This is a genomic window from Enterococcus sp. JM9B (genome assembly GCF_009933265.1).
Classification (GTDB): Bacteria; Bacillota; Bacilli; order Lactobacillales; family Enterococcaceae; genus Enterococcus_C; species Enterococcus_C songbeiensis.
Genome location: NZ_MAEK01000012.1, coordinates 1 through 54,150, shown reverse-complemented (window position 1 = coordinate 54,150; position 54,150 = coordinate 1). Strand labels below are relative to the sequence as shown.

Below are 54,150 nucleotides of genomic sequence, written 5' to 3'. Positions count from 1 at the left end.
GTTGAAGAAGATAGTGGATCGACAATGCAGCATACCGACAATTGAGAAACTTTTTTAATCAATAGAAAGGAGAATCGACATGGCGCAACAATTTCAAGTGGTCGTACCAATCGAACTGCCACCAAATTTAAAAATCGTGGATACAACGATGCTTGGTGAAAACGAATCGCTGCTTGGTAAAACGTGGAACTACGCCGATTTACGTGCTTGGTTAGGAAACAAATCAAAAGAGTGGATTGAAGACAACATTCTCTACAATCCCAAATACAGCCATGAAATCAAGAAAATGATGGATGAGGGTTATATCGTCCACAAGGGGGCAAAAGGTAGCCCGTGGAAATTTAAAGCTCGCGAAATGGCGTTGTTCCTTGATAAGCATTGGACTGATTTCGGATGGTGATATGGAAAAACATCTTAGCCATCGCAATTTTTAGCACACTGTTTATGACGGCGATGATAATCATCGAAAGGAGAAAGAAATGAAAAAAATCTGGTGGATGCGGCGCATTGCGCTATCGGGCATCTTGGTCACTTTAGGCATGTTGTTGACCGGGGATATCCCGCTTTGGGTGCAGGTAGTTGCTCCAACATTGGCGATTGCATGGATCATTGTTTATGACGAATGGATTTTGGAAATACAAAAAAGCCAGCGAGGAGGCTGACTAGGTGGAAATCGAGACAATTGCTCATTTAAATTGGATTATTTCAAAATTATCTAATGTGAACGAAAGACAATATTACATCGATCATGAATTTTTTGACCAGACCATAGTTTTTACAAGAGAGAAAGCTATTCAAATGAAGAGTGACATTTTAAAAAAATCGGGAAATGAAAAATCGCTCTAAAACAATCCCGATTATGATATTCACTATCAAGACCAAGGGTTTATAAAAAATAGTTTCTTTAAACGAATACCACTTACCAATAATTGAAGTTCCATTTAATTCCCATTTTTTCGTCAAGACCATTAATTTTTTATCGATAGCTTGCGTCAAGTAGTTAGAAAACAAGTCGACTTTTGAGGCAGTAGACATACTTAGCTTAATATAATTTCGATTTGCGAATGCTTCGGCTTCTTCTTGACCGTTTAGAAAATCCTTTTGATTGATTTGATTATACTCCATTAATTTAATCATTCTTGGATTTCCTATATAACGCTTACCGTACAGATGAATGAATAATCGGGACAAATCAATTTTGTTTTGGTCGTCAATTCTGGTTGGGAAACCACCTAAAACTTCATAACGATGTTCAATCGCTTTGAAACCGTAATTAGTATCACGCATATTCCAATGAATCCATTTTTTTCCACTATTGGGTTGTACAAATTGAAAGAATTTATCTAGCATTGCTTTTTCTATTTCATCGTAATTGTTTTCTATTTCAGAAAACGGTATGCCCTTAATTTCCGCGGTTTTGTGAATAGCAAAAAGGTCTGTTTGACCGTCATCAAATTTACGAACTGCGATAGAAGTGATTCTGGGGCTTTTACCATCTTCCTTGTTATAGAAGCTTTCACAAGAATAATGAATCAAGAGATAATCTTTTCTGTTTAAATCGATTGTTTTTAGTGTTGCGAGGCCTTCTTGCCTGTCTGAATATCGTGTCATACGCGCTCCTTACATTGTAGTTGGATTTAGTATACGGCTAAAAGCACGAATGAACAATACCAAATTGAAAGAGGTGAGAACATGAACGAAACATTTGCTGTTATGTATATCATAAACGGTCAATATTACCCAATCGCATTGACCGCAGAACAACAAATGATGATTCAAACGTTTCTAAAAGGATTGTTCGCTTCAACTGGAAACGGAAAATTGAATCTTATCGATCAACCGTTTGGAAATGCGATAAATTTAGTCGCAAAAAAAGACTAGCCCACCGACGAAAGTTAGCTAGTCAAGAAAAAACATTTACTAAATTATACCACGGAAGCGAGAGGATATAAATGGCAGAACAAATTACAAACGAACCGGTTTATTACACTAAAAATTTTGGTGACTATTCTAATTCCGAAAACAACTTTGTTACCAATCAAGAATTGACGGTCACAATCACGCTAAATGAGTATCGAGAATTGATTAAGGCTGTATCAACATCCGCTGATAAAATCGACAAAATCAGACTTGAGGGGTGGGAGAAAGACGAAAAAATCAAAGCTCTAAAAGCTGAAAATGCATCGCTGAAAACAAAAATCTTTGTGCTTCAAAATCCCGCTGATGAATTGGAGGAGCTTGAAGATGATGAAAACTGACAGTTTGGGCGTTCCATTAGAACCTGAATATGAGGGACCGATTTTAACGGATCTATACAGCGATGACATCTATCTAAACAGCACCGTTTATATCAATGCTGATGGTTTGCTACTTGAAGAAAATCTGGAACGATACACGAAAGAGTATGTGGAAGAACTAACCGCTGGCGAAGCGAACGAGGCATTGCGAGAAGTAATGCTGCCAAGCGAGTATTCCGAAGTCATCAAAGAAGCGTTGCTTGCTTGGATATCAGACAACGGGTATGCGAAATTCTTTGATTTAAGACCAAAGAGAGGAGCCGATATCGTTGAATCTTGACCAGCTAACCATGGACCTCGAAAAACTAGAATCCGATTTTGGTGCATTGCAAAACGAGTATGACCGCCAAATCGCTGATTTACAAGATAAAAAAACAATCGCATTGCAGGCAATCAAACAAGAAATTGATGCGGGGCGAACGTTGCAATTACAACTTTTAGGTGATGCAAAATTCATTGAAACGGATAGCTTCATCGTTTCAAAAAAATATCCAAATCCTAAAAGCAAAGCGACTTACAAATTAGTCCAACCGACTGAAAAAAACGAAAAAGAAAAATTCTTACGCTATATGCAGGAAGAACATATTGGACTTTTGAAGGAAGAAACAACCTTTAAATTGATTGCCAACGACACGAAGCAGTTGCTTGTTGACGGTGTCTTTCACATAACTGGTGAAGGCTTGGTTGTGGATGATAACGGAATGGCGATACCTTATTTAAAGGCGGAAATGAAAGATGTCGAAGTGAAAGTGAAGGTGAAAAATAAATGACAGATAAGAAGTTAGTTTTGAAAGCAGAAAAAGAATCAAAGGCCACTATGCCAGTATTTATTGATACCGAACAACATCAAAAATTACTTGCATTAAAGGCAGAAACGGGTATTCCTTTGCGGCGATTGGTAGAAAAGTTTATCGAATATGGATTGGATAATGTTGTGATAGAAGGTGGCGATTGATGAAAATAAAAAAAGCAGTTGATCTACGTAAAGATAAAGATTGGCGCATTATGATTTATGCCAAACCAGGAACAGGGAAAACATCGTTGGTCCAATTCGTTAAAGGCAAAACGCTAGTTCTTGATATGGATGATTCAACAAAAGTATTAGCCGGTCTAACTGATATAGATATTATCGAATTCGACCGAGTTCATCCACATGAGTTTATCACGGAGTTTATTAAAGAGGCACCAGCGTTAATTAAAAGCTATGACAATTTAGTCATCGATAATATTTCTAGTTTTGAAAAAGATTGGTTCGTCGAACGTGGGCGGACTTCGAAAAATGGAATCAGCAATGAAATTCAGGACTACAGTCAATGGACGAATTATTTTGCTCGTATTATGACAACGATTTATTTGCTAAAGGATATCAATATTTTAGTTACTGCATGGGAGAATCAGCGAGAAATTACCACCGAGCGTGGACAAACGTTTAACCAATACGCACCGCAAATTCGAGATAGCGTTCGAGACAACCTTATGGGATTAACGGATATCGTCGGACGAATGATTATCAATCCCGATACTGGCAACCGCGGAATCATCTTGGAAGGAAACGATGCTGTGTATGCGAAAAACCGCTTGGATCAGCGAAAAGCAGCGCCAGCTGAAGAACTTTTTTTGATTGGTGGTGAGAGCGATGTATCAGCTCAGACCGTATCAAAACAAACTAGTGACGGAAAGCAGAAAGCATCTAGCTAATGGGAAAATCGGAGTGCTTATTCAATCTCCACCGGGGAGTGGAAAATCGGTCGTTATTGCCGAAATTGTTCGACTAGCAACGGAAAAAGGCGGCACGGTATTGTTTTTAGCCCACAGGAGAGAGTTGCTAGATAACATTCGAGAAACATTGGAGGCAAACGATGCGGACCTTTCAAAAGTAATCGTACTGTCCGCTGTGATGGCAAAGAACCGGTTAAATACGTTGCCGCCGCTCTCTCTCATCATCACAGATGAGGGGCACCACGGAAAAGCTAAGACCTACATGGAAATCTACAATCACTTTAAAGAAATTCCTAGATTGGGTTTCACCGCTACACCTTATCGACTCAACGGGGAAGGCTTTACTGACATTTACGAAGAAATGGTTGAAGGTCCATCTATTCAATGGTTGATTGATCACCAAAATTTAGCGCCGTATCGATGGTTTTCAATTCCGCTCATTGATCGTTCGAAAGTCGATTTTAAAAATGCGACACGTGAAGCTGAAAGCTCTGCCGAGTTATTCGAATCTGATGCCACGATTCAAGGCGACATTGTTAAAAATTATAAAAAATACGCAGATGGGAAACAAGCTATTGTGTATGCACCAACGATTGCAGTTAGTAAATTAATTGTACAGTGGTTTAACGAAGCAGGCATTTATGCCGTTCACGCTGATGGAAAAACACCAACTAAAGAACGTGATCAAATCATGGCTGATTTTAAAGCAAAGAAAATCACGATTTTATCCAATGTTGATTTGATTTCAGAGGGGTTCAATGTACCTGATGTAGGAGTGATCATTCTATGCCGACCAACGCAATCAATCGTTCTTCATCTACAGCAGTCTATGCGTGGTATGAGGTATCGTCCTGATAAAACATCTATCATTTTGGACCATGTGGGTAACGGAGCTAATTTAGGATTACCGGCCGATGAGTTTGAATGGTCATTAAGCGGGCGCAAGAAAAAGCAAGTTAGCAGCAGTGGACCGCCAAAAATCACCTGTACTACCTGTGGGCAACAGTTTCTTTTAAAAAGTCTTTTAAAAATTGACGATAAACCGCACTGTCCATTTTGTCTGCAAGAAATTGAAATGAAGGAAAAAGAGTCGTCCGTCACTTTTGACAAGGCAGTAGAGATGATTGAATTAAATGCTGAAAAGGCAAAATTTCTTCGATTGTCGAAGAAAAAATTCTCGGCAAAGCAGTCGCTTGAATATAACTATTCAATTGCAAAGGCGAAGGTAAGAATGGCAGAAAAAGGTAATCCGCTATATAAAATGTTTGGTTCTTTAACCGCCTATCACGGAAAGGAATATCCATTAAGCACCTTAGAAGAATTTTCTCTAATTTGTAACATTTCGATGGATAAAGTTTTGAGAGCCTATAACTGGGCCTATGAAAAATATCAAGAAAAACCGGAAGCACCTACGTGGGTGGCAAATATATTCTACTAAAAAAGAAAGAAGGAAATAACAATGACAGGATTTAAAGTAGACTACAACGAAGCGCAAGAATTTGGAACAGTATCAGACGGAGATTATGAAGTAGTGATTTTCAATGTAAAAGAAGATGCAACGAAAAGCGGTGCTGAATTCATTAATTTTGATTTCATCATTCGTAACGATATCCAACAATCATTTAAAAATAGTCATCTATTTCACCGTGTTTGGAAATCTAAGGAAACAAATAAATATAACAAAGGAATGGTCATGGCTTTAGCGAAGGCGTTTCAATTGCCTGACGGGAAAGAATACCAATCTTTCGATGATTTTTTGAATGATTTTGCGATGCGCGTCGGGAAGGTTCGTGTAAAAAACGAAGAATCTGAATACAATGGCAAGAAATATGAAAATACCAATATCAAAAAATTCGGTGCAAGTGAATTTCAAAATCTTCAACATCAATTTAAAACTAAGACAGATTCCCCATCAACTTCTCAAGCATACGATATTCAAGATGACGATCTGCCCTTCTGATGAATACTTATAACCGTATTCCCTCAGAACTCCGTGAATTAAATCAATGGGGGATTTACAAGCGTGAGTGGGATGAGGACAGGCAGAAATGGAAGAAAAAACCGCATGATCCGCATACGGGCAACATGGGCAGCAGCACAAATGAGAGTACCTGGTCTGATTTTCAGACCGCTCTCACTGCTATTGAAAAATTCAATGCAGACGGATTAGCATTCTATTTCAAACCGCCATACATTGGGATTGATTTAGATGATATTCCTGATGATTTAGAACGGTATCTACAAGGTGATATCGAAAACAACTTAGTTTATGTGTTTATGAATTCAACTAAAACCTATTCGGAAATATCAATGTCAGGTAAGGGGATCCATATTATCGGAAAGGCTAAAATCCCTGGAGACCGTAGAAGAAAAAAGAATGTAGAAATGTACACAGATGGTCGATTTTTCGCTATCACTGGAAACTTTTTTGGTAATAACAACGAAGTCAACGAGATCCCCAAAACACAAATGGAATTCCTTTACAGCCGATATCTTGAGAATGAAAAAGTAACCCAAGGGAATTTTTCAAGCCAGTGGCAAGACGGAAATGATCTATCAGTGCAAGAAATTATTCAAACTGCACTTACTTCATCCACGGGTCAGCGTTTTAAATTTTTTATGGATGGTGGTTGGGAGAAACTATACAGCAGCCAATCCGAAGCGGACATGGCATTCGCCAATGATCTAGCATTTTGGACTGCCGGTGATTTTCAAAAGATGGACGAGATCTTCCGTATGTCAGCTTTGATGCGGGATAAATACGATCAAAGACGTGGAAAGACAACTTATGGTATCGGACTTTTGAACAAAGCGATATCTGAGAGCACCAATCACTACTCAGGAAAGAAAAAAGCTGATGACTATTTTCTATCAATCCCTGGCGTAACTGTGGATGATATTGAAAAAAAAGCATTCAAAAAACACTACAGCTATGATGATACCGGCAACGCCGAACGGTATCTGGATATTTTCGGTAATCTAACGAAATATAGCTATGTCAATAAATGCTGGTACTTTTATAACGGAAAGAACTGGGAACAAGACAATATCGGCGCGGTCCGAAAATGGGTCGATCAGACAATCGATATTTTTAAGAATGAACCAGTCGAATTTCCCAAAGGTGCGACTGAAAAAGACCAAGAAGCCTATTTAGAAGCAAAAGCCAAGCATTTAAAAAGATCCAGAAACAACGCTGGGAAAGAAGCAATGATGCGGGAATTAAAGCATAACGTCGCGGTTCTGCCTGAAGAATTCGACGGTGATGATATGCTGTTCAATTCTCAAAACGGCTATCTTGATTTATCGAACGGAATTCTATATGAGCATGATATTTCAAAAATGTTCACCAGAATTTCGAATGCTGAATTCACGGATAAGATTGACTATCCACGGTGGGAATTGTTTCTTAATCAAATTTTTGGCGGGGATCAAGAGCTGATTCGTTACATCCAAAAGGCAGTCGGCTATTCTCTCACAGCATCAATTCGAGAGCAAGTGATGTTCATTCTTTTTGGCAATGGGCGGAATGGTAAGTCGGTATTTTTGGATATTATCGCTGAAATTATGGGCACGTATGCGATGGGAATGCAGGCGTCAAGTTTGATGGTCAAACAGGGTGGCAGCAGCGGACACAATGAAGATATTGCCCGATTGGATGGTGCGCGGTTAGTCACGTCATCAGAGCCGAACGAAGGAGTCCGTTTGGACGAAGGTTTAATCAAACAGCTTACAGGTGGCGACAGTGTATCTGCCAGCTTTAAAGGTGGCCACGTATTTGACTATAAGCCTAAATATAAGATTTGGCTTGCTACAAACCACAAGCCGATCATACGGGGAAATGACGATGGTATATGGCGAAGATTGCCGCTGATTCCGTTCACTGTTCAGATCCCGCTCGAAAAAGTCGATAAGAACCTAAAGGACAAACTGATGCGTGAACTGCCAGGAATATTTAATTGGGCTGTCGAAGGCTGCCTAATGTGGCAGAGAGAGGGATTGAAACCTCCCGAAAGCATCCAGCAAGCAACCATGGAATACCGGCAAGAAATGGATGTCATCGGTAGTTTTATCGAACAATGTTGCGAAACAGGACCCGGATATGCTATTGGGGCAACGGAATTGTTCAAAGCGTATGATAAATGGTCAAGGGATATGAATGAGCATCCATTTAGCCAAACACAATTCGGGAAAAAGATTATTGATAAATTCAAAAAGAAAAAAACGAACGGGAAAATTGCTTATGTGGGAATTGATTTAAAAAAAGAATTTCGTGAATTTTCAGTAGTAGTTCCCGGTTTGTGAAACAAAAATGTTTCATGGATACAGGATTAGGGAGGGTTTAGGGAGGGTTAGGGATAGTTTTTTTCAAACCCTCCCTGAGCTTAAGCCTTACAGCGACAACGGGTTGACGGTTGTTAGGGATAGTAGGGATAGTTTTTCTATATAGTAAATAAAATAATAAAAATAAGGGAATATATATAAAAACACAGAAGCAACCACGAAAAACCCTCCAACCCTCCCTAAAGTCGGTTAACGCTTAGAGAGACAAGGGATAGAGCAATTCTAAACCCTCCCTATTTTTAATAAACTATCCCTAATATTTTTTAGGAGGTACGCATGACAGCAGAAATAGATATTCAAAACGCTATCCGCAGAGAGCTACCAAAATATGGACATTTCGTTTTCCGTGGCAATGTGGGAAAAGTAAAAACAGTAGATGGCCGATGGTTTGATACCGGATTGCCGAAGGGGTGGCCAGATTTGTTCGGATGGACAAAAGACGGCAAATTCTTCGCTATCGAAGTAAAAAACGAGAAAGGAAAATTGCGTCCGGATCAGATACGATTTGGAGAATTTTTAAAAACACAGCCGGTGCTATACGGCGTGGCTCGATCTGTGGAAGACGCATTGGAAATAGTTGATGATCAGAATCTACTATGACAATAAGCAAGCAATCATCATAAACGAGCGCACAAAGACCTACCGCTACGTTTCGCGACAAGAAGCACAATTATACGCAAAACTTGTTAAAGCATCGCTATCGCAACGTCAAGCGCTCAATCAACGAGAAGAATTACTGATAGGATGGGGGTACAAAAATGTCGGATAAGCGAAAATTGCAATTGGAATTAGCGGAAATCACGCATGCGACTGGTTGGGATAATGATCCGAAAAATGTGGAGATAGCTCGGAAAATCGCTAAAAAATTGATTACTGATGAAAAGCCGCGGAAAAAGCACACAATCCAGCTATTTAGTGAGAGTGAGCAAAAAGAGATGGTTTGGATGTATCTCAACGAAAAATCGATTCGATCGATTTACGAGAAATTCCATACCACGAGACCAGTAGTGACGAATATTTTGAAGAAAACTGGTGCGTATGTAGAGAAGCAAAAACAGCGAGAAGAATTGATCGACGTAATGATTACTGATTACCAAAACGGCGTGCCAATAGCAGTGCTTGAAAGACGGTATCGCAACATGAGCGTGTGGAATTTGCTGCATACGAGAGGTGTTATTGGGTCTCAGAAGATTGAACACCCAAAATACATGAATTAATCGAATAGTTTAAACCCGTCGAATTCGACCAGTTTAGAAAAGCAAAATTTGTTCACTAACGACAGAGATTATTAACTTAGGAGGTTTTAACAATGAGAAATAAATACTCAGGTTACTGTTATCGTTGTGGCGGTTTCGTTAATCGTGGCGAAGGCCATTTCGAAAGAAAGAACGGAAATTGGAGACTTCAACATGCTGATTGTGCTGTGAAATATAGAGGGACCAAAGTTCAAGGAAATGGAAAAAGACCTGAACAGGAGGCTAAAAAATGTCATACCCAAATTTAAAAGGGAATGTATACTGCGCCAACTGTTTGAAGAGAATCGAAACAAGCTGCATTACTGTTCGAGAGAATCATCTGATCAGAGACTACTTTCAGTTTGATGATGGATGTGACAACATCTTTTGTAACTCAGACTGTTTAGCTGAGTCTTTGATGGCAGAAGAAATCTATTTAAGCCAGGAGGACGGCGAATGATTAAGTTTAAAGAATTGACTACTCAACCTTACGATGTACACATATCTGCTTTTTTTGAAAAGGAAAGCAAGGATAATCCAGATGATGTTTTTGAATATGTAGATTTGAAAGCCATAGATAGAAAGTTAGTAATTTTGGTTTATCGTCAAACAAGTAAGTCTGCTTATCAATTAAAATCGCTGTTAAAAGAAGTGGCAAAGTAAAGTGGTTATTTCCAAAATGGAAAATACCACGAGGAGGAGAACTGATGAATAAGCAAGAATTGATTGATGAATTAACCAAAACGCAAGAAAAATTTTACGAAGTTTGGATGAACTTAGATTTGGATAAATCCAGCAGAGATACTGCTATTAATGTTTACACAGGAATTATGATTGCGAAAACTTATATAGACCGGCTAGACGAACCGCAAGCCGAGAAGGTGGAAGCTCATTTGGCAGAACATTGGAGTGAAGACGTAGGAGATTGCTTGTGGTGGAATTTCCCAGTTGAAGAACCACCATATTGTGGCACACCACTTGATGAACATTTCCCGAAATATAAAACACATTTTACAACGATTGATATGCCAAACGAAATCGAAAAGCCGAAACGGTGGGTGGTTAAGCATAAAGATGACTGCATATATTTTGAGAAGTTTGATGAAGATAAATATGATTTTTCGGCTATTTGGACATACTTAGCTGAACCTCCAGCGTTTAAATTTACTGACCGCACCCAAGCCGAGGCAGTCGCTACGTTGGTTGATGGGAGTGTGGAGGAAGTATGAAACAATTAGTTTATGTATTGTCAAAAAACGGCACGGTCAAAAACTATGTAAGTGAAGTCTTGATCCAAGCCGATGAGAATGACGAAGAAACAATGAATGTCAGCATGAATTTCACTACTGATGTTGAGAAAGCTATTGATTTAGTTGATGCTACAAATGAAGTCTACTCACAGCTTGCCGGACAACTTGGAGAGCGTTTGGTTGGGATTGAGGAGGTAGCGGAATGACTTTAAAAATTGATAATGCAATCGAAGAAATTGAACGTGCTTTGGCTGGTAATAAGCCGAAATACGCTAATGATATTTATTTAAATAATGCTGTACGGTATCTACAAGAAATTAAATCTCCCTCTCTCACCAAAGATCAGCAGATAGTTTTTGAGTGGTTAAAGAAGGAATGGTCAGGACGTAAACGGCATTCTTGGCTATCTTTAGAGTGTATTGCAACTCTAGTTTATCATTGGCAACATGGTGACCCAGATTATTATCCTGTTCATGCATCCCCACATGTAGAAGCATATGGGGCGCTAACGGCTGTTGAACATCTTGAAGTTCTACAAGTTTTCATCCAATGGGCTTTGGAACAGGAGTACGGTGAATAACAGAAAGCGAGGAAGTTTTGTGGTGAAGAAGAATTACCGGTTAATTTACAAGCAACGCTATATGGGTAAAGTATTGCAGGATGTCATTATGAAATATGATAAGACTGTAGCTGAAATGGAGCAAGCAGTAAATGATCTTTACAGTGACCCTTGCGTATTTGAGGTTTGGTATGAGGAGGTAGCGGAATGACTAAAGCAGAAGAAACACTTATTGATATTAAATTTATTTTAGATATGTATAGTGCAGGAGTTGATACGGCAGAAAATACATTAGAAAAGGTTAGGGAAATTTTGAAGCCAGTAGTCTCTCTCACCGACGATCAGCAGGTCGTCTTGGAGTGGCTAAAAGAGAAATATTCAATCACGGATATTGAGCCAATTGAATTATTTTGGAGGTTACATGTAAATACAAAAAACAGATTTAAAACATTAGTCGTGTTTAGAGCCTATAAATACCTAACCAGAAAAGCGCAGTTAGAAGTATTACAAGTTTTTAGCCAATGGGCTTTGGAACAGGAGGAAGAAAATGTTATCAGCTGAAAATAGAGCGAAGATTATACCGACGGGACTATACGCAAGGGAAATTGACAAGAGAACTAGCACAGGGGCAAGCACTGATCCTTACTGGTGTACTAATTGGACATTTGTTCCTCGGATCTACGAAAACGAAATAATACTGATTGATAGCTACTATCAATATTCGAACAGCATTTCATACGTTCTTAACGATGAAAACATCAACGACTTCACGCTTATTCTTAATTTTGACGATGTTCGGGAAGTGAAACAAACCACTTATCAAGAATACGCAGACGATGATCGCTATCAGGTTGCATGTGATTCGGGCGGCAGAAGATACCCAAAATATTTCGTCAAAAAGACGGCATCTCCTAACAAAGAGAAACAACTTTATCAAGTAGATAGTGAAATCGAATCACTTGAATATCAGCTGAAGAGGCTTAAAGAGAAGCGAAAATCAATAATCGAATCGGAGGAAGAGTGATGGTGCAAGTAGAAGTTCTAAAGTTCATAGGATTTGTAACAGAAATATCACCGAAGGCATTCATCAATCGAAGAAATGAACTAATCTTAGTCCCAACCAAGAATATTTATTTTGGCTTAAACGGCGTAGAGTCAAAAAGAGATATAACAGTAAAGATATTTCATTGGCTATCAAGACCAGCGCATAAAGGGGTGGGCAGTTATTGGGAAAACCGTATCAGAGCGATCATCAATAACTACTTACAAACTGACTTTAACCGAGATGATTTTGATTTAATCTACACAGAATTGGGTAATGCAACAAATCCAGAATTAACAGAAAAATTCATTGACTCGGATTATGATCTCAAAGTACTGGAGGAAGAGTGATGAAAGTAAAGACAGGATGGGTAGCAAGAGATGAAGATGGAGGATTGAAACTCCACTGGGAAAAGCCTGGAAGATGCGAAAGATATGAAGGAACATATGCATATTGGTTTAGCTGTGATTGGGTATCCATCCCTAAACATATGTATCAAGGCCTAAATTGGGAAGACGAACCGTTTAAAGTCAAAGTTGATTTACTGCCAGATTAAATTAGAACAGGAGGGTGAACAATGACAATCGGAGAAATCTACAAGCTTACAGATGCACATCCGCCGGCATTTGGCGAAGTCACGAGCGTTACAGAAAATAAAATCTGGAATGAAATATTGGAAGAGGACGAGCAAGTAAGGCTCGCTTGGGCCGATTGGTACCAGTGGAACGAGAAAAACGTGTACTGTCTTCAGGGAAGCGGATGTGAGATAGAAAGGTTGGTACCTGCTACTGACGATGAGATTGCTGTATATCGGCAGAAGGTTGAGGAGTACGAAGGTTACGATTTAGGCTGCTAAACGACGATTATGAGGATACCATGACTGACATCATAGCAGGCTTGCTGATTACGCTAGTGGTCGCAATGCCGACAATTAAGATTAGAGATCACACCGGTATCGTGCGCCTGTAGATTAAGGGGCTGGTGGACATAATTACCGGAAAAATTGACGAATGGGTTGAGTAAATTTTGGGAGGGCAAGTGATTGTACGAATGGCTGAGTAAGTATCAAGAGTGGGAACAAAAAATTGCTTTGCTTGATTGGGAACTTGAAACATACAAAGAAGAACTTGATAGATGGAAGAACCCCAATGACTTGGGAAGATATTCTTTGGTAAAAGAATCGAAGGCTAGTAAATTAGAGGATATTATAGATAACTTGGAGTATGAGCTGGCAGTGCAAATGAATTACCGCTTTGATCTGAGAAAGGTTATTTACTCTTTCAAAGGAATTGAGCAACACATATTGCGTATGAAATATGTTGAAGGGCTGACCCTACAAGAAATTGCAGATGAACTTGGTTACACGTACCAGTATATCCGAAAACATCATTCAGCCATTTTGAAAAAAGTTCAATTCAAAAAAGACTATGTTATCAAGGCTAAAAGCAACAATTAAGCAACAGCAACCATTGAAATAATGAATTATAATGGTATTAGTAAGATATCGCCCACAAGCAGAAACGCACAACGGCATTCAACCTCCTTTTGATACGTAAAATTATTCTGTGGGTGATATCATAGCTTTTCCGCGGAAACGGAACAAGCGAGCGACCTAGTATCGTGTATATAGCAACCTAAGCTAGGTAATAGTTGTGATAGAAAGACAGATAGAGAGGATGATTTGAATGTTATTACAGATTGACAAATTTTTAAAGAGTGATGTTGGAGAGGGAAAGGAAGCTGTTTTAAGAACAGATATCATTGAAGGAGTCAAACGAACTAATCGTATTGATGGTTTTTTGATGGTTCATTTTTATGACGATTCCGTTTATTCGTTTTCAGTTAATGAAAAAGATAGTTCTTTCACTATCGATTCTTCAGAAGAATTCAAGGATTACATTATCTCTCAAGTGTGGTTATTGAATGATGAAGGTAAGACACTTAGAAAATTAATTTAGCAAAATAAAAAGGCAGCACAATTTTTTGAAAGAGGTGGATCATCTCATTTCAGAATTCTCTAGTGCTGTCTTTTTGTGTCACTGTGGCGGAAGTAGAAGACGCACGGCGAGATAGAACTGGCATAATCAGATTAGCTACCTGTGTTGAAACTCTCGCTCCTAATGTTTTAAGAACCAGTTCGTGAGTGGGGCAGTGCCGCTCCGGTGACATTAGAAACAATCTTAGGATTGGCTGTATTAAGTAGCGTGCTGCTGAAACAGTTTAAGGATTTAGATCACTCGTTGAGTGGTCTTTTTAATTTGTCTGAGGAGGGATAGCGCATGTATCACTATTACATTTCATTATCTCGTGATCTAATCTGTCATCACGCTGCTATCCATCAGTCAGAATTGCATCATAATTATACATTGCTTGAGTGGATTAGAGAGGCGGAGCCACATGAGATCGATCGGTATAAGCTGGTTTATCTTGGGCATGGACATAAGAGTGATGAGCATATACGAGAAAGGCTGAGAAGGTGTACATATGATCAGCGTTAAAACAAAAGCAGATCGTGCAAGGTTCTATGGATCAAGCGAATGGCGACGACTGCGACAACAATGTTTGGAACGAGATCATTATGAATGTCAATGGTGTAAAGCAGAAGGTAGATTAACTACTCAGTATGATTCCATATTGGAAGTCGATCATATCAAAGAGTTGGAATACTATCCTGAGCTGGCGTTTGATCCAGACAATCTAAGGGTTTTGTAAGAACTGCCACAATCGCCGACACGAAAGATTTAATTATCGTTCTAGCAAGAAAGAAAAGAAATGGGACGATGAGTGGTGGTAGAGAAATGGCTCGTTAAAGTTCAAAAAAAGAGAAGACTATTTCATCTTCTCTAAATATTCTTTTATAGCTTGTTCAACTATTCTCGCTTGAGGAATCATTGTTTCGTCAGACGTTTCTTTTAATTGCTTGATAACTGATTCATCAAGCGTGAAAGTTACTCTTTTTTTCATCTAATCAACTCCAATCTCTGATAATACTTTACCATAAAAGTATTGCATTATCAATACAATATGTTACAATATAAGTATGGTTGGGAGTGATAAAAATGAATCGAAATGACTTAGCAAAAGAAATAATTAATTATCGAGATGAAGGTTTAACAATTAAAGAGATGTCGGTAAAAATGAATCTGACATTTGAACAAGTTAGATACATTACTAAAAAAGAAAATATACCAATGTTAGTTAATCCTATTAAGCAATGCGAAGTTTGCGGTAAAGAATTTAAAGCCAAACGAAGAACTGCTAAAACATGTTGTCGTGAATGTAGTGATAAACTATATGAACAAAATAGAACGGTGAAACATAAACATACTTGCGAATATTGTGGTAAAGAGTTTGAACATGCAAGCAGAAAAACAATTAAGTTTTGTTCTAAAGAATGTTCACTCGAACATAATAAAAAAGAACTATTCATTCGTGAACAAGAACGTAAACGGAATTACTTGGAGTTGAACACAGTATATATTAAGTGTAATAATTGTGGAATGACGTTTGGTACGACTAAATCAAATGCTAAATTTTGTAGTAAGAATTGTAGAAGACTACACGATAATGAATTACAAAAGCAGTACGCAAGAAAGAAACGTTCGATGTTCACAGTTGATAAGAAGTGTAAAGAATGTGGAAAACATTTTTCAACAACTTATGGTAATAAAATATTTTGTAGTAACAAATGCAACCAGAAGTATAACTATCGAATACGTGAGGTTAGCAGAAGGGAAAAGATAATTAAAAATGGTTCTGTCGATTGGAGTATATCAGTCGAACGTTTGTATAAGAGAGATAAAGGGAAGTGTTATTTATGCAAGGAACATTGTGATATGAATGATTATTACATTAACGATAATGATGTATTGATATGCGGTAATAATTATCCTAGCATTGACCACGTCATTCCGATATCTAAAGGTGGAACGCATTCATGGGATAATGTTAGATTGGCGCACAGACATTGCAACACTATCAAACGTGATACACTATTAAAAGATTTAAAGACTGTTGAAAAATAGTCTTTTTTATTTTTGCATCATACACCCCCGGGGTCGTAGGTTTCACTAAAAATATTTCATTATCAACCGGTGGATGGGGTCAACTCCGCAGATGTATTCATTATTTTTCACACAACCCCACCCCGGGCTAGAAAGGAAGTGATTTTATGGCAGATTTAAAAATGAGAAATAAGCTAGTAGCTACTGAAGAAAAAAGGTTGAGTAAGCTGTTTGATGATATGGACGACGATAAGAAAAAAGTAGTTTCCGGGTTAATCACTCAAGCCGCTCGATTAAAAATTCTCCTTGATGAAATGTGGGTTGATATTTCTGAAAAAGGCGACTATGAACTTTTTTCTCAGTCAGAAAATCAAATTCCGTACGAGCGGGAGCGACCGGTTGCTAAACAATACAATTCCCGCGACCAATCTTATCAGCGTGTGATAAAACAGCTTACTGATTACTTGCCGGAAGAAAAACAAAAGCCAGCGCAAGATGCTGCTCTGGATGGTAGTGATCTACTATGACATTGCTGAAACCTTATTTTTTTGATGAATACGTTGATTTATATGAAAGGGGTATCATTCCTTTCAACAAAGAAAGAATACAATTAATTAATTATTTGAAAAAAGAAATTTTGATTCGAGATGATATTTATTTTGATGATGAAATGATACAAAAGTTTATTCGTTATGCTGAGAAAAATTTTTTCCCTTTAGCTAAATACCAAAAATTTATTACACCTTTCATTTTCTGCTATCAAAAAGAAGATGACGAGGTGTTTTTTGATGAAATCCTCAACTCTATAGCTCGCGGTGGAGGAAAGAATGGTTTTATGTCAGCTAGAGATTCTTTTTTTATCAGTCCTTTATATGGCGTTAGAAACTACGATGTGACGATTACCGCAAACTCTGAAAAACAAGGGAAGGTATCTTTCAAAGAAGTTTATGAAATGGTTCAAAGAAATCGGTTGGAGAAACAATTTTATTTAACGAAAATGGCAATTACTAGTCGCGTGACGAATTCTATTTTTAGCTATCGGACGAATAACCCAAAAACGATGGATTCCGCGCGTGATGGCTGTTTAGAATTTGATGAAATACATCAGTTCGAAACTTCTGATTTAGTCGATATTCAAAGGAGCGGTTTGGGGAAAATACAAAATCCAAGGACTTTTTATAATGGAACGAATGGGCATGTCCGAGAAGGATTTTACGACAGAATTTTAGAACGGGCGCAAAAAATCTTTACTGGCGAGAGTCAAAATGACCGGTTATTTCCGTTTATTTGTAAATTGGATTCGATAGATGAAATGGACAATCCAAAGATGTGGTCAAAAGCCAATCCGATGTTTGAAGAGGACTCCCCCTACTCTAAACGTCTGTTTTCAACGGTGATGAAAGAGTACGAGAAACTGCAAGATGAACCTTCTGGAAGAAGAGAATTTGTTGTTAAGCGGATGAATTTTACGGAAGGCGATGCTGAATCAGATATCACCACACACGAAAAACTGATGGCTACAAATCAATCCCTTCCGAATCTTGAAGGATATTCTTGTGTAGCTGGATTTGACTATGCGAGCATTCGAGATTTCGCCAGCGTGGGATTATTGTTTAAAGTTGATGATAAATTTATTTGGCACCAACATAGTTTTGCAAGAAAACAATTTCTTGACACTTTTAAACTAAAAGCTCCAATTAAGGAATGGGAAGAGAAAGGCCTTATCACGATTGTCGATGAACCGTCTATTGATCCCCAGCATTTAGTTGATTGGCTGAATGAAAAAAGAAATGATTACCAAATTGAAATCGTCTGTGCTGACGGATTTCGAATGGATTTATTAAAGCCGTTACTTGAAAAGGAATCTTATAATTATGAATTTATCCGCAACATTCGCGGGGTGCAGTCGAAAGTTGCACCCATCGTGGAAGACGGATTTGCGAACGAGAGATTTATTTTCGGTGATGATCCATTAATGAGATGGTACACAAATAATTCGTACATCAAGGAAGACAAGTTAGGGAATAAAACATTCTTGAAGAAAGAATCCGTTAGAAGAAAAACCGATGGATTCCACGCTTTTCTAGCAGCTTTATACAAACGCGAAGAAATATCGGAAACGAATATTGATGAAGAATTGGATTTGTTGGATGCACTAGATTTTTAAGGAGAATTTATATGTACAAACCTCATTATCTCAATGTAGAGCGGAAGAAGACCACAGTTTATGCCGGAGGCAAGCCCTACTGGTCAAAAACAGAACTATTGCAACTTGGTTATAAAAAGAAACCTCCTGAAAAATCAGAAGATAAATCTGGACGGAGATTTAAATGAAAATTATTTTATCGATTCTTTTGATTATTCCATCAATCCTTTACACCTATTTTGCTTGGAGAGCTTATAAAAGCTTTGATAAATATCATTGAAGATTAATGAACGAAGGGAGGTGTATGAATGACAGTATTTTCTAGCATTTTAGATGTTTTGAAAAAAAATTCTGAAATTGAATGGATGTTTGATCTTGATTTTATTAACGATACGTCTCAACGTGTTTATCTTAAAAAGATGGCGATTGATTCTGTTTTAAATCTAGTAGGACGTACCATGTCAATGTCGAAATTTCAGTTTCGCCAAGGTAAGAAAAGTTACGCGACTGATTGGGATTATATTTTAAATGTACGGCCGAATAAAGATATGTCCGCGGCAACGTTTTGGCAGAGCTTCTTTTACAAATTAATGTTTGATAACGAAGTCTTGGTGATTGTCAGTGATGATAACCAGTTATTGATTGCGGATGATTTTTTTCGAAACGAATACGCGGTATACGAGGATACGTTCGAAAACGTAGTTGTAAAAGACTATGAATTCAAACGTGTTTTTCCTATGTCAAAAGTAATTTATTTAGAGTATAACAACGAAGAACTTGCTAAATTTACAGATGGGCTCTTTAGCGATTACGGCGAATTATTTGGACGAATTCTTGAAGTGTCTATGAGAAACAATCAAATTCGTGGCACTGTGAGTATAGATGATACTGCAACCTTTAACGATAAACGAGATGCAAATGGCAAAACTCGTGTGGAAAAAATGCAAGAATTTATGAACAAACTATTTAAAGCTTTTAAAACAAGTTCGGTTGCCATCGTTCCGAAATCCAAAAATTTTAGCTACGACGAGTACACGAACAAAGTTGGCTCATCAAATCAATCGCTGAAAGAATTAGACGACATGAAAAAATCACTAATCAGTGATGTTGCTCGTGCAATCGGCGTCCCGCCGGCCCTAGCGTTATCGGAAAACGCAGAATTGAGTGATAATCTAAAAGCGTTCAAAAAACTTTGCGTGGACGAGTTGATAAAGAAATTACAAGACGAATTAAATGCAAAATTACTTGATCGTTATGAATATAGAAAAGGAAAACGGGTTCGAATCTTCGGCGTTCTTCAACCAGATATTTTCGACCTTGCAACATCAATCGAAAAACTGACTGGATCTGGTCCGTTTACGTTCAACGATATTCTGGAAGAATTGGGGCGCGAACGTTCCGATGATCCGTTAATGGACGAGCAATGGATTACTAAGAACTTTGAATTAATGAAAGGGGGTGGAACAGATGACAAAGAAAATCAAAATTAACGGTCCTATCATTTCTAGCGACGAAAAATGGTTTTACGATTGGTTTGAAATGGAGGCAACTTGTCCAAAAGATGTCTTAGATGCGCTGCCAACCAACGAGGAAGATGTGGAGGTAACCATTAATTCCTATGGTGGTTTGGTTGATATGGGAAACGAAATTTATACTGCGTTGCGCTCCTATAACGGGCATGTTACTGCGAATGTCGTAATGGCTGGTAGTGCTGCGTCGATTATTGCAATGAGCGCCGAAAAAGTTGTAATTAGTCCGGTGGGACAAATTATGATTCATAACGTTTCTATGGGTGCTGACGGGGATTATCACGATATGGATAAAGCAAGCGAAATTTTGCGAAAAGCAAATCAATCGTTAGCGAACGCCTACGTTGCGAAAACCGGTAAGCCTAAAGATGAAATTTTGACTTTAATGGAAAATGAAACTTGGCTGACAGCGGAAGAAGCGGTCGAAAACGGCTTTGCTGATGAAATCATGTTTGAAACTACAGAACGGCCACTTTTGGTTGCCAATGGTGGTTCGGGCATGATTAATCAAAAAATCATTGATGAAATGCGGCGTTTGAAAAATCGAGCGCCAGTTGCACAAATCAATCTTCCGGAAGAGCAATTAAAAAAAGCTGTAAACGAAGCTTTGAAAAATTTGAAGCAAACTACAATGATCAATGGCAAATCTTTGGCACAGTTAGAAAATGAAGAAAATATGGAAAACAAGAAGTCACCGTTCGCGAGATTTCTTTTTTAATACCAAAAATTGGAGGAAAGATACATGACTATTAAATTATCAAATGAATTCGAAACTGTAAAAACGGCTTGGATTCAATCTGTCCAAAATAACGAGCCCGTTGAAAAACAAGGTGAACTGTATGGACAAATGTTAGACCAAATGTTGGAAGAAGCAAAACGCGCCGGTGAAATTGGAGCAGAAAGCTATGCTGCAAGTACTACTGCAGACGGAAAACTGAATGCTGTTCAAAGAAAATTCTTTAACGAAATCAATACTGCTGTGGGATACAAAGATGAAGAATTGTTGCCCGAAGAAACAATTGATAACATTTTTGAAGACGTTGTTTCTGAACATCCATTACTAGCGGAAATTGGATTGAAAAACGCGGGATTACGCTTGAAATTCTTGAAATCTGAAACAAGCGGTGTTGCCGTTTGGGGCAAGATTTTTGGTGAAATCAAAGGTCAATTGGATGCTACATTTAGCGAAGAAGAAAGTATTTCTCACAAACTGACAGCGTTTATTGTTTTGCCGAAAGATTTATCTCAATTTGGTCCAGCTTGGATTGAACGTTTTGTGCGTTTACAAATCGACGAAGCCTTTTCTGTTGCGCTGGAATTAGCTTTCTTGGCTGGTACCGGTAAAGACCAACCCGTCGGTTTGAATCGTTCTGTTGCTGAAGATGTAGCCGTCGTGGATGGCGTTTACCCAGAAAAAGAAGCTACTGGCACGTTGACATTCGCCGATTCTAAAACGACCGTCAAAGAATTGACTGCTTTATACAAGCATCATTCCACAAAAGAAAACGGCAAGGCTTTGGCTGTTGCTGGAAAAGTAACATTGGTTGTTAATCCTGCCGATGCATGGGATGTACGCTCTCAATATACCTCGTTAAACGCAAACGGCGTTTATGTTACTGCGTTGCCTTACAATCTAAAAATCGTTGAATCCGTTGCGCAAACGGCTGCCAAAGCCTTATCTTTTGTAACTGGTCGTTACGATGCTTTTTTAGGTGGCGGTATTGCTGTTAAAAAATATGATCAAACACTAGCAATCGAAGATTTAGATTTGTATGTTGCAAAAACATTCGCGTACGGAAAAGCGAAAGATGATAAAGCAGCTGCTGTTTGGAATCTTGCAATCTCTGAAACTGCACCAGCGGGGGAAGCGTAGCCCCCGCACCGGCAACGGCAGACGGGGCTAAACCGACCGCAACAAATACTGTTGCTGAAATTAAAGCTTATTTGGAAAGTCAAGGAATTGATTATACTGGCGTAACGCTAAAAGCTGATTTATTAGCATTGGTGGTGTGATGATGGATAAAACAACCGCGAACAATTTAGCTGATGCAAACTTAGTTGCATTTAAAGAGCGTATGCAAATTTATAGCAGCTCTCGTGATGGCGATATTAAACGAATGCTTGCAACGTCTTTCCAAGAAATCGAAAATCTAATAGGGTCTTATGATCCCGACAATGATTTGTATTTCATCGATTTGGTATTTCAACGGACGCGTTACGATTTTAACGATAAGTTAGAATTTTTCAAAGCAAATTTTCAATCCGATATTTTAGACTTATCACTTATTTATGGCGAGGTGATCACTGATGATTCACTCGAATTATAAACCACCCGAAATCGGGACCGGTGATTTAAAAACACCTGTCTCGTTTTTTGAATATGCACCATCCGATGGTCCAGAACCCGATGAGGTAGTAAAAAAAAATCTCTATTCTTGCACGGCTTTGATTTACAATCCGTCGATGAAAGACATGACAATCCTCGAAGCGAAAGGTACTAAAGAAGGCGTAACGATTAAGATTCGTGATCCATATTTGGATTATGTACCGACAAACAAACACAAAGTCGAAATCGACGATTATCGTTATGTTAACAAAAAATGGGAAATCATTGATGTCGCGCTTGATTTTGAAAACAACGCATTTGTCAAAATCATATTGGGGGCAACCTCATGAGTGTAACAGTTACTGGAACAGACCAAATTATTGCGAATCTTGAGAAAAAATTAGGTAAATCTCGAACTACACGTGTTGTCAACAAGGCGTTGCGCAAAACTGGTGAGAATGTCAAACGCGATGTGGAAGATGCAGCATCATCTTATATTGATACCGGCGAAACACACGAGACAGTCATTGTTTCAAATGTTAAAAAAGGCCCACCGAAACAAATCCAAGTCGGTTGGGGAGAAGGGTCCCGTTGGCGGTTGGTCCATCTAAACGAGTTTGGATATACTCGCTATGGGAAGTATATCCGTCCACGTGGAATGGGCAAACTGCAAGGCGTTGTTGATAAAACAGAAGCGACTGCTTTGCAAGAAATGCGATCAGAAATGGAGGAATTGGCACGATGAAGGACATGATGATGCAAGTTTATGATGCTTTAGTTGCCAATCCTGTGATTGCTGAAAAGGTAACAGCTAAAGGCATCAAATTTTACGAGGTGCCTGAGAGCTTCGATACAGCCAAACCGTTTATCATCATCGACACGCCATTAGGACCGCCAACGAGCGCCTATTATGCCGCAAATAAAGAGCTGTCACAGACATTTAGTTATCAAATCAATGTAGAAACGCAATCGAGGATTTTAACAAAAGAAATCGCCAAAGCGATAAAGTCAGCAATGTGGGAATTTGGCTATAGCCAATTAACTGGTGGTTTAGATGAATATTTTAGTGAAACAAAGCGTTTCGTGGATGCGCGACGCTATCGAAAAAATACACAAATTCATGACACTGACTATTAGTTGGTGTCAATTTTATTAGGAGGAATTAAACATGGCTGAAAGTTATGGATTTAGTACAGTATCAACACGCGTTTTGAAATCCGACTTAACACCGGATACAACTAAAGAAATTCGAGTGATGAAAGGTATTCCTAAAGAAGGGGGACCAACGAGCTTTGAATTGACAGGATTATCAAAAGAAATTCAAAAAGTGTTTGCTGGGAATCGTGAATATTGGATTTCAGCAAAAGGAACCGGTAGTGTGGCAGCTAACTTCGGGTTGCTAGATGTTCCAGTTGTGATCGAACAGGAATTATTAGGCCTGACTGTGTTCGGAGAAAGTGGAATTGATGGATTTGGCGATGATACTGAACCGCCATACGTTGCCGCTGTAGCAGAAGCAGAAGATCTATATGGAGAACCATTGGCATTCGCTTTATTGGCTGGGAAATTTAATCGTGATGGCTATTCGCTCGCAACTAAAACAGATGAAGATTTTACGCCAGAAGCCGGCGAGTATGTTTACAATGCCATTACCCGCGACATTACTATCGGTGAAGAGACTAAGAAAATGAAAGTCTTGCGTGCATTTGGTACAGCTAATGTTGCTGCGCTAAAAGAAGCAGTTTTAGGAACACCAACTGTGACACCATAAACTTAAGGCTAGTCGATTGACTAGCTTTTTTATTTTTGATTTTAGGAGGAATTAATTTGAAAAGAGAAGCGAAATTAACGTTACGCCAAAAAAATGGCACTTACAAAGATTACATCATCGACTTTGTTTCAGAATCACAACGTCTTGAATACATTCGATTAGAAGCGGAATTGGAAGAACGTGTGGACGAAAAAGGAACGCCAATAAAACCGACCGACTTAGATTACTCCGCAGTACAAACGAAATTTGTTGCAAATTTGTTTGGTGTAAAAGAAAAAGAAATTTTGGATGGACTTGATTCTCTTGATCGAAACCAAGTCTATGAAATTATCCGTTACCGCGTCCTAGGCTTTAACAAGGAAGAGGACGAACGCTTAAAAAAAGCGCTGATGGAGGCAAACTTAGATGGCGTGACCTCTACAACCTCCAACTAGATTTTATTAAGCAAGCCATCATGACCATTCCAGGAATGACAATCCGGGATTTGATGAATACAGACTGTTTAGATGTCGATGAAATTCTGCTTACTGCACCTAAGAAACAAAAGCAAAAGAAAGTACGTCCAATGAGCGACTTAGTGAAAGGGGGAAACTAATTTGGGAGCTGCTGGAACACCGTTAGGAAATATGGTCATCAAGTTAGGTTTAGATGATGCCGATTTTGGTCGTGGCGTAGCTAATGCCAAAAAACAAACCAAATATTTCGCAAATGAAATGAAAGCGAATATGAAAATCGCTGATTTAGCTGGGAATCAGCTTGGAAAACTCGGCGCTCGTTATGATGGCCTGACTAAAATCATTGGCGCTCAGGAAAAACAAGTTTCTTCCCTCAAGAAAGCTTACGACGAATCTTTTGTTGACGGAAAAGCGACCGATTCAACGAAGCGTTTAGCAGCACAGTTGCAAGATGCGAATGGTAAGTTAGCCAATTACAAAAAACAACTGATTGATACTGCCGGGGCTTACGCTGAATTTAAGGTTAAAAACGAAGGGTTTACTGGCGCTATCTATTCCGGGAGTCAGAAATTAATTAAAGCTGGCGATAATATTTCTGCGTTCGGTAAAGGAGTAAGCAACGTTGGAAGTCAGTTGACTTCTAAAGTTTCGTTACCAATCGCAGCTGGATTTGTAGTCGCTACTAAAAAAGCCGCCGATTTTACCACACAAATCGGAGAAATTGGTCCATTGCTGACAAACGGCGGAAAGGTTACTGCTGAGTATAAAAAGCAACTCGATCAAATGGGTGATAGCTCAAAGAAATGGTCGAAAGATTACGGTGTTTCCACCACGGAAATCAATAACGGTTTAGCTGAAATCGTCCGTAAAGGTTACGATGCCAATCAAACAATGGGCGTCATGCCGTCTATCTTAGATGCCACAAAAGCGTCAGGGGAACAATTTAACGATGTAATGAATGTTACAACAGAGGTTATTTCCCAGTTTAATCTAAAAGGCAAAACATATAGCGAGACATTGCAAAATACTGCGCGTGTTACAGATAGTCTGACCTATGTGGCCAACGCTACCTCAGCCGGATTTACAGATCTGGGTCTTGCGATGGGTTATGTTGGTCCGGTTGCGAACAGTTTAGGAATGTCCGTGGAAGAAACAGCTTCTGCTGTTGGATTGCTTAGTGATGCTGGAATAGGTGGCGAAAAAGCTGGTACTGCTTTACGTGGTGCATTGACGCGATTGCTTAAACCATCAAAACAAAATAAAGATGGTTTCAAACAGCTAGGCGTTTCTGTTGAAGATTTTAAAAATGGCTCATTAACGATGCCTGATATTTTAGATAAAATCAAAAATAACACTGAAGGTTGGACGGATGCGCAGCGTACAGCTGCAATTGCTTTGGCTTTTGGTACAGAATCACAATCAGCGATGAACGTACTGGTTGGACAAGGCGGAGATGCTTTAAGAAACCTGACGAACGAGACCAAGGGTGCAAGTGGTGCAACTAAAGACATTGCAAAATCTATGAATGATTTGCCGGCTAACAAAGTCGCTCGATTTAAAGAATCACTAAATGTGTTAGCTATTACATTAGGCGAAAAGCTATTGCCTATTGTTACACCTTGGATTGACAAGGCAACCGACATGGTAAACAAGTTTAGCGAATTAGATGATGCCACACAACAGAATATTATTAAATGGGGGCTACTGGCTGCCGCCGCCGGGCCGACATTAAGATTACTTGGTTCAGGCATTTCCGTTTTCGGAGGCGTTACAAAAGGCATTGGTATGACCGGCAGGGCAACGATTGATTTAATTGCTGCTTTTTCAAAACGTCAAGCTATTAAACAAACTACTGCTGCTTTAGCGGAAGGCGGCGCAGAAGCTGTAATTAGTGGTGGAAAATTCTCCACTTTGAAAAGTATCTTTACGAAAACCGGTTCTGCTGCTACCGTTGCCGCTGGCACAGGTGGTACATCTGGCGTTTCAGCATTAGTTACTGGTCTAGGAGCTGTGGCAGGCCCCGCTTTGATCGCAGTCGGTGCCGTAGCTGGCGTCGCAACTGCACTTTATATTGGTAAAAAAGCTTACGATGAACATCAACTTGCTGGCGAAAAATGGGGAACTAAGGTCACTGAAGAACAGGATAAAGTGATCACTAAGTCTTACGAGATGAGCGAAAAGGCGAGTGGATATGTAGCTGATTATGCCAACGGCGTGACAGATGCTGCTGACAAAGCAATCAAAGCGAATAAAGATATCGTTGATTCTATCCAGAAAGTTTTGGATAAAGAGTTGGAGCGGAAGAAAAAAGCTGCAGAAAAAATCGAGGACAAAGGTCAGAAAGAACAGGCCGAGAAGTATTTGGATTGGCAAGAAGAGGTTAACAAAGCCGAAGTCCAACAAGCACAGAAAAAAGTTGACCGAATTAACGCAATCTTGAAATCTGCTAGCGAAAATAATCGGACGTTATCCACACAAGAACGTCAATTTATTGCTAACAATTACAAGATGTTGAATGACGATCAATTAAAAGCTGCCGGTTTTAGCAAAGAAAAACGGCTAGCTATAGAAACCGCGTATCAAGTCAATTTAAAAAAATTATCTGCAAAAGAACTTGGTGAACGTAGAAACAGTATTGAAACAGCGTTAAATAAAGAACGAGCCTCATATGAAGAGCAGGCGGCTAGTCTAAAAGAAATTTACAAAGATAATCCAGTGGCTTTAAAAGAGAGCATGGATAAGCTGAATACTGAGTATCAGAGCAGTACAGAAACAATGGTTACAGCCCTTGCCAAAACGCTTGAAGCGTCGGGATATAGCATTGAAGAATATGCCGATGTTTGGAAGCAATATGGCTATACCACTGAAGAAGTTCAGCGGATGGTCAACTACTCGGCTGAAAAAACGTCTCAGAATTTGGATATGCTGGCTAAAGGTACCTCCGAAGCTGATGCGCAATGGAACGCTTTAGCACTTGATCCCAAAACCGGTGAAGTGCGAACTAATATGGCGGATACCTTAGTTGATATTGCTAAAACAGATGAGGGTTGGCAGCAACTTCAATTTTTAGCGAAAAATGCAAAAATATCCACGAATGCAAAAGAAGAGATTGCGATTGCAATGGGTGAAGCTGGCAAGTGGGATGAACTTTACTTAACGGACAAACAGTTACTGGTCAATAGCAACCCAGCCATGCTTGCTTTATATGATTCCATCGAAGAATTAGGCCTGTGGAACGAATACAATGCCGACAGGAAAACGCTCGGTGTCAACAGTGCAGATGCGATTTATCAAACCATGCAAGCGCATGGAGCATTGGGAACGTGGAATAAATTAAGCCCCGAACTCAAGGAATTAATTGCTAAAGGTCCTGCGAAAATGAGTACGGATGAGGCTAGCAAGGCGCTGCGCGAGTTTAATAAACTTGACCCGAAAAAGAAAAAGTTGCTATCTGATAATACAAATGCAGTACGTAACTTTAACTATGCTAAAGATAGATTGAATAGTTATAACAATATTAAACCGGGCGTCAAACGATTACATGCAGTAGATGAAACGTACAACGGCGTCCAATCTGCTAAAAATTCTATTAATAGTATTCCTAATAATACGTATAAAAATATTTGGGTGCAAACCCATTTAAATAACGAATATGAAAAGACAATGAATAACAGAGGTATCTATGCTGCTGGTTTAGCAAAGGGGACGAATTATCATAAAGGCGGTTTAGCACTCGTCAATGACCAGCGGGGACCACTATACAAAGAATTAGTCCAATTACCGAGCGGGGAATCATTTATCCCGCAAAGCAGAAATGTCATGTTGGATTTGCCGAAAGGTTCCAAGGTCTTGCGAGCGGCATTAACTAAAAAATTGATGCCTAATTACGCGGATGGCGTGGGTATTCCTGAAAATTCTAAATGGGTCCAAAACTTGCGGAGCATAGACACTGATTCTAATGCAAACAACAACAAAGTCATAGTACAAAACAACAATTCCGGTTTAGAAAACAAGTTGGATGTAATGATTTCGCTGTTGGATAAACTCGTTAAAAAACCGAATGTTTTGAAAGCAATTCTGGATGCCGATGAGGTATCCGCTGTTACTGATAAACATTTAGGAAAAAACTTTACTAAGTTGAGCTATACAAGGGGGAATGTTTGATGTTTTATAAGGTTTTTTTTGATCAAGGGAGTGGTTGGTTTGACCCTCAGCGAAAAATGAAAATCGTCTTCAAAGATATAAAACGAGCATCCCCAAACCACAATGTAGAGTATCAAGAGTTTAGTGGTAGTAATGGATCAAGACCGATTAACGAATCATTTAAATCATTTGAAATTCAATTTGACATAGACATTTTCTTTGAAAGCGAATGGGAGAAAGAATTGCTTGAAACAGAGTTGATGGAACTGATATTTAAAAAGGGCTCGTATTATATCACGCACGAGCTGTCACCGGGTAAAATGTATGAAGTGTATCCCACCTCATTTGAAGCTGTTGAAGGAGATAACACATATCAAACATACGCAGTCGCGTTTAATGTATTTAAAGGCTGTTCGGAATCCTTATCCACTACCCTAAAAGCTTTCAGCCTAGACGAACCCTGGCAATTCTCACAAGGTTTAGTTTCAGAAGACTATGAATACACTCATCAGACCAGTCGCTTTACGATTTTCAATGCCGGCGATTTCACGATTGATCCAAGAGAAAATTACCTGAAAATCAAAATTGAAGGAATGTCAGACGGCAATCTCACAGTGTTCAATGCAACAACTGGTGAGCGATTTATCTACCGTGATTCACTCAATTCCGTTAGCGGCGAGACATTAACGCTTGATGGTGTCTATCCACTAAAAAACGGCATCCACTGTGGGGTCGATACAAATCATGGCTTGATCTCGTTAGTACCCGGCGAAAATAAAATTGAAATCTCCAACGTTTCACGTATCAAAACAGCGTGGGATTTCCGTTTTCTGTATAAGTAGGTGATGGAATGAACGATATCGTAATAGCAAATTTCGAGAAAACCAAAGAAGAGATCCTTGTCGGTGTTGACAGGGACTCTTTTTTTGAAAATTGGCAAGAAAACGAAACGTGGGAAGTAGGGTTTTTGGTGATGAAAACCAAAGCTAATGCCCATTCATTTGATCTCGTAGACTACGAAAGCTCTGTTTTTTGGAACGGGCAGGAATTTATCGTCAAACAGATGAAAGACTATGCAGTTGGCGCACAGCGATTTAAAGAAGTGGTCGCCACACACGTCTATTACACGATCCAAGATGGCTATCAATACGAGCAGATGACAGGGACTTTCTCTATCAATCAATGTCTATCGCATATCTTTTCAGCTGGTAACCGAGGGTTTAGCTATGAAGTAATCAATACGAACGGCGTCTTCAGCCGAATCGAGCAGGAGAATTTTGGCGATGGAAACTATCTGAAGCTGATCGATGAAGTGTTGTCGGACTACGATGCAGTAGTGATTCCGGATAATAAGCACTTAAGGTTTTATCCGCGGAGTTATTACGGAAATGAAACACAAGAACAAATCAGGTACAAGTTTAATACCGATGAAGTCCACTTTGAGATCGATACGTATAGCCTGAAAACGCAGATTCGCGGATTTGGCAAGAAAAAAGAAGACGATAGCTACTATTTTAGCCCAATCACATATACCTCGCCTGAATCAAGCAAGTGGGGCATCCGTATCCAAGATCCCGTGAACGATGATCGATTCACGGTCGCAAGCAGTATGAGTGCACGACTAAGGCGGGATATCCACGATTATCCGGACATTTCGGGAACGGTGAATATCAAATGGGCGATTGATCTAAATCGTGGGGATAAAGTGACGTTTGTCTACGAGCCACTGAATGTTTGTCAGATGATTCAAGCCGTCGGTTTGAAAAAATATCCACTGATACCTAACAAACCGCCGGAGGTCACGTTATCGAATAATAAAAAAACAATGACAAATATTCTTGCAGGTCTGAAGAAGAAAGGAGTGTTATAGTTGGGCTTAATGAAATTAGTAAAAAACGCGATCAGCTCGGAGTGGAAGAAGACGTTTAATGACAATGTCGATTATTTAAATGGATTGGAAACACGAGTTGATCAAAGAAATCAAGCAACAAATAAACGGATTGATAATCTCGTGTTGAATGCCGGTGGTGATAGCCCGAATGAAGTCGTGGATGCGCGGGTCAACACTGAGGGGGTTATCTTTGAAACGCTTCGAGAACGATTGGCGGCTGGGGAAGAATTGACTAAAGAGGAACTAACACTAGTAAATCAGTTGATCAAAAATCAAAGCGAAGCTATCACTCAGTTAAATTCAACGATTCAAGAACTCTATGGAGGCTCTGGCGGCTCGATCTCGTTGTTTGTTTCAGCGGAATTAGGAAACGACACGACTGCTGATGGAACAGAAGAAAAACCGTTCAAAACGATTCAAGCGGCAATCAATAGTCTGCCGCTGCTATCCACGAGCAAATTCTTTATCTATGTAGAACCAGGCGTGTATCTGGAAGATGTCGTGATTTCCAATATCACAAGCGGCCAGCTTGAGATCATAGCGTCAAATCTTTCGGTCATTGATGCTTCAGTCGGAGATACCGGCGTTTTTGTGAGGTCAGTTTTATTCATTGATTGTGGAATGTACTGTGCGGTCAGAGGATTCACACAAACAGACGCAGCAAATGCTCCGGGATGGTTTATTTATTTCCACGGTGCTATGTACGGCGCTGCAGAGGGATGCCGGGCGGTTCAAAACACGAAAAATATCGATGGCTATACAGCATTTGGATGGGAACGGTGTGTCTCCGGAAACATCTACCGTTCGCGTATCTCTGATCAATTTTATGCAATCAAGGCCGCTTCTGGGACGGGCGTGAGAATTTCAAACACCGTTTCAGGAACAGAAAACAATATAGTATATCGATCAGAAGGATCAACTATTTATCGTGCCACCGGTGCTTCGATCAGCGGTACCACGATGGAATCTAAAGCTTATGGCGGGCAGGTGTTCACGGGATGAATGAAGATAACAAGATTTTTAAAACAAACGAGATTTCGATTGAGATCAGTCCAGTCAAGAATACTGTTGATTCACAGCGGGCGCAATACTATTCATATGATGAAAACAGCGGACTTCAACGGATTCGCATTCTGAAAGATGGGCAACCTTTGGGATTGTCTGAAGGGTCGCAAGTCCGGCTCTCTGCTGTGAAACTCAGCGGCTCGAAACAGATGATGATCTACACACCTGAGATCGAGGATCGAGTGAATGGCATCGTTACATTCGTGATCCCGAAAGAATTTCTCGGCTACAGCGGTCAGATCAGATGTACGCTGTATATTGATTTTTCAAGCGATCAGACGTTGCATGCAGGGTATTTCTACATCAACATGGGAATCTCGGATATTGACGCAAATCTGCCCGAATTCAGCGATAGCTACTGGCAACGGTGGGCGGATTTTGAGTCGGAAGCTACTACAAAAATGCAAGAGCTGGAAGCTGCATTGGACGGCGAAGCACAGCGTTTGAACGAATACGCAGACGAGAAAATGCTCGAAATGGACAGCTACACAACAGAGGTACAATCAGCAGGCAATACCGCTGCGGAATCGATTGATAATGAAATCCAACGACTAAGCGAGTATGGGAATCAAAAGATCAGTCAGATGGATGGGTATACCGCCGAAGTACAGTCAGCGGGTAGTTTGGCCATCGAATCAATCGACGCGGAATCTGCACGAGTAGGCGCACACGCGGATCAAAAAATAACGGAGTACGATCAGAAATTCCAACAGACTGAACAGAATATCGCTACACTGGATCAGAATCTCACCGAACTGAGAAACGACATGAAGCTGTCCGAGGCATGGGCGTGGAACAAAGAGGGGACGGATCGGTTTACTAGAAAGTATCCGGGAGAGAATTTAGTAACGCTTGCTTCATTGGGCCGTCATCCAAGCGCAAGTTTAAGTAATGTCACTTTTAAAACAGGAAAAATCAATATTAACTCAGATGGAAGAAATTCTATTGGTTTCTATACTGCCGGGAGGCAATATCAACTATCAACAAGATATTCGATGAAATTCAAAATGGTAGTAAACAGCGGTTCTGTCACGAGTATTGGCGGTCATTCCACATACACCTATTTAATACACGATATTTCGATAAATGGGGTATCACAATCTATAAATTGGATTAGCGGGATTGGTTACAATTTTGAAAACAACAAAGAGTATACCGTATCTCTAGTGTTTACCACTCGCGATACGGAAGCAATGTATACCGAGGCAAGCGCCGGAATCTATATCCAACCAAACCGCATGGGTTATGGGGCAGCTTTTGATGTTGATATTTCAGAATTAAAGATAGAAGGAGATCCAGCAACGATTTATACTACCGCGCCATCTGACGATCCCCTAAACGCCTACCCGCAATACCGAGGGCTAGCCTTACTTCCAAGTGATTTGCCGTCTGACTACGTGTGGGAAGAATCAGCGGAACGGATCAAACAACTAGCACAGCAAGAAACAGACAAACTAAATGGCGAAGTAGCTGACATCCAAAACTGGATAGCACAACAAGGAGGAACAGCATAATGAAAAAAACAATCTGGTCTATCGATCCAAAGAATATCGGATCAACAAAAGAGGTTGACGAAAGCTACGTGATCAACTCACTTTTTGAAACGGAAGTACCTATGCCGACGGGGATGTTGATCCCGGCGTGGGACAACAAAACTAACAGCTGGTACGATGCCGGCGCAAACGTAGACGGACAGTTGAAACCTGTTATGGCGATGGTGTCACAATTAATTAAGCAAAACGCATCACTGGTTCAACGGATTACGGCGTTGGAGAAATTTCATGAACAAGGTACGCCAATGGAAGATCCAACTGAAGGGGGTGCTGAATAATGTTTCCATCAAAAGCAGATATTCAGTTTTTCTTTGATCTAGGGATTTACAACAATTCGGACGTCGATTTTTTTCACGATTTGGATTATCTAACGGATGATGAACGGGAAGAAATTATAGGTAAGCAGGAAGTCTAGGAAACTAGGCTTCTTTTTTTAGGGAAAGTTGGTGAGCTATGGCGGAGTTGTCAGAATTACAAAAGCAAGTCGAGGATCATGAGGAACGGCTGAGTACCGTTGAAAAAAATCAGCTGAAATATAGTAAAGACTTGGAAGAAATCAAAGGCTCTATCAAGGAGCAATCAATCAAAAACGAGGAATCTAATCGATTCCTTCGAGAACAGAATCAGCAAATGTTTGCACAAAATGAAAAGATTTTAGATGCCGTTTTTAATATCAAAACAAAGGAAGAAGAACATCGTTATGAGTTTAAAACGATGGCATTTGGTAAGTGGTTAGCTTTACTAACGATTGCCGTTTCAGGCGGTGGCATTATAACTTGGCTGATCCAAAAAATATTTTATGTATTAACAGGAGGACAACGATAATTGCCTGCTGTTAAAACTTTGAAGGAGGAACACAAATGAATGATCAAATGTTGAAATTACTAGCAGTTGCAACAGTCTTAGCACCAGTTGTATCTGGGATCGTGCAGATCATGAAAAAATATACCATTGCAGAAGGTAAGTTGTTGCCGGTTTTAGGTGTATTCTGTGGAATTTTAATTGGTGGATTGTGGGGTATTAGCTTTGCACCTGCAGAAGTGATTGCTTATCTCTGGTCGGGTTTGATCGCAGGATTGGCATCAGTCGGAGTTTTTGAGTTGGCAAAGGGAAAAGATACTATCGACAAAGACGACCAAGAAAATAATCGAGGAGTGTGAGTTTAATGTTTAAAAAAGGGCAAAAAGTAAAAATTCACGGAAAATTTATCGTCAAAACGATTGGCGATGAATTTGTTGAATTGGATCCGTATTTGCAAGGTGGGTTACCATCCGCAGAAAAATTCGAAAAGCAAGGTTTTACGGAAGTTACCGAAAGCGGACAAGTCAAAGATTTTGACGGGTTTGCAGTCGGTGACTTCTTTGCTTTAGACGGAACATTTTCTGTTGTTCGGTCAAACGAAATCTTTTGCAAATTGATAGTTGGAACCCAAATGGTGTCCGTGCCAATCAACAAAGTCTTGGAGGTGGAGTAAATGGTAGTAAGCTATTCAGGGATTGCTGGTCGAAGAGGGAAGAATCCTACAAAAATCGTCATTCATAATGATGGTGGCAGCAAAAATGCCAAGGCTTCTTTTTACAAATCATGGTTAGAAAATCACAATCCCGAGTTGGGTTTTGCTCATTATTATGTCGCCGAAGACGGAACCTATCAGGCGGAAGCCGATGGTAACTCAGCATGGCATTGTGCAAACTCTGTCGGAAACAGAGACTACTTGGGAATTGAGGTTTGTCAGTCTCTAGGAAGTGAATCCGTCTTTAAAGCAAATGAACAGAAGGCTTTTAAACTTGCCGCAACGCTATGTAAAAAATACAAGCTAAATCCGTCTGTCGCAATTTTCCCTCTACATCGGGAATTGAGTTCAACGGATTGTCCGCATCGATCATTTGCACTTCACGGTAAAGCAATTGTAGCTGTTAAAAATTACTATGTAGAACAGGTGAAGAAATATTTTGGTAGTACCAGCTCAGGTTCTAGCTCATCAGCTGGATCTAGTTTGGCCAAAAACACGAAACCTCTCAAAGACGGAAAAGTTGGCGATTTAGTCAAAGTCTATGATGCGTTGTATCGAGATTCCACGGGAGCTGGTAGATCAACAGCTAAGCGTGGTAAGCAAGGACGGATCAAACGAATCGTTGCCAATAGCAAAAAATATCTGGTGGAAGATTGGGGCTGGGCTCATCCGAATGATCTGCAGCTGATAAAACGGGCTACTGGATCAACATCAGTTAAGCTGCCAGCAGGTTTTTCGAAAGAGGAGGCAACGTTTGTCAACGGTGATACTCAGATCACCACTCGGACAAATAAACCAAGTCTGAAAGGCACGGTCGGCAAAGCGCTAAAACCACATGAAAAAGTTGCGTACCTTGGATGGAAAGTATCAGAAGGGTATACGTGGATCTATACGAAGGACAAACGCTATATCCCTGTTCGACTAGTCGGAAAAGCGGCATGGGGAACATTTAAGTAATCAAAGACCCTCTTACTCAATCGAGTAGGAGGGTTATTTTTTTGGCAAATATTTCTCTTCAAGGTATTTTCGGTATTCGCGCGCTTCTTCTGCGGTTTGGAATCCTTTCTTGTGATAGTCAATTCCTTTATAAACGTCCAAATTTTTCCCCGATAATCATTCTGATTCTCTTTCTGATATGATTTTTTCCCAATACTCGCTGATTTTAATCGCATTCGCTAGTGACATGTTCACGATTTCGCCTTTTCCGTTTCTGTAATTCGTGATATTCATGCGACTGATTCCGGTTTCTTTCTCAATTTGCCAAGCGCTGATGTCAGATTCGATCAGCGCTTGAATATTGTCGATATTAACGATTGATGACATAAATCATATCACCGTCCACAAATTCCAAATCGTTATACTCAAAGTTTTCGTCATCATATTGTTTTAAATATTCAACTTGTGATTCTTCAATTTTCAACGCTTTAGCAACTTCTTTTTCTGATTCATAGCTTGTTGCATAAACTTCTTTCCCATTTTCTAATAAAGTCATCAATTCTTCTTTTTTCATTTTTATTTCCTCCTTTGAATTTGTCTCTTGCTTGATTACATATTTATTATATCGTAAATACATATTTACGTCAATACATATTTACGAATTAATTCAACTTTTTTTAATTTATTTCAAAAAAATAAGCCTGCCAGAGGCAGACTAATAAATTTTATGTGGCATATGATTCTCAGCCATTTCCTTCATTATCCACGTTTGACCCAAAACTCTGTAATCTCTCACAACAAACTGATTTCTACTATTATATAGTCCCGAAATGACTATCTTAGTATTCTCCGCCACGTCCGCTAGAAACGAGAGGGAGTGTGCAGCAATCAGACAGTTGCAGTCGTCCAGTTTAAAATAGATGAGCGGTGTCTTGCTCGTCGTGTTTAGTATCTTGATTTTTGTTACGATTCCAGATTTTTTTAACATATAGATCACCTCAGCTTAAATCAGACCATTTCTTTTCCTCAAAAAATTCTACGCTACGTATCTCATCATAATCGACTTTCTGACCGCTAATAAACACACCTAGTTCATCATATCCTTGTATCTTTCCGGTAACGTCAGGTGAGTATAAACCTTCTTCGTTCATCTCTTCTTTTTGGATGGCAACGGCTCTATTTTTTAATTTCGCTTCATATAATATGCGATCAATCTCGTCTTTTGTCATAAGCTCTTTAGCCGGCCAAATAAATTCGCGTTCCTTTTTCTCATTGGCCATCATTGCCGTGTGCTCAGAAATCATAAAGCCGTTATCCCATTTTAATCTTTTCCGGTCTTGGTATACGTGTAAGGGCATATCAACCAGCTCCTGTCATTCATTGCTTTAATTATACGAACGTATGTTTCCTTTTGTAAAGCGAACAAAAGGTTAAGTTTGATTGTTCTGTTATCTTAAAAACAAGGGGAGTAAACACATCGGAAAAAGTTACAAAAACATTGCTTGCCCAAAATTTGACCAAAACTTTTTCATCTTTTTATGTTTTCTTATGCTTTTTGAAAAAATAAAACCCTGATAAAAGTTGATTTATCAAGGTTTTTCGAAATTAAAATATTTTCTAAAATGTACTTATAAGGAGAGTACAGGATTTGAACCTGCGCGCCGGTATTAGCCGGTTCGACGGATTTCGAGTCCGTTGCATTACCACTCTGCCAACTCTCCGGGTCCTTCTTTATTTTCTACATTTTCAGCCTTTTGTCAAGAAAAACTTCAACGGCAATCACTGTTCAGCGATCCAAATGAGGAACTGAAGGTGATTGCCGTCGAAGTTTCGAGGTGGAAAGATTGCCAACATTTATCGTTGCAATTGTTTTGACGAAATCTTTCGTCAAACGTGGAAGGCAGGAATCGAACCTGCATACCCAAAAATTTCGGATGAGAAGTACCAACCTTCCTCCACAGCATGTTCCCATACCTTTGGGAATCAGCTAAACGTCTTGCTTAAAGATTGTGTTCCTGATCATCTGAATCCACCAGTGGCTGAGGTTCTTCTTTTTTCAAAAAACGAATCAGAAGAAATGTACATAAACCTAAAGCAAAACCAATTTGTAAAAGATTGAGCAACATACGAATCATTCCTTTCTTGTTGAGATGATTGTATGAAGTCAACCTAAACTGCAGCTTAAGTTCAGTAAAAATTTCTTTGCTCCTAAAAAAAATACGAGATATCTAAAAGAAAAAAACCGACCCACAGAAGGTATACTCCCGTGGCTCGGTCATCAAACACAATCAAAAGTTGTTTGGCGCGTGAATTAAATGGCTAAATGGGTTTCTAAATACTCAGCAAGCCCATCTTCATCATTGGTTTTTTCTGTAATATCATTTGCAGCAGCTTTGGCATCGGTAGTTCCATTTGCCATCGCCACACCTAAACCGGCGTATTCCAACATTTCCAAGTCATTGTGTTCATCCCCAAATGCAATGATGTCTTTTCGGTCGATATGTAGGGAGTTGGCGATAATCGATACGCCATGAGCTTTTTGAATTCCTTTTGCCACGACTTCTAAAATTGCGTTGGGCCCGCCCCATGTACGCACGTCCACGAAATCTGCGAATTGCTCATTTAATTTTTGAGACACTTCAGCTGCAAACTCATTTTTTGTTTGAATCAGCATGGAGGTTGGGTTTGTTTTCAAATTTTGCAGCAAATTATTTTCCGTAGCCTTCGCAGAGGCGAAAAATTTAGGGCTGAAAAAATTCAAGTCGTCAATATAAAACGTATCACGATTTTCAGCGGCTACAAAGTCTAAATTCAGGCGTTGTTTTTGCGCTAAAATCTCAAATACAATCTCTCGGTTGATCAAGGTTTCTGATTCCTGTGCCCATTGGTGGTAAGGCAAATGGACCAATGCACCATTGAAGTTGACCATGGGTGTTTTTAAAGCCAGCTGTTTATAAAAACCTTCGCTCATTCTGAAAGGTCGTCCAGTGGCAATACTGACAACGTGACCAGCTTTTGTGGCTTTTGCCAAAACCTCTTGGGTTCGAGGGGTAATTTGTGAGTCCCCGTTTAATGTCGTACCGTCTAAATCGATAGCGATCAATTTTGTATTCATATAAACACTCCTTATTCATTTTGGAAAACGAACTTTTCTGGAAGAAAAATTCACGGGACCTGCCTATTATTTTTCTAAAAAATTGAGAAGAGGGAAGAATCCATTTCTTTTCCATATGTCGCTTAAGTGTATCACATTTGCCGAAGAGGGCAAAATCTTGTAAAAGAAAAGCGCTAAGACTTACGATTTTCTTAGTTAAAGAGCAAAACACGAACGTTTTATAAAAAAATTAAGAAATAAATCAATAAAACATTGTAAAAAGTCTGGGAGATTCCTATAATTTGTAATTGTTAAGAGAATCGGCAAGTTATTTCCGAACTTTTTTGTTGATTCGCTAAAAATAGAGTGGGGGAAAAATTTTCATGGACAAGTTTTTCAAATTAAAGGAAAACAACACAACTGTTTCAACTGAAATCGTAGCAGGGCTGACGACCTTCTTTGCGATGAGTTACATTCTTTTCGTTAATCCGTCAATTTTATCGGCATCAGGAATGCCCTTTCAGGCTGTCTTTTTGGCAACCATCATTGCCTCCGTTATTGGAACACTGGTTATGGGACTTTTTGCCAACGTACCTTACGCGCAAGCTCCCGGTATGGGGCTGAATGCCTTCTTTACTTTTACTGTAGTCTTTGGGTTAGGTTATAGTTGGCAACAAGCATTAGCAATGGTTTTCATTTGTGGACTTATTAATATTTTTATTACTGTAACAAAAATCAGAAAGCTGATCATTCATGCGATTCCTGAAAGCATGCAACATGCGATTGGTGGCGGAATTGGGATCTTCGTTGCTTATGTTGGTTTAAAAAATGCCAATCTCTTGAGCTTTTCTGCTGATTCAGCAGTTATTACCAGCAGTGCTGTTGAAGGAGAAAAAGCCGTTAATGTAACGATGAACGGGGGCGTTGTTCCAGCATTGGCAAATTTCAACAATGCACCAGTGATTTTAGCGGTAATCGGATTGGTTTTGACAACGATTTTAGTTGTAAAAAACGTGCGAGGCGGCATTTTGATCGGAATCGTGGGAACCACAATAATCGGGATCTTTATGGGTGTTGTCGATCTGAGTGCAATTGATTGGCAAACCAATTCATTAGGAAACTCGATTAAAGAATTAGGCACAACGTTTGGGGCGGCCTTTGGTTCAGAAGGGATGCAATCTTTGTTTAGCGATTCATCAAAAATTCCTCAAGTATTGATGACCATTATTGCTTTTAGTTTATCCGATACCTTCGATACGATTGGTACATTTATCGGAACTGGTCGACGGACTGGGATCTTTTCTCAATCAGATGAAGCAGCGTTGGAAGACAGTCAAGGAATGAATACTAAAATGGATCGGGCATTGTTTGCTGATGCGATTGCAACATCCATTGGGGCGATTTTTGGAACATCCAATACAACGACCTATGTGGAATCAGCCGCCGGAATTGGTGCGGGTGGACGGACTGGACTGACTTCGGTTGTCGTGGCAGCCTTGTTTGCAATCAGCAGTTTCTTCTCGCCGTTAGTTTCAGTTGTACCAGCACAAGCAACGGCACCTGCTTTAATTTTAGTTGGTGTGATGATGATGGCTTCCTTCAAAGATATTGATTGGAGCAATTTAGAGGATGCAGTGCCTGCTTTCTTTGCTTCGATTTTCATGGGACTTTGTTACAGTATCTCTTACGGGATTGCAGCAGGCTTCATTTTCTATACGATTGTAAAAGTAATCAAAGGGAAATTTTCTGAAGTCTCGCCAATTTTATGGGTAGTAGACATCCTGTTTATTCTTAATTTTATTATTCTTGCGATTTTATAAAAAATAGCCCATTTCTACAAGCGTGGATTTTTCCTTTATGGAAATTCTGCGCTTGTTTTTTGGCTTTTGACGAGATTTAGCGTTTGGCAGTTTCACTCTTTTCAAAAATAGGATAAGATAGATTAGTAGGAAAGAAGGTAGTGTAATGAAAGTAGATTGGAAACGGAATTTGATGATCTCGTGGATCGGCTGTTTTTTCACGGGGGCAAGTTTCAGTTTGGTCATGCCATTTATTCCATTATATATTGAACAACTTGGCACGCCAAAAAATCAAGTAGAATTATTTTCCGGATTGGCAATCTCCGTGACTGCATTTGCATCTGCGATCGTTGCACCAATTTGGGGGAATTTAGCGGATCGTAAAGGGCGTCGTCTGATGATGATTCGAGCAGCGGCAGGGATGACCTTTAGTATGGGATCGTTGGCGTTTGTACCAAATGTGTACTGGTTACTGATTATGCGATTTATGACGGGAATTTTATCCGGCTATATTCCAAATGCGACAGCATTAATCGCATCACAAGCACCAAAAGAGAAAAGCGGCTGGGCACTGGGAACTTTGGCGACAGGAGCGATTGCGGGAAATCTGATTGGTCCATCAATGGGCGGTGCGTTGGCACAAGGTTTTGGGATGGAAAATGTTTTTATTATTACGGGTGTTGTTTTGTTGATTACAACGATTTTAACGGTACTATTAGTAAAAGAAAACTTTGTACCGATTGAAAAACATAGCATGCTGACGGTCAGAGAAATTTTTGATCGAGTCGACAATGTGCAAGTTTTAGTAGGACTGTTTGTTACGTCATTGATCTTACAAGTAGGAGTGACCAGCATCAGCCCGATTTTGACGTTATACATACGGCAACTGAGTGGAAATACCACCAATATCTTATTTGTTAGTGGACTAATTGTTTCCATCGCTGGTGTTTCGGCGATTATTTCTTCGCCAACTTTAGGAAAAATTGGTGACAAAATCGGTAATCATAAAGTTTTGCTGGGTGGGTTGGTACTGTCCTTCTTTTGTTTCATTCCCATGGGATTTGTCAAAACACCATTTCAATTGGGTGCCTTAAGGTTTCTTTTAGGCTTTTCAACTGGGGCGCTGATGCCTTCCATCAACACATTGATCAGTAAAATCACTCCACCAGAAGGAGTCAGTCGGATCTACAGTTACAACCAAATGTTTTCCAACTTTGGTCAAGTCTTAGGACCAATGGTTGGTTCAACAGTTGCCCATGGTTTTGGCTATCGTGCAGTATTTTGGGTGACCAGTGGTTTTGTTTTAGTCAATATCGTTTTATCAACATTTAATTTTCGTAAAATTTTGCGAGTCAAAATCTAAAGCAGTATTTTGGGCTATAAAAAAAGAGAAAGGAATGTTACTTCCTTTCTCTTTTAAACAAATTAGCGGGCCGCTTTTTTGGGCGTTGCGATTGTGCCAATCAAGAGGATAAACACACCGGCAATCATTGAAATGATTGTGGTCAGCATAAAATCATATGTTCCGCTAGCTAGGGAGCTTCCGATATAGCCGACAACCTGTCCTAAAATAAAGGTCCAAAATAATGTGACAAGATAGCGCATCAAGACACCTCTTTTCCAAGTGCATAGTGATTTCTCGACTATAGTGTACCATATTTTTTCAAGTTGTAAACATTTCAAGCATTTTCAAAAAAATTTTCTTGGGGGCAGTAAATAATGGATTTTCCTCAATTATATACGATTTCTTCTTATTCATTACTGCAAAGTACGTTGCAGATTCCCCGACTTGTTCAGGAAGCAAAAAAGCAGGGATATCAGACAATCGGGCTTTGTGACCGGAATGTGTTGGCAGGAGCGGCTGAATTTTATCAAGTCTGTCAAAAAGAGGGCATGCAGGCAATCATCGGGTTGCATTTGGACTATTTTTCAGATGTACAGGGAAATGAAAACGAACTCTTATTATTTGCAAAAAATTTAGCCGGGTATCAAAAATTAATCCAGCTTTCCAGTGAAAAGATGATCACAGGACAAGTTACACTTGAAAAATTTGGCAAGTTAACTGACTTAATCGGGATTTTTCCTGAAAGAAATGAGCCGATCTACTTGAAGGGAAGCCAAGGGATTGCTGAGGAACGGTTAAAAGAAATTAAAGAACTTTTTGAAGCAGGGAATCTTTACTATGGGATTTCTCCTCAATTTCCTCTTGAGGAAGAATTGGTTGATTGGTGGCAGGAAAATGGTATTCCTCCTTGTGGTATTTATCGGGTAAATACAGCTGAGGAGGATGAGCTTCCGGCCATTACCGTAATGGAGCACATTAAAAACGGCACACAGTTGGAAGATTTCCAACAAATCACTGTCGCTTCCCAGAATTCCTGCTTACAACCAGTCGCTGAGTTGACCGCTCATTTCTCAGAAGAAGCTGTGGAAAATGCAATTCGCGTCGGTGAAGCCTGCCAATGGACATTTCCACTGCATCAAACACTTTTGCCACATTACCCTGTGGAGCAACCCAGCGGGGAATTTCTGAAAGAACTCTGTTGGGAGCGACTGCCTCAACGAGTAGAGACACCCGATGATCGCTATCAGCAACGTTTGACCTATGAATTATCTGTTATCCATCAAATGGGGTTTGATGATTATTTTCTAATTGTTTGGGATGTAATGGATTTTGCCCATCAGCAAAAAATCGTCACTGGTGCTGGTCGGGGATCGGCCGCCGGTTCGCTGGTGGCGTACGTTCTCGGCATTACTGATGTGGATCCGATCCGCTATCAATTGCTTTTTGAGCGTTTTTTAAATCCGGAACGCTACACCATGCCGGATATTGATCTGGATATTCCCGATAATCGCCGTGAAGAGGTATTACATTATGTTCAGGAAAAATACGGAAAATTTCAAGTAGCACAAATTGCGACTTTCGGAACAATGGCGGCAAAAATGGTGTTACGGGATGTCGGACGAGTTTTTGGTTTATCGCAAAGTGAAGCCAATCGTTGGTCAAAAGCAGTACCGAATGCCTTAAAAATGACACTGAATCGAGCATATCAAGAATCTGCGAAACTGCGGGAATTAGTCGAGAGCAGTGAAAAAAATTCCCGGATGTTTCAGATTGCGCAACTTTTAGAGGGATTGCCGCGACATGTGTCAACCCATGCTGCCGGAGTAGTCATTAGCGATCAAAATCTGCTGAACTTCATTCCTTTGCAGGAAGGTTCGGAAGGAATTTTACTGACGCAGTTTACGATGAATGATGTCGAAGCCGTGGGTTTACTGAAAATGGACTTTCTGGGACTGCGGAATTTATCAATTATCGACAATACCTTGCAGGGAATTCAGCGAATCACCGGCAAACAATTTTCGCAAAAAAACATTCCTTTAGATGATATGGCAACGCTGCATTTATTCCAGAGGGGAGATACAGCCGGAGTGTTCCAGTTTGAATCAGCAGGGATTCGAAATGTATTGCGACGGTTAGAACCTGAAAGTATTGAAGATATTGCTGCTGTCAATGCGCTTTATCGACCAGGACCAATGCAAAACATTGATGCATTTATTAAACGCAAAAAAGGTTTGGAGAAGGTTTATTACCCAGATGAGAGTTTGCGCCCGATTTTAGCAAATACTTATGGTATCATGGTTTATCAAGAACAAATCATGCAGGTCGCTTCAAAGCTGGCTGGATTTACCCTTGGGCAAGCAGATATTTTGCGACGGGCGATCAGTAAAAAGAAAAAAACGATTCTTGATGAAGAACGGCGACATTTCATTGATGGTGCTATGAAAAACGGTCATGATAAAAAAACAGCTGATAATGTTTACGATTATATCGAACGTTTTGCAAATTATGGCTTCAATCGTTCCCATGCATTTGCGTATTCCTTTGTTGGGTTTCAAATGGCATATTTGAAAGTTCATTACCCTGGTCCATTCTTTGCCGCCTTGCTGCATTCGGTTCGTCATAATCCCACCAAGGTTAAGGAATATTTGAATGAGGCGAAGAAACGCAAGATTCAGATTTTGCCGCCGTCCATCAATCACAGCAGCTATAGTTTTCAATTGCAGTCTTTAACGGTTATCCGGTTTGGATTAAGCAGTTTGAAAGGGAGCCGCCGGGATTTTGTGACGGAGATTTTGCAGGAGCGCAAGAAAAATGGACCCTTCACTTCTTTTGATCAATTTTTGACCCGCATCGATCGGAAGTGGTTGAAGGAAGAAGTCTTGCGCCCGTTGATTGAAATCGGTGCATTTGATGAATTGGAACCTCATCGCCGGCAATTGGCATCAGAAATAACAGGGAAAATCCAAAATGTTCAGTACAGCGGCGGCAGTCTTGATTTGCTGGATGTGATGACGTTGAAAGCACATGAGGTTCAGGAATATCAACTGGAAGAAAAATTGGCGTTGGAAGAAAAGTATCTAGGCGTCTATCTATCCGGACATCCGGCAGAACAATTTACCCGTGTGCAACGAGCAAAAGGGGTTCGTAACGTAACCGAGATTCTGCCAAATCAAAAAATTCATCTATTGCTTTACTTGCGGGAAATTCGAGAGATTCGAACAAAAAGAGGCGAGCAGATGGCTTTTATTGAAGGAAACGATGCCAGTGGGGAAGTCTCGGTAACGATTTTTCCAGAGTTGTATCGCCAGATTCGCGGAATTATTTCAGAAAATGCGGTAGTGTATGTCGAAGGAAAAGCGGAGGTCAGCAAATATAACGGCGAAATACAGGTGATTGCTGACAAGGTAGAATTAGCAGCGACAATCGAAGCGGCGATTCCTCAAGTAACTTGTTACTTGCGAATCACGGCGGAAAAAGAGGAGCCGGATCGTTTGAACCAACTGTATCGGTTGATTCAAGAAAATATTGGACCGATTCCTGTGGTATTGTACTATGCAGCAAGTGAAAAAAAACGGATACTAAATGAAGAGTATTGGGTTACCGATAAGCCCTTGTTTAAAAAGCAGTTAGGGGAATTATTGGGAACAGAAAATGTTGTTTTCAAGTAATTTTCAGCAAAAAATTAATCTTGTTTTCATTTTTTGCGATTAATTACACGTAATTCAAGACAAGGACCAAATTTAATGTTAAAATGTAACTCGTGATTAATGCCAAAATGGTATTACTTAGGGCGACCTAAGAAAAGTATAATTAATGAGGTGAATGTGTAAATGAAGCGCATCGGAATCTTGACTAGTGGTGGAGATGCCCCAGGTATGAACGCAGCCATTCGCGCTGTGACCCGCAAAGCCATTTTTGATGGCCTTGAAGTATACGGAATCAATTACGGTTTTGCCGGATTGGTTGCCGGAGACATTCGTCGTTTAGACGTGGCTGATGTTGGTGATAAGATCCAACGAGGAGGAACCTTCTTATATTCTGCGCGTTATCCAGAATTTGAATTTGAAGAAGGACAATTGAAAGGTATCGAACAATTGAAAAAATTCGGTATTGAAGGATTAGTTGTTATTGGCGGCGATGGTTCTTATCATGGCGCAATGGCACTGACAAAACGTGGATTTCCAGCAGTAGGTATCCCAGGAACAATCGATAATGATATTCCAGGAACTGATTTTACTATCGGTTTTGATACAGCAATCAACACAGTTTTGGAATCACTTGACCGCATTCGCGATACAGCGACTTCCCATGTTCGGACATTCGTGATCGAAGTAATGGGACGCGGAGCTGGAGATATTGCGTTATGGTCTGGTGTTGCCGGCGGTGCTGATGAAATCATCATTCCAGAACACGAATTTGATATGGCAACTGTTGCCAAACGAATTCAAGAAGGTCGCGACCGCGGCAAGAAACACTGCTTGATCGTTTTAGCTGAAGGTGTCATGGGCGGTAATGAATTTGCTGAAAAACTTTCAGAATATGGCGATTTCCATACACGGGTTTCTATTTTGGGACACGTTGTTCGTGGGGGTTCACCAAGTGCCCGTGATCGTGTTTTAGCCAGCAAGTTTGGTGCTTTTGCCGTTGATTTGTTAAAAGAAGGCAAGGGCGGTCTATGTATTGGTATTGAAGACAACAAAATGGTTGCTGCCGATATTATTGATACCTTGGAAAACAATAAACACAAACCAGATGTTTCACTGTATGATTTGAATAAGAAATTGTCATTCTAATTTGCAGCCTAACCCCGTAAAAAAGCTTAACAGCTATTTTAAATAAAGAATAGGAGCGTTCAGTAATGAAAAAAACTAAAATCGTTAGTACTTTAGGACCAGCAAGTAATAGCGTAGAGATTATTTCTCAACTTATCGAATCAGGAGCTAATGTATTTCGTTTCAACTTCTCTCATGGAGATCATGAAGAACAATTAGGTCGTATGACTCTTGTTCGTGAAGCCGTTCAAAAAACAGGTAAAGATGTAGCCCTTCTTTTAGATACAAAGGGTGCAGAAATCCGTACAACCGTTCAAGGAACACCTGACGGAAAAATCAAATTTGAAATCGGCGATGTTGTTCGTATTTCAATGGATGGCGAACATGTTGGATCAAAAGAAAAAATTGCGGTAACTTACCCTGGTTTGTTCCACGATGTACACGTTGGCGGACACGTATTGTTCGATGACGGCTTGATTGACATGAAAATCATCGAAAAAGATGAAGCAACAAATGAAATCGTTACTGAAGTACAAAATGCTGGTATCTTAGGTTCTCGTAAAGGGGTTAACGCTCCTGGCGTATCTATCAGCCTACCTGGTATCACTGAAAAAGATGCGGACGATATTCGTTTTGGTTTAGATAACGATATCAACTTTATCGCTGCAAGCTTTGTTCGTAAAGCACAAGACGTTTTAGATATTCGTCAAATTTTAGAAGAAAAAGACATGACACATGTTCAAATCTTCCCTAAAATTGAATCACAAGAAGGAATCGACAATATCGACGAAATCATCAAAGTTTCTGACGGTATCATGATTGCTCGTGGGGACATGGGTGTTGAAATTGCGCCTGAATTGGTTCCTATGGTTCAAAAACGAATCATCCAAAAATGTAATGCTGCCGGTAAAGCAGTTATTACAGCAACTCAAATGTTAGAATCCATGCAAAAAAATCCTCGTCCAACACGCGCAGAAGCATCTGACGTTGCCAATGCCGTATTTGACGGAACTGATGCTACAATGCTTTCTGGTGAATCAGCAAATGGTGATTACCCAGTTCAATCTGTTGCTACAATGGCTCGTATCGACCAAGAAGCAGAAAAAGCTTTGTCAGAACTTGGTTCATTCCAAATCAACGAATTTGATAAAACAGACGTAACAGAAACAATTGGTTTGTCTGTTGCTCGCGCTGCGAAAAACTTAGGCGTGAAAACAATCGTTGCTGCAACTGAATCAGGTTACACAGCAAAAATGATTTCTAAATACCGTCCAGACGCTGATATCTTGGCTGTTACATTTGACGAACGCACAAAACGCGGTTTGATGATGAACTGGGGTGTTTATCCAACAGTTGCTGAAAAACCATCAACAACAGACGAAATGTTCGATCTAGCTGCTAAAAAAGCTGTTGAACTAGGTTTTGCTAAAGAAGGCGACTTGATTTTGATTACTGCTGGTGTTCCGGTTGGTGAACGTGGAACAACAAACGTTATGAAAATTCAAATGATCGGTTCAAAACTTCTTGAAGCACAAGGCGTAGGCCAAAAATCAGTTGTTGCGAATGCCGTTGTTGCTCATTCAGCTGAAGAAGCAAATGCAAAAGCAAAAGACGGAATGGTTCTTGTTGTTCCAACAACAGATAAAGAATACATGCCTGCTTTTGAAAAAGCAGCTGCAGTTATCGTTGAAGAAGGCGGTTTGACTTCTCATGCAGCCGTTGTTGGGATCGCAAAAGACATCCCAGTTATTGTTGGTGCAAAAGAAGCAACAGCAACGATTGAAGATGGCGAATTGATTACCGTTGATTCTCGTCGTGGAATCGTTTATCGTGGCGAAACAACAGCTATCTAATAACAAAATAGTAGGGCTTTAGTGCAGGAAAAACTGTGCTTAGAACCGTTTTGTTGAATGTAGCGAAACAGTTGTCTTTTAGACAGTTGTTTCGCTTTCTTTATTGGATGGTTCAAACAAAAAAGCTTGGATTTAATGGAGAAAACGCTTAGCAAAAGAACGAAACAGGGTGTCAAGAAAATTTCATTGACAAAGAAAAATATGCCCTGTATAATAGCTTTTGTTGCTTAGAGGTGATGAAGAAATGAAATGGTCTTTATTGGAATTAAAAAAACACCAAGAGACACCCCTTCTTTTTTCCGATACGCTGGAACTAAAAAGCGAATTGATGGAAAGAGATAATCAAATACTTGATGTTGCTCCTATTGCGGTTGATGGTTTGCTGACAGTCAGCTCGTCTGAATATTTAGTACACTATTCGATACGTACGGTGCTCACAGTACCTTCTTCCAGAAGCCTGGAACCTGTTGCTTTCCCAATGGATTTGACTGTTGACGAAATCTTCATGACACCAGAGCAGTACCAACATCGTTCAGAAGCGTTTCCAGAAGAAGATGTCCTGATTTTAGAAACTCAGACATTAGATCTTTTTGAATCAGTTATGGACAATATTCTGTTAGCTATTCCGTTGCAGGTTTTATCTGAAGAGGAACAACAGGCCACCGAACTTCCGAAAGGCAGTGACTGGGTCGTTCTTTCCGAAGAAGAATATTTGCGTCAGAAAGAGGCGACAGAACCTAAAATTGATCCTCGTCTTGCCAAGTTATCTGAATTATTGGATCATCCAGAAGATGACGAAAAGTAAGATTGGAATAAATGAACAGCAAATTTGCTGTTTTGACTAAACAAGGAGGTGTAACACAATGGCAGTACCAGCTAGAAGAACGTCAAAAGCGAAAAAAGCAAAACGTCGTACACATTACAAATTGACGATCAACGGTTTGAACGAATGTCCAAACTGTGGTGAATTGAAGAAGAGCCATCACGTATGTGCAAACTGCGGTTACTACGATGGTAAGGATGTAGCAACAAAAGAAGCATAATTCTCTTTTTTTCAGAAAAGAGAACCCAACCCCCAAGACTAACCATGGAGTCTTGGGGGTTTTTGATCTTTTTTTATATTTCTAGTAGTGATTGGTTTAATTGATTTTTGTTTTAGGCTATAATAAAAAAGATAAAATGCTTCAAGGAATTAGGAGGAATGGAAATGACAAAACAGCAAATCGGTGTTGTCGGCATGGCCGTCATGGGAAAAAACTTGGCGCTGAATATTGAAAGCCGCGGTTATTCTGTCGCATTGTTCAATCGTACAGGTTCAAAAACAGAAGCTGTCGTAAAGGAACATCCAGATAAAAATTTTAAAGCGACCTATACAATAGAAGAATTTGTTGATTCAATCGAAAAACCTCGCAGAATTTTGCTGATGGTAAAAGCCGGAGCAGCAACAGATGCGACAATTCAAGAATTATTGCCTCATTTAGACAAAGGCGATGTTTTGATTGACGGTGGGAATACTTTCTTCAAGGATACCATGAGAAGAAATGAAGAATTGGCAAACTCAGGAATCAACTTTATCGGAACTGGTGTTTCTGGTGGAGAAGAAGGTGCGTTAAAAGGGCCATCCATCATGCCTGGCGGGCAAAAGGAAGCCTACGATTTAGTAGCACCAATCTTAGAACAAATCTCGGCTAAAGCAGAAGATGGTGCGCCATGTGTGACTTATATTGGACCAAACGGCGCCGGGCACTATGTAAAAATGGTGCATAACGGTATTGAATATGGAGACATGCAGTTGATTGCTGAATCCTATGATTTGATGAAAAATATTCTTGGGTTAAGTGTTGATGAAATGGCAGAAATTTTCAAAGAATGGAACCAAGGCGAACTAGACAGCTATTTGATTGAAATCACAGCAGATATTTTGACTAGAAAAGACGATCTTGGCACCGGCCAACCAATCGTAGATGTCATTTTAGATGCAGCTGGAAACAAAGGAACCGGAAAGTGGACTAGCCAAAGTGCATTAGACCTAGGTGTACCACTCCCATTGATTACTGAATCAGTCTTTGCCCGCTACATTTCTGCCTATAAAGAAGAACGGGTGAATGCAAGCAAAATTCTACCAAAACCTGTTTATGAATTTTCTGGCGACAAAAAGGAATTGATTGAAAAAATTCGTGAAGCATTGTATTTCAGCAAAATCATGAGTTATGCTCAAGGATTTGCTCAATTACGGGTTGCTTCAAAAGAATTTGACTGGGAACTGCCATTTGGTGAAATTGCTAAAATTTGGCGGGCTGGTTGTATCATTCGGGCACAATTTTTGCAAAAGATTACGGATGCCTATGAAAAGACACCGGATCTTGAAAACTTGTTGTTAGATGATTACTTTGTTGAAATCACGAAGAAATACCAACAAGCCGTACGGGAAGTTGTTGCGTTAGCTGTTCAGGCAGGCGTACCAGTACCAACCTTCTCATCAGCGATTGCATATTTTGATTCGTATCGTTCCGATCGTTTGCCAGCGAATATGATCCAAGCACAACGGGATTATTTTGGTGCACATACCTACGAACGGACGGATCGTGAAGGCATTTTCCACTACAGCTGGTATCACGAAGAATAATCGATCAAAAACAGACAAGAGGTACCGAAAACCGATAAGTTTTCGCGTACCTCTTTTTTAATCGTTTCTTTCATGATAAAATGGCTATAGCATTTTAATAACTAAATAAAAATTGGACAATTTTTTTAGAATAAAAAGAGAGAAGGATTAAAATACAAATGAGTAATATTCTAATCATTGAAGATGAAAAGAACTTGGCGCGTTTTGTAGAATTGGAATTGAAACATGAGGGGTATAATGCAGAAGTCCACTACAATGGACGAACAGGGTTAGATGCTGCATTAAATAATGATTGGGATGCCATTTTACTAGACTTGATGTTGCCGGAATTAAACGGCTTGGAAGTTTGCCGCCGTGTTCGCCAAGTAAAAAACACACCGATTATCATGATGACAGCACGGGATTCAGTAATCGACCGCGTTTCTGGCTTAGACCATGGTGCAGATGATTATATCGTCAAACCATTTGCCATTGAAGAATTATTGGCACGTTTGCGTGCATTGTTGCGCCGAATTGATATTGAAGGCGATAAGAATGTCGCAAAACAAACTACAATTACCTACCGGGATTTAACGATTGAAAAAGAAAATCGGGTGGTCCGCCGCGGCAATGAAGTTATTGAATTGACAAAACGCGAATACGAACTGCTTTTAACATTGATGGAAAATGTCAATGTCGTATTGGCACGTGATGTATTGCTTAACAAAGTTTGGGGTTACGAGACAGAAGTGGAAACGAATGTCGTTGATGTTTATATTCGTTACCTACGTAACAAAATCGATGTTCCCGGAGAAGAAAGCTACATCCAAACAGTCCGCGGAACTGGTTATGTGATGCGTTCGTGATCAAATTTAAAGAAAAGATCTCTTCGAAAGGACTAAAAGGCCCATCTTTGACTATCAAATGGGCTTTTGCTAGTTCTTTCTTTATATTTGTCGTTTTTACGATTTTTGCCGTGATTACCTATAAATCTTCTGTCAATCTGATCGTGGCGAAAGAACGGAAAAATGTGGAACAAACAATCTCTGGTGTTGCCTCACGTCTAGCCAATGCAGACAGTGAGCTGACTTTGCTGAATACCTATCGAAATTTGACCAATAATTCTTCAGATGAAAGCAGTCTTTATGATCGAACATCAACGGTTGAAGGAAACCTAATGAAAATTGATCCCTTCATTTCTGAGTTGGGACAGGATGCTTTGAGTTTGTATGTCTATAACCTTGAAGAAAAGCTGGTTTTCAAAACCCATTCGGAGAGTCTGAACTTATTTCAGGAAAAAAGAAAAGATCCTACCATAATTACGCTTAATGGAATCACCGGATTTTTATCAATTCAACCGATTTATTCAAAAGATACCACCCATAAAATCGGCTATGCACAAACTTTCTATGAACTATCCTCTTTTTATGAGATTCGCAGTAAGCTTTTGTTTACTCTGATTGTTCTTGAAGTAATTTCGCTTATTTTGAGCAGCATATTGGGTTTCTTCCTTTCGGCCTATTTCCTCAAACCTTTGAAAGTTTTGCGGGATACAATGGATACCATCCGAAAAGATCCAGAATCAGACGCCCACATGCCGGAGATCAATACGAATGACGAGTTAGCCGATTTAGCTGAAATTTTTAATGAGATGCTGGATCGAATGCGCACCTATATCGAACAGCAAAAACAATTTGTCGAAGATGTTTCCCACGAGTTGCGAACACCAGTGGCAATCATGGAAGGTCATCTGAGTATGTTGCAACGCTGGGGCAAAGATGATCCGGAAGTTTTGGATGAATCAATTGCGGCAAGCGTTCAAGAACTGAGACGTATGAAGAGCCTTGTTCAGGAAATGCTCGACCTATCTCGTGCAGAACAAGTGGATATCCAATATACTCATGAAACAACCAATGCAAAAGAAGTCACTTATCAAGTGTTCAATAATTTTAAAATGCTCTATCCGGAATTTACATTTACCTTAGACGACGATTTAACGGATGAAGCCATTTTAAGCATCTACCGCAATCACTTTGAACAAATCATCATCATTATTCTGGATAATGCTGTGAAATATTCCACAGAACGAAAAGAAGTCCATATTTCGATTTCTAGACAGGGGAATGAATTTGAATTAGCCATCCAGGACTTTGGCGAAGGTGTTTCCGAGGAAGATTTGAATAAGATATTTAATCGATTCTATCGGGTTGATAAAGCTCGTGCCCGAACCAAAGGCGGCAATGGCTTAGGCCTATCAATAGCGAAACAACTTCTTGCCAGCTATAAAGGGCGAATCGCAGCCGAAAGTGTCGTAGGTCAAGGGACCATTTTTAGAATTTATATCCCAATTCAACACAAAAAATAAAAAAGAAACAGTCAAAAACGGATGGCTCCTCTTCAAATGAGAGTCTCCCAACTGGCTGTTTTTTTGTTGGATACAAAAAGCTCACACTCTTTAGATAAAATCAATTTAAAAAAATACGAATGATAATATTTTTAAGACAGTTATCGTTTGATAATTATACGCAAAACCAGTGTATTTACTAGATATATCAAAAGATAATTCGTTTTATAAAAAAAACAAAATTCTTCGCAGTTTTCAGTTGATTTTTGTGATTATACTTGCTATATTATTAAATGTTCCGATGTGAGCGGGGCGAAAAAGAATTACCACTTATTTTAAAAATAGTTGTTGACTATCAAAAATATCCATGGTAATATAACAAAGTCGTTTTAATTAAATAGTTCTCAATACTGATTTAACAGCGAAAATTATTTAAAATGTTGTTGACAAATAACAATTAATACGATAAACTTACAGAGTTGCGTTGAGTTCTTCGGCAGCTTTGCCGATTAACAAAAATCTTCAATTTTTAAAGAAAGTTATTGACAATCACTTGTCAATCT

Annotated in this window: 70 protein-coding genes, 1 tRNA gene and 1 pseudogene; 64 read left to right on the top strand and 8 right to left on the bottom strand. The window is 39.6% G+C overall.

Annotated features, from left to right (window positions below; translation table 11 throughout):
- Positions 1–79: 79 nt before the first annotated feature.
- From BAU16_RS03865 to BAU16_RS03855, 3 genes are all read left to right on the top strand, one after another.
- Complete coding sequence (locus BAU16_RS03865; RefSeq protein ID WP_161526476.1) at positions 80–400, top strand: DUF771 domain-containing protein; 321 nt, start codon at positions 80–82, stop codon at positions 398–400.
- A gap of 79 nt (positions 401–479) precedes the next feature.
- Positions 480–662: a hypothetical protein gene (locus tag BAU16_RS03860; RefSeq protein WP_161526475.1), complete on the top strand. Its 183-nt coding sequence runs from the start codon at positions 480–482 to the stop codon at positions 660–662.
- 4 nt (positions 663–666) lie between these two features.
- Positions 667–846, top strand: coding sequence for a hypothetical protein (locus BAU16_RS03855; RefSeq protein ID WP_161526474.1), 180 nt, complete (start codon positions 667–669; stop codon positions 844–846).
- Here BAU16_RS03855 and BAU16_RS03850 read toward each other — a convergent pair.
- The gene (locus BAU16_RS03850; protein ID WP_161526473.1) at positions 814–1,611 is read right to left on the bottom strand and encodes a hypothetical protein; all 798 of its coding nucleotides are present in this window, start codon (positions 1,609–1,611) and stop codon (positions 814–816) included. The genes BAU16_RS03855 and BAU16_RS03850 overlap by 33 nt on opposite strands.
- Positions 1,612–1,692: 81 nt before the next feature.
- Between BAU16_RS03850 and BAU16_RS03845 the strand changes: the two genes are divergently transcribed.
- The 26 genes and pseudogenes from BAU16_RS03845 (at position 1,693) to BAU16_RS03725 (ending at position 15,237) form a co-directional block, all read left to right on the top strand.
- Positions 1,693–1,881, top strand: coding sequence for a hypothetical protein (locus BAU16_RS03845; RefSeq protein ID WP_161526472.1), 189 nt, complete (start codon positions 1,693–1,695; stop codon positions 1,879–1,881).
- 71 nt (positions 1,882–1,952) lie between these two features.
- On the top strand, positions 1,953–2,258 hold the full coding sequence (locus tag BAU16_RS03840; RefSeq protein ID WP_161526471.1) for a hypothetical protein: 306 nt from the start codon (positions 1,953–1,955) through the stop codon (positions 2,256–2,258).
- Positions 2,245–2,577: a hypothetical protein gene (locus BAU16_RS03835; protein ID WP_161526470.1), complete on the top strand. Its 333-nt coding sequence runs from the start codon at positions 2,245–2,247 to the stop codon at positions 2,575–2,577. The genes BAU16_RS03840 and BAU16_RS03835 overlap by 14 nt, the downstream gene beginning before the upstream one ends.
- A complete protein-coding gene (locus tag BAU16_RS03830) occupies positions 2,567–3,067 on the top strand; it encodes a hypothetical protein (protein WP_161526469.1) in 501 nt (166 codons plus the stop codon). Before BAU16_RS03835 ends, BAU16_RS03830 begins: the two co-directional genes overlap by 11 nt.
- Positions 3,064–3,252, top strand: coding sequence for a hypothetical protein (locus BAU16_RS03825; RefSeq protein WP_161526468.1), 189 nt, complete (start codon positions 3,064–3,066; stop codon positions 3,250–3,252). Before BAU16_RS03830 ends, BAU16_RS03825 begins: the two co-directional genes overlap by 4 nt.
- Positions 3,252–3,995, top strand: a complete 744-nt coding sequence (locus tag BAU16_RS03820; protein ID WP_161526467.1) for an AAA family ATPase — start codon at positions 3,252–3,254, stop codon at positions 3,993–3,995. Before BAU16_RS03825 ends, BAU16_RS03820 begins: the two co-directional genes overlap by 1 nt.
- On the top strand, positions 3,934–5,454 hold the full coding sequence (locus tag BAU16_RS03815) for a DEAD/DEAH box helicase (protein WP_161526466.1): 1,521 nt from the start codon (positions 3,934–3,936) through the stop codon (positions 5,452–5,454). The genes BAU16_RS03820 and BAU16_RS03815 overlap by 62 nt, the downstream gene beginning before the upstream one ends.
- Before the next feature lie 21 nt (positions 5,455–5,475).
- Positions 5,476–5,976 (top strand): DUF669 domain-containing protein, encoded by a 501-nt coding sequence (locus BAU16_RS03810; protein ID WP_161526465.1) that lies wholly within the window; start codon positions 5,476–5,478, stop codon positions 5,974–5,976.
- Positions 5,976–8,318 carry a phage/plasmid primase, P4 family gene (locus BAU16_RS03805; RefSeq protein WP_161526464.1) on the top strand — a complete coding sequence of 781 codons (2,343 nt, stop codon included), beginning with the start codon at positions 5,976–5,978 and terminating at the stop codon, positions 8,316–8,318. The genes BAU16_RS03810 and BAU16_RS03805 overlap by 1 nt, the downstream gene beginning before the upstream one ends.
- 315 nt (positions 8,319–8,633) lie before the next feature.
- On the top strand, positions 8,634–8,957 hold the full coding sequence (locus BAU16_RS03800; protein ID WP_161526463.1) for a VRR-NUC domain-containing protein: 324 nt from the start codon (positions 8,634–8,636) through the stop codon (positions 8,955–8,957).
- Complete coding sequence (locus BAU16_RS03795) at positions 8,938–9,126, top strand: hypothetical protein (protein WP_161526462.1); 189 nt, start codon at positions 8,938–8,940, stop codon at positions 9,124–9,126. The genes BAU16_RS03800 and BAU16_RS03795 overlap by 20 nt, the downstream gene beginning before the upstream one ends.
- A complete protein-coding gene (locus BAU16_RS03790) occupies positions 9,116–9,574 on the top strand; it encodes a hypothetical protein (RefSeq protein ID WP_161526461.1) in 459 nt (152 codons plus the stop codon). Before BAU16_RS03795 ends, BAU16_RS03790 begins: the two co-directional genes overlap by 11 nt.
- Before the next feature lie 92 nt (positions 9,575–9,666).
- Positions 9,667–9,861: a hypothetical protein gene (locus BAU16_RS03785; RefSeq protein WP_161526460.1), complete on the top strand. Its 195-nt coding sequence runs from the start codon at positions 9,667–9,669 to the stop codon at positions 9,859–9,861.
- 187 nt (positions 9,862–10,048) lie between these two features.
- Positions 10,049–10,255, top strand: coding sequence for a hypothetical protein (locus tag BAU16_RS03780; protein ID WP_161526459.1), 207 nt, complete (start codon positions 10,049–10,051; stop codon positions 10,253–10,255).
- Positions 10,256–10,299: 44 nt separating this feature from the next.
- A complete protein-coding gene (locus tag BAU16_RS03775) occupies positions 10,300–10,821 on the top strand; it encodes a hypothetical protein (protein ID WP_161526458.1) in 522 nt (173 codons plus the stop codon).
- Positions 10,818–11,048 (top strand): hypothetical protein, encoded by a 231-nt coding sequence (locus BAU16_RS03770; protein ID WP_161526457.1) that lies wholly within the window; start codon positions 10,818–10,820, stop codon positions 11,046–11,048. The genes BAU16_RS03775 and BAU16_RS03770 overlap by 4 nt, the downstream gene beginning before the upstream one ends.
- A complete protein-coding gene (locus tag BAU16_RS03765; protein WP_161526456.1) occupies positions 11,045–11,422 on the top strand; it encodes a hypothetical protein in 378 nt (125 codons plus the stop codon). Before BAU16_RS03770 ends, BAU16_RS03765 begins: the two co-directional genes overlap by 4 nt.
- A 22-nt stretch (positions 11,423–11,444) precedes the next feature.
- Complete coding sequence (locus tag BAU16_RS13550) at positions 11,445–11,612, top strand: hypothetical protein (protein ID WP_202621243.1); 168 nt, start codon at positions 11,445–11,447, stop codon at positions 11,610–11,612.
- Entirely contained in the window at positions 11,609–11,962 is a 354-nt protein-coding gene (locus BAU16_RS03760; RefSeq protein ID WP_237579204.1) for a hypothetical protein, read from the top strand. The genes BAU16_RS13550 and BAU16_RS03760 overlap by 4 nt, the downstream gene beginning before the upstream one ends.
- Complete coding sequence (locus tag BAU16_RS03755) at positions 11,949–12,425, top strand: hypothetical protein (RefSeq protein WP_161526455.1); 477 nt, start codon at positions 11,949–11,951, stop codon at positions 12,423–12,425. Before BAU16_RS03760 ends, BAU16_RS03755 begins: the two co-directional genes overlap by 14 nt.
- Positions 12,425–12,793: a hypothetical protein gene (locus BAU16_RS03750; RefSeq protein WP_202621238.1), complete on the top strand. Its 369-nt coding sequence runs from the start codon at positions 12,425–12,427 to the stop codon at positions 12,791–12,793. Before BAU16_RS03755 ends, BAU16_RS03750 begins: the two co-directional genes overlap by 1 nt.
- On the top strand, positions 12,793–12,999 hold the full coding sequence (locus BAU16_RS03745; protein ID WP_161526454.1) for a hypothetical protein: 207 nt from the start codon (positions 12,793–12,795) through the stop codon (positions 12,997–12,999). Before BAU16_RS03750 ends, BAU16_RS03745 begins: the two co-directional genes overlap by 1 nt.
- A 21-nt stretch (positions 13,000–13,020) precedes the next feature.
- Positions 13,021–13,299 carry a hypothetical protein gene (locus BAU16_RS03740; RefSeq protein ID WP_161526453.1) on the top strand — a complete coding sequence of 93 codons (279 nt, stop codon included), beginning with the start codon at positions 13,021–13,023 and terminating at the stop codon, positions 13,297–13,299.
- A 186-nt stretch (positions 13,300–13,485) separates the two neighbouring features.
- Positions 13,486–13,899 (top strand): sigma factor-like helix-turn-helix DNA-binding protein, encoded by a 414-nt coding sequence (locus tag BAU16_RS03735; protein WP_161526452.1) that lies wholly within the window; start codon positions 13,486–13,488, stop codon positions 13,897–13,899.
- Between the two features lie 229 nt (positions 13,900–14,128).
- Complete coding sequence (locus BAU16_RS03730) at positions 14,129–14,401, top strand: hypothetical protein (protein ID WP_161526451.1); 273 nt, start codon at positions 14,129–14,131, stop codon at positions 14,399–14,401.
- 526 nt (positions 14,402–14,927) lie between these two features.
- Positions 14,928–15,237, top strand: a pseudogene (locus BAU16_RS03725) (HNH endonuclease).
- A gap of 35 nt (positions 15,238–15,272) precedes the next feature.
- Here BAU16_RS03725 and BAU16_RS03720 read toward each other — a convergent pair.
- Positions 15,273–15,407, bottom strand: coding sequence for a ribbon-helix-helix domain-containing protein (locus BAU16_RS03720; protein WP_161526449.1), 135 nt, complete (start codon positions 15,405–15,407; stop codon positions 15,273–15,275).
- Between the two features lie 95 nt (positions 15,408–15,502).
- Between BAU16_RS03720 and BAU16_RS03715 the strand changes: the two genes are divergently transcribed.
- From BAU16_RS03715 to BAU16_RS03605, 25 genes are all read left to right on the top strand, one after another.
- On the top strand, positions 15,503–16,468 hold the full coding sequence (locus tag BAU16_RS03715; RefSeq protein ID WP_161526448.1) for an HNH endonuclease: 966 nt from the start codon (positions 15,503–15,505) through the stop codon (positions 16,466–16,468).
- 146 nt (positions 16,469–16,614) lie between these two features.
- The gene (locus tag BAU16_RS03710) at positions 16,615–16,974 is read left to right on the top strand and encodes a hypothetical protein (RefSeq protein WP_161526447.1); all 360 of its coding nucleotides are present in this window, start codon (positions 16,615–16,617) and stop codon (positions 16,972–16,974) included.
- Entirely contained in the window at positions 16,971–18,614 is a 1,644-nt protein-coding gene (locus BAU16_RS03705; protein ID WP_202621237.1) for a terminase TerL endonuclease subunit, read from the top strand. The genes BAU16_RS03710 and BAU16_RS03705 overlap by 4 nt, the downstream gene beginning before the upstream one ends.
- 11 nt (positions 18,615–18,625) lie before the next feature.
- A complete protein-coding gene (locus tag BAU16_RS13545; RefSeq protein ID WP_202621236.1) occupies positions 18,626–18,781 on the top strand; it encodes a hypothetical protein in 156 nt (51 codons plus the stop codon).
- Between the two features lie 120 nt (positions 18,782–18,901).
- Positions 18,902–20,083, top strand: coding sequence for a phage portal protein (locus BAU16_RS03700; protein WP_161526446.1), 1,182 nt, complete (start codon positions 18,902–18,904; stop codon positions 20,081–20,083).
- Positions 20,061–20,840, top strand: a complete 780-nt coding sequence (locus tag BAU16_RS03695) for a head maturation protease, ClpP-related (protein WP_161526445.1) — start codon at positions 20,061–20,063, stop codon at positions 20,838–20,840. Before BAU16_RS03700 ends, BAU16_RS03695 begins: the two co-directional genes overlap by 23 nt.
- A gap of 24 nt (positions 20,841–20,864) precedes the next feature.
- Positions 20,865–21,995: a phage major capsid protein gene (locus BAU16_RS03690; protein ID WP_161526444.1), complete on the top strand. Its 1,131-nt coding sequence runs from the start codon at positions 20,865–20,867 to the stop codon at positions 21,993–21,995.
- 142 nt (positions 21,996–22,137) lie between these two features.
- Complete coding sequence (locus tag BAU16_RS03685) at positions 22,138–22,449, top strand: hypothetical protein (protein WP_161526443.1); 312 nt, start codon at positions 22,138–22,140, stop codon at positions 22,447–22,449.
- The gene (locus BAU16_RS03680) at positions 22,430–22,798 is read left to right on the top strand and encodes a phage head-tail adapter protein (RefSeq protein ID WP_161526442.1); all 369 of its coding nucleotides are present in this window, start codon (positions 22,430–22,432) and stop codon (positions 22,796–22,798) included. The genes BAU16_RS03685 and BAU16_RS03680 overlap by 20 nt, the downstream gene beginning before the upstream one ends.
- Positions 22,795–23,193: an HK97 gp10 family phage protein gene (locus tag BAU16_RS03675; protein ID WP_161526441.1), complete on the top strand. Its 399-nt coding sequence runs from the start codon at positions 22,795–22,797 to the stop codon at positions 23,191–23,193. Before BAU16_RS03680 ends, BAU16_RS03675 begins: the two co-directional genes overlap by 4 nt.
- Positions 23,190–23,585, top strand: coding sequence for a hypothetical protein (locus BAU16_RS03670; protein ID WP_161526440.1), 396 nt, complete (start codon positions 23,190–23,192; stop codon positions 23,583–23,585). The genes BAU16_RS03675 and BAU16_RS03670 overlap by 4 nt, the downstream gene beginning before the upstream one ends.
- 31 nt (positions 23,586–23,616) lie before the next feature.
- A complete protein-coding gene (locus BAU16_RS03665; RefSeq protein WP_161526439.1) occupies positions 23,617–24,219 on the top strand; it encodes a phage tail protein in 603 nt (200 codons plus the stop codon).
- Between the two features lie 56 nt (positions 24,220–24,275).
- The gene (gene gpG / locus BAU16_RS03660) at positions 24,276–24,653 is read left to right on the top strand and encodes a phage tail assembly chaperone G (protein WP_202621235.1); all 378 of its coding nucleotides are present in this window, start codon (positions 24,276–24,278) and stop codon (positions 24,651–24,653) included.
- 20 nt (positions 24,654–24,673) lie between these two features.
- Positions 24,674–24,814: a hypothetical protein gene (locus BAU16_RS13540; RefSeq protein ID WP_202621242.1), complete on the top strand. Its 141-nt coding sequence runs from the start codon at positions 24,674–24,676 to the stop codon at positions 24,812–24,814.
- A 31-nt stretch (positions 24,815–24,845) separates the two neighbouring features.
- A complete protein-coding gene (locus BAU16_RS03655; protein ID WP_442896817.1) occupies positions 24,846–28,838 on the top strand; it encodes a phage tail tape measure protein in 3,993 nt (1,330 codons plus the stop codon).
- Complete coding sequence (locus BAU16_RS03650) at positions 28,838–29,659, top strand: phage tail domain-containing protein (RefSeq protein ID WP_161526436.1); 822 nt, start codon at positions 28,838–28,840, stop codon at positions 29,657–29,659. Before BAU16_RS03655 ends, BAU16_RS03650 begins: the two co-directional genes overlap by 1 nt.
- An 8-nt stretch (positions 29,660–29,667) precedes the next feature.
- On the top strand, positions 29,668–30,687 hold the full coding sequence (locus BAU16_RS03645; protein ID WP_161526435.1) for a phage tail protein: 1,020 nt from the start codon (positions 29,668–29,670) through the stop codon (positions 30,685–30,687).
- The gene (locus tag BAU16_RS03640) at positions 30,688–31,710 is read left to right on the top strand and encodes a hypothetical protein (protein WP_161526434.1); all 1,023 of its coding nucleotides are present in this window, start codon (positions 30,688–30,690) and stop codon (positions 31,708–31,710) included. It abuts the gene before it with no gap.
- The gene (locus BAU16_RS03635; RefSeq protein ID WP_161526433.1) at positions 31,707–33,287 is read left to right on the top strand and encodes a BppU family phage baseplate upper protein; all 1,581 of its coding nucleotides are present in this window, start codon (positions 31,707–31,709) and stop codon (positions 33,285–33,287) included. Before BAU16_RS03640 ends, BAU16_RS03635 begins: the two co-directional genes overlap by 4 nt.
- Complete coding sequence (locus BAU16_RS03630) at positions 33,287–33,604, top strand: hypothetical protein (RefSeq protein ID WP_237579203.1); 318 nt, start codon at positions 33,287–33,289, stop codon at positions 33,602–33,604. The genes BAU16_RS03635 and BAU16_RS03630 overlap by 1 nt, the downstream gene beginning before the upstream one ends.
- Complete coding sequence (locus BAU16_RS03625) at positions 33,604–33,741, top strand: XkdX family protein (protein ID WP_161526432.1); 138 nt, start codon at positions 33,604–33,606, stop codon at positions 33,739–33,741. The genes BAU16_RS03630 and BAU16_RS03625 overlap by 1 nt, the downstream gene beginning before the upstream one ends.
- Positions 33,742–33,779: 38 nt before the next feature.
- Positions 33,780–34,151, top strand: coding sequence for a hypothetical protein (locus tag BAU16_RS03620; RefSeq protein WP_161526431.1), 372 nt, complete (start codon positions 33,780–33,782; stop codon positions 34,149–34,151).
- 35 nt (positions 34,152–34,186) lie between these two features.
- Positions 34,187–34,486: a holin gene (locus BAU16_RS03615; protein ID WP_161526430.1), complete on the top strand. Its 300-nt coding sequence runs from the start codon at positions 34,187–34,189 to the stop codon at positions 34,484–34,486.
- Positions 34,487–34,491: 5 nt separating this feature from the next.
- Positions 34,492–34,800: a hypothetical protein gene (locus BAU16_RS03610; RefSeq protein WP_161526429.1), complete on the top strand. Its 309-nt coding sequence runs from the start codon at positions 34,492–34,494 to the stop codon at positions 34,798–34,800.
- Positions 34,801–35,796, top strand: coding sequence for an N-acetylmuramoyl-L-alanine amidase (locus BAU16_RS03605; protein WP_161526428.1), 996 nt, complete (start codon positions 34,801–34,803; stop codon positions 35,794–35,796). It abuts the gene before it with no gap.
- Positions 35,797–35,952: 156 nt separating this feature from the next.
- On the opposite strand, the gene BAU16_RS13535 is transcribed toward BAU16_RS03605, so the two are convergent.
- The 5 genes from BAU16_RS13535 to BAU16_RS03585 all read right to left on the bottom strand — a co-directional run bounded on the left by BAU16_RS13535 (position 35,953) and on the right by BAU16_RS03585 (position 38,890).
- Complete coding sequence (locus tag BAU16_RS13535; RefSeq protein WP_202621234.1) at positions 35,953–36,162, bottom strand: XRE family transcriptional regulator; 210 nt, start codon at positions 36,160–36,162, stop codon at positions 35,953–35,955.
- Complete coding sequence (locus tag BAU16_RS03600) at positions 36,146–36,349, bottom strand: hypothetical protein (protein WP_161526427.1); 204 nt, start codon at positions 36,347–36,349, stop codon at positions 36,146–36,148. Before BAU16_RS03600 ends, BAU16_RS13535 begins: the two co-directional genes overlap by 17 nt.
- Before the next feature lie 424 nt (positions 36,350–36,773).
- Positions 36,774–37,133: a hypothetical protein gene (locus tag BAU16_RS03595; protein ID WP_161526426.1), complete on the bottom strand. Its 360-nt coding sequence runs from the start codon at positions 37,131–37,133 to the stop codon at positions 36,774–36,776.
- 275 nt (positions 37,134–37,408) lie between these two features.
- A tRNA-Ser gene (locus BAU16_RS03590) sits at positions 37,409–37,496 on the bottom strand.
- 590 nt (positions 37,497–38,086) lie between these two features.
- A complete protein-coding gene (locus tag BAU16_RS03585; protein ID WP_048604163.1) occupies positions 38,087–38,890 on the bottom strand; it encodes a Cof-type HAD-IIB family hydrolase in 804 nt (267 codons plus the stop codon).
- Between the two features lie 362 nt (positions 38,891–39,252).
- On the opposite strand from BAU16_RS03585, the gene BAU16_RS03580 reads away from it, so the two are divergent.
- Complete coding sequence (locus tag BAU16_RS03580; protein ID WP_161526425.1) at positions 39,253–40,689, top strand: NCS2 family permease; 1,437 nt, start codon at positions 39,253–39,255, stop codon at positions 40,687–40,689.
- Between the two features lie 145 nt (positions 40,690–40,834).
- On the top strand, positions 40,835–42,031 hold the full coding sequence (locus BAU16_RS03575; protein ID WP_048604165.1) for a multidrug efflux MFS transporter: 1,197 nt from the start codon (positions 40,835–40,837) through the stop codon (positions 42,029–42,031).
- Positions 42,032–42,093: 62 nt separating this feature from the next.
- Here the strand turns inward: BAU16_RS03575 and BAU16_RS03570 are convergent, their stop codons facing one another.
- Positions 42,094–42,273 (bottom strand): YjzD family protein, encoded by a 180-nt coding sequence (locus tag BAU16_RS03570; protein ID WP_048604166.1) that lies wholly within the window; start codon positions 42,271–42,273, stop codon positions 42,094–42,096.
- A gap of 114 nt (positions 42,274–42,387) precedes the next feature.
- Between BAU16_RS03570 and dnaE the strand changes: the two genes are divergently transcribed.
- The 8 genes from dnaE (at position 42,388) to BAU16_RS03530 (ending at position 53,608) form a co-directional block, all read left to right on the top strand.
- On the top strand, positions 42,388–45,681 hold the full coding sequence (dnaE, locus tag BAU16_RS03565; protein ID WP_161526424.1) for a DNA polymerase III subunit alpha: 3,294 nt from the start codon (positions 42,388–42,390) through the stop codon (positions 45,679–45,681).
- Between the two features lie 162 nt (positions 45,682–45,843).
- Positions 45,844–46,806, top strand: a complete 963-nt coding sequence (pfkA, locus tag BAU16_RS03560) for a 6-phosphofructokinase (RefSeq protein ID WP_048604168.1) — start codon at positions 45,844–45,846, stop codon at positions 46,804–46,806.
- 65 nt (positions 46,807–46,871) lie between these two features.
- Positions 46,872–48,638, top strand: coding sequence for a pyruvate kinase (pyk, locus tag BAU16_RS03555; protein WP_048604169.1), 1,767 nt, complete (start codon positions 46,872–46,874; stop codon positions 48,636–48,638).
- A 244-nt stretch (positions 48,639–48,882) separates the two neighbouring features.
- The gene (locus tag BAU16_RS03550; protein WP_048604170.1) at positions 48,883–49,443 is read left to right on the top strand and encodes a YceD family protein; all 561 of its coding nucleotides are present in this window, start codon (positions 48,883–48,885) and stop codon (positions 49,441–49,443) included.
- A 58-nt stretch (positions 49,444–49,501) separates the two neighbouring features.
- Positions 49,502–49,681 carry a 50S ribosomal protein L32 gene (gene rpmF, locus BAU16_RS03545; protein WP_048604171.1) on the top strand — a complete coding sequence of 60 codons (180 nt, stop codon included), beginning with the start codon at positions 49,502–49,504 and terminating at the stop codon, positions 49,679–49,681.
- A 164-nt stretch (positions 49,682–49,845) separates the two neighbouring features.
- Positions 49,846–51,264 (top strand): NADP-dependent phosphogluconate dehydrogenase, encoded by a 1,419-nt coding sequence (gndA, locus tag BAU16_RS03540; RefSeq protein ID WP_048604172.1) that lies wholly within the window; start codon positions 49,846–49,848, stop codon positions 51,262–51,264.
- A 158-nt stretch (positions 51,265–51,422) separates the two neighbouring features.
- The gene (locus BAU16_RS03535) at positions 51,423–52,109 is read left to right on the top strand and encodes a response regulator transcription factor (RefSeq protein ID WP_010738750.1); all 687 of its coding nucleotides are present in this window, start codon (positions 51,423–51,425) and stop codon (positions 52,107–52,109) included.
- Complete coding sequence (locus BAU16_RS03530; protein WP_048604173.1) at positions 52,106–53,608, top strand: HAMP domain-containing sensor histidine kinase; 1,503 nt, start codon at positions 52,106–52,108, stop codon at positions 53,606–53,608. Before BAU16_RS03535 ends, BAU16_RS03530 begins: the two co-directional genes overlap by 4 nt.
- Positions 53,609–54,150 lie beyond the last annotated feature (542 nt).

Bases quoted from the DNA above. Each gene is read 5' to 3' on its own strand.
- BAU16_RS03865 (WP_161526476.1), top strand. From the start codon at position 80: ATGGCGCAACAATTTCAAGTGGTCGTACCAATCGAACTGCCACCAAAT.
- BAU16_RS03860 (WP_161526475.1), top strand. From the start codon at position 480: ATGAAAAAAATCTGGTGGATGCGGCGCATTGCGCTATCGGGCATCTTG.
- BAU16_RS03850 (WP_161526473.1), bottom strand. From the start codon at position 1,611: ATGACACGATATTCAGACAGGCAAGAAGGCCTCGCAACACTAAAAACA.
- BAU16_RS03845 (WP_161526472.1), top strand. From the start codon at position 1,693: ATGAACGAAACATTTGCTGTTATGTATATCATAAACGGTCAATATTAC.
- BAU16_RS03840 (WP_161526471.1), top strand. From the start codon at position 1,953: ATGGCAGAACAAATTACAAACGAACCGGTTTATTACACTAAAAATTTT.
- BAU16_RS03835 (WP_161526470.1), top strand. From the start codon at position 2,245: ATGATGAAAACTGACAGTTTGGGCGTTCCATTAGAACCTGAATATGAG.
- BAU16_RS03825 (WP_161526468.1), top strand. From the start codon at position 3,064: ATGACAGATAAGAAGTTAGTTTTGAAAGCAGAAAAAGAATCAAAGGCC.
- BAU16_RS03820 (WP_161526467.1), top strand. From the start codon at position 3,252: ATGAAAATAAAAAAAGCAGTTGATCTACGTAAAGATAAAGATTGGCGC.
- BAU16_RS03815 (WP_161526466.1), top strand. From the start codon at position 3,934: ATGTATCAGCTCAGACCGTATCAAAACAAACTAGTGACGGAAAGCAGA.
- BAU16_RS03810 (WP_161526465.1), top strand. From the start codon at position 5,476: ATGACAGGATTTAAAGTAGACTACAACGAAGCGCAAGAATTTGGAACA.
- BAU16_RS03805 (WP_161526464.1), top strand. From the start codon at position 5,976: ATGAATACTTATAACCGTATTCCCTCAGAACTCCGTGAATTAAATCAA.
- BAU16_RS03800 (WP_161526463.1), top strand. From the start codon at position 8,634: ATGACAGCAGAAATAGATATTCAAAACGCTATCCGCAGAGAGCTACCA.
- BAU16_RS03795 (WP_161526462.1), top strand. From the start codon at position 8,938: ATGATCAGAATCTACTATGACAATAAGCAAGCAATCATCATAAACGAG.
- BAU16_RS03790 (WP_161526461.1), top strand. From the start codon at position 9,116: ATGTCGGATAAGCGAAAATTGCAATTGGAATTAGCGGAAATCACGCAT.
- BAU16_RS03785 (WP_161526460.1), top strand. From the start codon at position 9,667: ATGAGAAATAAATACTCAGGTTACTGTTATCGTTGTGGCGGTTTCGTT.
- BAU16_RS03780 (WP_161526459.1), top strand. From the start codon at position 10,049: ATGATTAAGTTTAAAGAATTGACTACTCAACCTTACGATGTACACATA.
- BAU16_RS03775 (WP_161526458.1), top strand. From the start codon at position 10,300: ATGAATAAGCAAGAATTGATTGATGAATTAACCAAAACGCAAGAAAAA.
- BAU16_RS03770 (WP_161526457.1), top strand. From the start codon at position 10,818: ATGAAACAATTAGTTTATGTATTGTCAAAAAACGGCACGGTCAAAAAC.
- BAU16_RS03765 (WP_161526456.1), top strand. From the start codon at position 11,045: ATGACTTTAAAAATTGATAATGCAATCGAAGAAATTGAACGTGCTTTG.
- BAU16_RS03760 (WP_237579204.1), top strand. From the start codon at position 11,609: ATGACTAAAGCAGAAGAAACACTTATTGATATTAAATTTATTTTAGAT.
- BAU16_RS03755 (WP_161526455.1), top strand. From the start codon at position 11,949: ATGTTATCAGCTGAAAATAGAGCGAAGATTATACCGACGGGACTATAC.
- BAU16_RS03750 (WP_202621238.1), top strand. From the start codon at position 12,425: ATGGTGCAAGTAGAAGTTCTAAAGTTCATAGGATTTGTAACAGAAATA.
- BAU16_RS03745 (WP_161526454.1), top strand. From the start codon at position 12,793: ATGAAAGTAAAGACAGGATGGGTAGCAAGAGATGAAGATGGAGGATTG.
- BAU16_RS03740 (WP_161526453.1), top strand. From the start codon at position 13,021: ATGACAATCGGAGAAATCTACAAGCTTACAGATGCACATCCGCCGGCA.
- BAU16_RS03730 (WP_161526451.1), top strand. From the start codon at position 14,129: ATGTTATTACAGATTGACAAATTTTTAAAGAGTGATGTTGGAGAGGGA.
- BAU16_RS03720 (WP_161526449.1), bottom strand. From the start codon at position 15,407: ATGAAAAAAAGAGTAACTTTCACGCTTGATGAATCAGTTATCAAGCAA.
- BAU16_RS03715 (WP_161526448.1), top strand. From the start codon at position 15,503: ATGAATCGAAATGACTTAGCAAAAGAAATAATTAATTATCGAGATGAA.
- BAU16_RS03710 (WP_161526447.1), top strand. From the start codon at position 16,615: ATGGCAGATTTAAAAATGAGAAATAAGCTAGTAGCTACTGAAGAAAAA.
- BAU16_RS03705 (WP_202621237.1), top strand. From the start codon at position 16,971: ATGACATTGCTGAAACCTTATTTTTTTGATGAATACGTTGATTTATAT.
- BAU16_RS13545 (WP_202621236.1), top strand. From the start codon at position 18,626: ATGTACAAACCTCATTATCTCAATGTAGAGCGGAAGAAGACCACAGTT.
- BAU16_RS03700 (WP_161526446.1), top strand. From the start codon at position 18,902: ATGACAGTATTTTCTAGCATTTTAGATGTTTTGAAAAAAAATTCTGAA.
- BAU16_RS03695 (WP_161526445.1), top strand. From the start codon at position 20,061: ATGACAAAGAAAATCAAAATTAACGGTCCTATCATTTCTAGCGACGAA.
- BAU16_RS03690 (WP_161526444.1), top strand. From the start codon at position 20,865: ATGACTATTAAATTATCAAATGAATTCGAAACTGTAAAAACGGCTTGG.
- BAU16_RS03685 (WP_161526443.1), top strand. From the start codon at position 22,138: ATGGATAAAACAACCGCGAACAATTTAGCTGATGCAAACTTAGTTGCA.
- BAU16_RS03680 (WP_161526442.1), top strand. From the start codon at position 22,430: ATGATTCACTCGAATTATAAACCACCCGAAATCGGGACCGGTGATTTA.
- BAU16_RS03675 (WP_161526441.1), top strand. From the start codon at position 22,795: ATGAGTGTAACAGTTACTGGAACAGACCAAATTATTGCGAATCTTGAG.
- BAU16_RS03670 (WP_161526440.1), top strand. From the start codon at position 23,190: ATGAAGGACATGATGATGCAAGTTTATGATGCTTTAGTTGCCAATCCT.
- BAU16_RS03665 (WP_161526439.1), top strand. From the start codon at position 23,617: ATGGCTGAAAGTTATGGATTTAGTACAGTATCAACACGCGTTTTGAAA.
- BAU16_RS13540 (WP_202621242.1), top strand. From the start codon at position 24,674: ATGACCATTCCAGGAATGACAATCCGGGATTTGATGAATACAGACTGT.
- BAU16_RS03655 (WP_442896817.1), top strand. From the start codon at position 24,846: ATGGTCATCAAGTTAGGTTTAGATGATGCCGATTTTGGTCGTGGCGTA.
- BAU16_RS03650 (WP_161526436.1), top strand. From the start codon at position 28,838: ATGTTTTATAAGGTTTTTTTTGATCAAGGGAGTGGTTGGTTTGACCCT.
- BAU16_RS03645 (WP_161526435.1), top strand. From the start codon at position 29,668: ATGAACGATATCGTAATAGCAAATTTCGAGAAAACCAAAGAAGAGATC.
- BAU16_RS03635 (WP_161526433.1), top strand. From the start codon at position 31,707: ATGAATGAAGATAACAAGATTTTTAAAACAAACGAGATTTCGATTGAG.
- BAU16_RS03630 (WP_237579203.1), top strand. From the start codon at position 33,287: ATGAAAAAAACAATCTGGTCTATCGATCCAAAGAATATCGGATCAACA.
- BAU16_RS03625 (WP_161526432.1), top strand. From the start codon at position 33,604: ATGTTTCCATCAAAAGCAGATATTCAGTTTTTCTTTGATCTAGGGATT.
- BAU16_RS03620 (WP_161526431.1), top strand. From the start codon at position 33,780: ATGGCGGAGTTGTCAGAATTACAAAAGCAAGTCGAGGATCATGAGGAA.
- BAU16_RS03615 (WP_161526430.1), top strand. From the start codon at position 34,187: ATGAATGATCAAATGTTGAAATTACTAGCAGTTGCAACAGTCTTAGCA.
- BAU16_RS03610 (WP_161526429.1), top strand. From the start codon at position 34,492: ATGTTTAAAAAAGGGCAAAAAGTAAAAATTCACGGAAAATTTATCGTC.
- BAU16_RS03605 (WP_161526428.1), top strand. From the start codon at position 34,801: ATGGTAGTAAGCTATTCAGGGATTGCTGGTCGAAGAGGGAAGAATCCT.
- BAU16_RS13535 (WP_202621234.1), bottom strand. From the start codon at position 36,162: ATGTCATCAATCGTTAATATCGACAATATTCAAGCGCTGATCGAATCT.
- BAU16_RS03600 (WP_161526427.1), bottom strand. From the start codon at position 36,349: ATGAAAAAAGAAGAATTGATGACTTTATTAGAAAATGGGAAAGAAGTT.
- BAU16_RS03595 (WP_161526426.1), bottom strand. From the start codon at position 37,133: ATGCCCTTACACGTATACCAAGACCGGAAAAGATTAAAATGGGATAAC.
- BAU16_RS03585 (WP_048604163.1), bottom strand. From the start codon at position 38,890: ATGAATACAAAATTGATCGCTATCGATTTAGACGGTACGACATTAAAC.
- BAU16_RS03580 (WP_161526425.1), top strand. From the start codon at position 39,253: ATGGACAAGTTTTTCAAATTAAAGGAAAACAACACAACTGTTTCAACT.
- BAU16_RS03575 (WP_048604165.1), top strand. From the start codon at position 40,835: ATGAAAGTAGATTGGAAACGGAATTTGATGATCTCGTGGATCGGCTGT.
- BAU16_RS03570 (WP_048604166.1), bottom strand. From the start codon at position 42,273: ATGCGCTATCTTGTCACATTATTTTGGACCTTTATTTTAGGACAGGTT.
- dnaE (WP_161526424.1), top strand. From the start codon at position 42,388: ATGGATTTTCCTCAATTATATACGATTTCTTCTTATTCATTACTGCAA.
- pfkA (WP_048604168.1), top strand. From the start codon at position 45,844: ATGAAGCGCATCGGAATCTTGACTAGTGGTGGAGATGCCCCAGGTATG.
- pyk (WP_048604169.1), top strand. From the start codon at position 46,872: ATGAAAAAAACTAAAATCGTTAGTACTTTAGGACCAGCAAGTAATAGC.
- BAU16_RS03550 (WP_048604170.1), top strand. From the start codon at position 48,883: ATGAAATGGTCTTTATTGGAATTAAAAAAACACCAAGAGACACCCCTT.
- rpmF (WP_048604171.1), top strand. From the start codon at position 49,502: ATGGCAGTACCAGCTAGAAGAACGTCAAAAGCGAAAAAAGCAAAACGT.
- gndA (WP_048604172.1), top strand. From the start codon at position 49,846: ATGACAAAACAGCAAATCGGTGTTGTCGGCATGGCCGTCATGGGAAAA.
- BAU16_RS03535 (WP_010738750.1), top strand. From the start codon at position 51,423: ATGAGTAATATTCTAATCATTGAAGATGAAAAGAACTTGGCGCGTTTT.